The following is a 44,552-nucleotide window of genomic DNA, read 5'->3' on the forward strand; positions in this document are numbered from 1 at the left end:
ATAGCACCTCCCTTACAAGGAGGGGGTCACTGGTTCGAGCCCAGTATCGACCACCATTTCTTTTTATTCCTGTTTTACCTTTCTAAAGATTCTTCATTTCAAATATTTAATTCGTACTTTAAAGCCGTTGCGTTTTCTTTACTTACTTCATAAATCTAAGTCTATTTTTGTGTCTGTCTCTAACTCTTTCTCTATTTCCCTCTACATCTCTGACCTTTTTTGTGGAATGCTCAGTTTTCGCAGGTAACCCAATACATGTGTGATTGACTGGGTTCGTTTAATTAGAGCTTGATCAAACCACTAAAAAAGCCGCTCAACATGCATTGAACGGCTTAGTAGGGGAAAACGAATCGTTATTTTATAAGCGATTAATCTATACCGAGGAAACCACCTGTTTGGTGTGCCCATAACTGCGCATAAATACCCCCCGACTTTATCAATTCCTGGTGTGTACCTTGTTCAACAATCTTGCCCTTATCCAAGACAATTAACCTGTCCATTGCTGCGATGGTTGATAAGCGATGGGCAATGGCAATCACAGTTTTACCTTGCATTAATTCATATAAACTTTCCTGAATCGCTGCTTCTACTTCAGAATCGAGAGCTGATGTTGCCTCATCGAGTAACAAAATTGGCGCGTTTTTAAGCAGCACACGGGCAATCGCGATACGTTGGCGTTGACCACCTGATAATTTAACACCGCGCTCGCCGACCTGTGCATCAAGTCCAGTATTACCAAAGGGATCTGATAAGTCTTTAATGAACTCACTGGCTTGAGCCTGTTCAATTGCCGCCAGTAATTGCTCATCTGACGCTGTTGGATCGCCATAAAGGATGTTTTCACGAATGGAGCGATGCAGTAATGAGGTATCTTGAGTCACCATGCCAATCATTGAGCGCAAAGAGTCCTGAGTGACATCGGTGATCTTTTGGTCATCAATTGCAACGTGGCCTTTTTCTACATCATGAAATCGCATTAGCAAATTTACCAATGTAGATTTACCTGCGCCAGAGCGACCCACTAAACCGACTTTCTCGCCCGCTTTGATGTTCAAGTTCAAGTCGTTAATGACACCAGATGCTTCACCATAATTAAAGCTGACATCATTGAAATCAATTTTACCATTGTCTACAACGATATCTTTAGCATCTGTTTTATCTTCAATTTCAATCGGTTTCGATAAGGTGTTCATCCCATCTGTTACTGTACCTATGTTCTCGAACAGTGAGCTGATTTCCCACATGATCCATTGAGACATGCCATTTAGGCGCAATGCCAAGCTGACAGCGATTGCAATCGCACCCACAGTGATGGCGTTATCGGCCCATAACCAAATCGAGACTGCCGCAATGGTAAATGCCAACAAATAATTAATCGCTTGAACCAATACGTTAATGATAGTCACTAGACGCATTTGACCATACACAGTCTGTAAGAAGCCCATCATGCTGTCTTGGGCGTAATCTGCTTCTTGTTTGGTGTGCGAGAATAACTTTACGGTTGAAATATTGGTGTAGCTGTCAACAATTCGTCCTGTCATGGTCGAGCGTGCATCAGCTTGCTTAGTAGAAATCGCTTTTAATTTCGGCACGAGTTTCCACTGAATAGCAACATAAGCAAATAACCACACTAGCATCGGTAGCATTAAACGCACATCAGCACTGGCAATCATCACTAGCATTGAGGTGAAATAAATAATGATGTACATCAGTACATCAAGCAATTTCATCACGGTTTCTCTCACAGCTAGTGAGGTTTGCATTACTTTGGTGGCAATACGTCCGGCAAAGTCGTCCTGATAGAACGAAACGCTTTGTTTAAGCAAATAACGGTGTGCTTGCCAGCGTATCGCCATCGGGTAGTTACCCAAGAGTGTCTGATGAACAATAGAAGCATGCAGCCAGACCAATGCAGGGATCACCACTAAGACAATTACGGACATACCAATGAGGGTGTTCCCTTCATCCTGCCATAATGTCTCAGGGTTTTTAGTGACTAACCAGTCTACTAATTTGCCCATAAAACCAAATAAAGACACCTCTAAAATGGCCAAAATAGCGGTTAATATCGACATAATGATTAGATGCTTTTCAAACCCGCGAGTGTAATGACGGCAGAAAGCATATACGCCTTTAGGGGCTTGCGACGGCTCTTCTTGAGGAAGGGGATTGGTTAACGATTCGAAAAATTTAAACATCAACAGCTCAAACAAATATTAGTTAACGATAGGATACCGTAACTTGTGAACGAAGTGTTGAATTGATTATGACAATTGATGTTAGCATTAAATCAACATTGAGTTCCGTTTTCCGCTAGTGAGCGGCGACAACTTTGGTTAAAGTAGATTCACATTTTAAGATTGTGAGTTAGTTTACGCCGCCATGAAAGCTATTAATAAAACGGATACCCATCAATCAAACGAGATGCCAATAGGTTTGTCTTCGCTTGCTTATAATCATTGCCATTTACCTGATGATACCTGCAGACAAGCCAGACTAAGTCGAGATGCACGTTTTGATGGCCGATTTTTCATTGGGGTTAAAACCACAGGTATCTTTTGTCGCTCAATTTGTCCAGCATCGCCGCCAAAAGAGCAAAATGTGGTTTATTTTGATTCAGCGATCAAAGCTGCAGAAGCTGGGCTTAGACCTTGTTTACGCTGCAGGCCTGACAGTGCGCCACAATCTAACGCTTGGAAAGGAACCAACACCAGTTTACTGCGTGCCATTAGCTTGATTGATGCAGGGTGTTTAAGTGGTGAAAATGCAGAATCGTTAACCCAATTGTCTGCACGTCTTGGCATAAGTTCTCGCTATTTGAGTCAAATATTTAACAAACAGCTTGGAACATCGCCCAAAAAATATGCTCTATACCGCCAGTTAATGTTTGCCAAACAATTATTGCATCAAACACAGCTACCTATTACCGATGTGGCCATGGCGGCAGGTTTCAATAGTATTAGACGATTTAATGAAGTGTTTAAAGCGCAACTGCAACTGACGCCATCTCAATTAAGGCGTTCACCGTCTGCTAAAACGAATACTAATCCTATTGCCAGGAAAGGGATTAAAGACAAACCAGCTCTTGATACACATGCCAGTTTCTCCCATGGGATTAACTTATTGCTGGATTACCGTCCGCCATTTTTATGGTCTGATTTATGGGCATTTTACAAAGTTCGCGCGGTTGAAGGTATGGAGTGGCTTGATGAACAGTCGCTCACATATGGGCGTAGTTTTTCACTGGGTTTTGATGATATTTCAATTAGAGGCACATTTGAAATCTCAGAAGTTAACGCAAAAAACCAGCTGTTATTGAATGTGCAATTCGAACGTGAGCAAGATATTGGCTATTTATTTCAAGTTGTTCAATATGTAAGAAAAATATTAGATTTAGACGCTGATATGGATGTAATAGAAGCTTCTTTTTCTCCATTAGTGTCTATGGGAATGCGTGTATCATCTGGCCTTAGGAACCCCGCGACAGCATCAGTTTTTGAGGCAGGTTGCCGAGCTGTGTTAGGGCAGCAGGTGAGCGTCATTCAGGCGAGTAAATTGCTTAATGTGCTAGCAGTAAATTACGGCGATAAAGCAGTCATAGGCCAGCGAGAAGTGCTCTTTTTTCCTAAGGCTGAACAGGTTGCCACAGCAGGACTTGAAGAGTTTAAAATGCCTGGCGCCAGAAAACGTGCATTAAACGGGTTAGGTCAATTCGTTGCTGAGAATCCGTTAGCCTCACCCGAAGCCTGGATTGAGGTGAAAGGCATAGGCCCATGGACTATTGCTTACGCCAGAATGCGCGGAGAAAGTGACCCTAATATCTTTTTGGGTGGCGATTTAGTGATTAAAAATAGACTTAAAGCACTCATAGCAAAGCAAGACATTACTTTAGGAACTACGACAGACTTTACACCTAAATATTATCAACAGCTTGTAGAGAAAATCAGTCAGCAAGTCAGCCCTTGGGGCAGTTATTTAACCTTTCAATTATGGAAAAATGATGAAAATTAATAATCAACCGCCAGTGTTTCAACAGGTTATTGCTAGTCCTGTGGGCTATCTGAAACTACAAGCATCAACGCATGGGCTGACTCACTTACAAGTGGTAGCTGAATCAACCACACTGGATGCGTTATCTCAGGCGGACTCAGGAGAGGTCAATCAAGCGAAAGCTTTTGTTATTCAAGCTATTGAAGAATTACGCGAGTATTTTTCAGGTGAAAGGCAAGTTTTTGATGTCAAGTTAGCAGCCAAAGGAACTGAGTTTCAGCAGCAAGTTTGGCAAGCATTAAAGGCGCTGCCCTTTGGCGATATTTGTAGTTATGCGGCCATTGCCGATACGGTTGAACGCCCCAAAGCGGTTAGGGCTGTTGGCGCCGCAAATGGCGCAAACCCAATTGCGATAATTGTGCCTTGTCATCGAGTGATTGGCAAAGATGGCAGCTTAACGGGTTATGCTTACGGACTTGAAATGAAGCAATTTTTATTGAACTTGGAAGGGGTCAACTTGTAAAGGATGGACTCACTAAGATTAAGCTAAGAGCGAATGAAGTCATTCATTAAATATTAGCGAGCTATTGATGAGGGCATTTCTTTAGTTTTAATCATTTCTAATCTAGCTTGAGTCCACTTTTTAGCTGCTATGTATCATTTAGCTTATTAAATGCGCATAGCATGCGCAATATCGCTAACTTAACCTGCTCAAATAAGCTAAAATACTCTCAAAGCTATATCCAATTTCTATTTTATTTGAGCATCCATAATTAATGACATCAGCTAACAACTCTCCTGTTACTTCGCAGACAAGTGCAACATCTTTTGCCGAACTTGGCCTTATTGCACCTATTAACAATCGTCTTGCGGAAATGGAATATAAAACGCCAACACCTATTCAGGCACAGGCTATTCCGAGTGTTATTGCAGGAAAAGATCTATTAGCTGGCGCCAATACGGGTTCAGGTAAAACTGCTACATTTGTTTTACCCATTCTGCAAAAAATCCATCAAGCCCAACAAGGTGCTAAAAAAGATAAAGGCAACTTTGTTTCGGCATTAGTGCTAGTGCCTACACGAGAGCTTGCAAAACAAGTTGCTGACAGTGTGAAGTCTTATGCTGTTCATTTTAATGGTGCAATTAAATCAACAGCCGTGTTTGGTGGTGTATCAGCCAATACGCAAATGTTAGCGCTACGTGGCGGCACAGATGTTTTAGTGGCAACTCCTGGGCGTTTACTTGATTTGATTTCGAGCAATGCGATTAAGTTAGATAAAGTTGAAACCTTAGTGCTTGATGAAGCTGACCGAATGCTGAGTCTTGGTTTTACTGAAGAGTTATCATCTTTGCTTGCCTTAATACCACAGAAAAAACAAACCTTGTTGTTCTCTGCGACGTTCCCTGAAGAAGTTCGCACACTGACAGATAATCTGCTGCAAGACCCTGTTGAAATCCAATTGCAGAGCGCGGATGCCAGCACATTAGTACAACGGGTGTTTACGGTAAATCGTGAAAAGAAAACTGCGCTTCTTGCTGAGCTAATTAAGCAAAATAAATGGCGCCAAGCGCTTATCTTTGTCAATGCGAAAAATAGCTGTAAGCATCTAGCCGATAAATTATCAAAGCGTGGCATAACTGCGGAAGTCTTTCATGGTGATAAAGGTCAAGGCGCACGTAACCGCGTTTTAGAGGGCTTTAAAGCAGGCGATATTGAAGTGTTAATTGCCACCGATATTGCAGCCCGTGGTTTAGATATTGAGAAACTGCCAGTGGTGATTAATTTTGATTTACCACGAAGCCCAGCTGATTATATGCACCGTATTGGTCGCAGTGGCCGTGCTGGTGAAGTGGGCTTAGCGTTATCTTTGATTGCCCATGCTGATTACCATCATTTCAGTATTATCGAGAAAAAGAACAAAATTCGTTTAGAGCGTGAAACCTTTGTTGGCTTTGAACCTGATGAAGAAATGCCTGACGATGAATATGCTGTAGAAAAGCCAATGGCAAAACCAGCTGGTACGGGTAAGAAAAAGAAGAAAAAACAAGCACCTGTTAATGTTGATATTTGGGCTGGTATTGCTAAAGAAGATAGCGATAAAGATGACAGTGCTCAATAATACCATTTGAATAATGGAAGCTTATGAGGTTCAGGGATTGATTCTACGTTAAATGATAAATAAACCCGAATCATAAATTTAAGAGCAACCATTAAATATGAAGCAGTTATTTTGGTTAGTAGATGGCGTTATCGCCGGTCGAAGTGGTCCCAATAAACATGAATGGGATGTCGCAGAGTTAAAAACCGCTGGTATTGGTGCGATTGTATCGCTCAATAACGGTGAAGGTGTCGATGAGGATCAACTAGCAGCGTTAGGTATTCGCTACCTGTGTACGCCTTTTTCAAGAAATATTCCGCCACAGGAAGGTGACGTTGCTATTTGCACTGAACAAGCGCCAAAAGCGCTGGCATTTATTCGTCAATGTGAGGCTGATAATATTGCCGTGTTGATACATTGTCGCTCAGGCAAAGATAGAACGGGTATTATGATGGCGTATTATTTGATGGATAATGGCGCTGCCCCTGTTCACGCGGTAAGCCAAGTGCGCAGTATCCGCGATATCGCATTTAGTTCAGAAGGCTGGGATCAATTAGTTTTTGACGTGCTATATGCTTTGCAAGATTAGTTATCCTAGAATGAGTTGTCCTAGAATGAGTTGTCCTAGAATAGGATCAAAGGTTTAAATCCATAACGAGAAAGGAATCGGTGAATGCACAACAATAAATACATATTTATCTTATGTTTTGTGTTTGCCTTTTTTATTTCCGGTTGTGCATCTCAGGTGGAATTTGAACCTTTAGAGCCTCAATATAAACTTGCTCCCCCCAAAGATTCAGTGTTAGCGGAATATGTCGAATCGCATAAAAAACCAGAATTAACCGGTGTTAAAACCTTAGCTGATGGCCTTGATGCATTCATCGCTCGTTTAGCAATGATTGAAAGCGCAACAACAAGCATTGATTTGCAGTACTACATTTATCGCAATGATGATGTCGGTAAGATGCTCACGCTGTTTTTATATCAAGCAGCTGAGCGTGGTGTGAGAGTGCGTATTTTATTAGATGATATGACCACTGCTAGCTATGATGATGGATGGATGGTGATTGCTAATCATCCTAATATTTCTGTAAGGCTATTTAACCCTTCCTATGAAAGACATTATCGTGGCATTGCATTCATTACTAATTTCACTCGCATGAATCATCGCATGCACAATAAGTCATTAACCATAGATAACTTAGTGAGCATTGTGGGCGGCAGAAATATTGGCGCTGAATATTTTTCTGCAAACGAAGATGTCGAATTTGGTGACTTAGATGTACTGACTATCGGTGAGGCTGTTGATGACGTCTCAACCCAGTTTGATACCTATTGGAACTCTAAACAAGTTCAAAGCATTCAACAGCTTGTTCCTGCCAACGATATAAATACCAACCTTGAACTATTGATCCAAGAAGCGGCAGATTATAAAGCGACATTAGCGAGTAGTGAATACTATAAACGCCTTGAGAACAGCAGTCTGCTAGAAAGGCTTAAAAACCAGTCTGTGCAGTGGTACTGGGGTAAAGCTGATGTTGTCTATGACCCACCCAATAAGCTCAAAGCGAGTAGCGACACTCCCATTTTACTTGATGATCTAAACTACTTTTTTAATCAAACTCAGCAAAGATTAGTGATTGTGTCACCGTATTTTGTTCCAGGAGATGCGGCAACAAATGCTTTTATTAAAGGAGTAAAACAAGGTAAAGACATTACCATTGTTACAAACAGCTTAGCGGCGACGGATGTACTTGCTGTTCATGCAGGTTATCAGCAGTACCGTCAAAAGTTAGTTGAAGGCGGGGTTAAAATTTACGAAGTAAAAGGCAGTCCAACTGAGAAAAAATCCAGCTGGAAGGGCAGTAGTCGTAGCAGCCTGCACGCTAAGACATTCGTCATTGATGAAGACATGGTCTTTGTCGGCTCTTTTAATTTCGACCCTCGTTCAGCATTGATTAATACCGAAATGGGCATTGTGATTGAAAGTCAACAATTAGCCAAAGACATGGTTGCAGGGTTAACTGAGTCAGCCGTTTCTAAAGCCTATGAACTCGCTATCGAAGATGGCGACTTGGTCTGGATAGACAATACAGATGGCAAGGTTATTTATGCAGAACCAGGCGCAGGTTTTTGGCGCAAATTCTTTGCGGATTTTCTTGCATTATTGCCAATAGAGTCACAGCTTTAACCCCTAAAACTCAATTAGTTTCGCCTAAATTTGATATGTTATTATCGGTATGGTTAACTCAATTTAATGTATTTTAATGGGTGATTTTATGAAGAGCAAAGCGAGCCAATCTCAGGGGCTGTTACTGTTTCATCTCTCTCATATTCAGCAATTTGCCTTAGGTACGTTGAAGATCCGCGAAATTGTCCCATTTAGTAATTTATCCAAAATTCCACGTTCTCACCCATCAATTCTTGGCGCAGCGACTATTCGTGGTAATACTATTGCCGTGATTGATATGGCAGCAGCTATTGGCTTTAAAGCTATTTCGCCAGATGAGCAAAAAGATTGTTATGTGATTATCACTGATTGCCAGAGAATGGTGATTGGTTTTCTAGTCAGAGCCATCGATAAAATCATTGAGTGTAATTGGCGCGACATTGAAGCGCCAGCGTCCAACCTAGGTCATAATGTGTTTTTAACTGGGGTGACGCGCTTAGATAATAAATTAGTTCAACTACTCGATGTTGAACTTCTGATGGCTAAAATATTCCCACATGATCCTGCTGCAAACCGCGCAATACTGACAGATGTTCAGCGTGAACAATTAAAGCCGATGCGTATTTTATTGGTGGATGATTCCAAGGTTGCCAGAAAGCAATTATCCGATGCGCTCGACTCGATTAACATTCCATATGATGTGACTTCAGATGGTCATGATGCATTGCAAATAATGCGTGATGCAGCAGCCCAACAAAAACCTATTAATATTTTAGTCAGTGATATTGAAATGCCAGGACTTGATGGCTATGAGTTAGCATTTGAAGTAAAGAACAATCCTGAGCTAGCGAACGCGTACATCATTTTGCATACTTCGCTTTCCAGTGAGATAAGTGTCAGTCAAGCTAAGCAAGTCGGCGCCAATGAAGCGCTGACCAAATTTGATGCCCATGAATTAATCGATGCCATGCTACGTGGTGCTAAATAGTGGTTTTGCTAGGGTTTTAACCTACTGCATTATAATTGGTCACATGTTGGCTAAATGTGGTTTGTTTGGAACTAGTGAGTAATATTAGCGTATCATTTTGCCCTCAGACTAGACTTTAGCCATTTCATCCGATATATACCTATCAGAGCTTATTAAAAGCCGCACAAATATTAGAGCTTATTAAAAGCCATAAATATAATAATCATAGGTCAAGCAATGAATCAAAATCAATCACTGTTAGCGCGGGTTGCTAACGGTAGCTTAGTGCTACAAATTCTCGTCGGTATTGTTCTCGGTGTTATCCTCGCCACAGTTTCAACCTCAGCAGCTACTCAAGTGTCATTTTTAGGTAGTTTATTTGTTGAAGCGTTGAAAGCTGTTGCACCTATTTTAGTGTTTGTCTTAGTGGCATCATCAATTGCAAATCAAAAGAAAAACACCCAAACCAATATGCGACCTATTATCGGCTTGTATTTGGTTGGCACGTTAGCTGCTGCATTAACGGCTGTGGCATTTAGTTTTGCATTTCCAACAACGTTATTACTTGCAGGTGGTGTTGAAGGGTCTAACCCGCCACAAGGCATTGCAGAAGTATTGAATACATTGCTATTCAAAATTGTAGATAACCCAGTAAATGCCATATTAACAGGTAACTATATTGGTATTTTAGCGTGGGCTGTGGGTCTGGGGATCACATTACATCATGCGAGTGATTCAACGAAGAAAGTGGTGTCAGATTTAAGTGACGGCGTAACTAAAATCGTTCGTTTCGTAATTCGTTTCGCACCTATTGGTATCTTTGGTTTGGTTTCTGGCACAATTGCAGCCACAGGTTTTGAAGCATTAGCGGGATACGCTCAATTATTGGGTGTGTTAGTGGGTTCAATGCTGTTTATCGCATTAGTGGTTAACCCGATTATTGTGTACATAAAAATCAGACGCAATCCTTATCCATTGGTACTGAAATGTTTACGTGAAAGTGGCGTGACTGCATTCTTTACGCGCTCAAGTGCAGCGAATATTCCAGTGAATATGGCATTGTGTGAAGAGTTAAAACTTCATAAAGATACTTATTCAGTATCCATTCCATTAGGTGCAACCATTAACATGGGCGGTGCGGCAATTACGATTACAGTGCTGACGCTTGCAGCTGCAAATACCTTAGGTATTCAAGTCGACTTCTTAACCGCTGTGTTATTAAGTGTGGTTGCAGCGGTATCAGCTTGTGGTGCGTCAGGTGTTGCTGGCGGTTCGCTATTATTAATTCCATTAGCTTGTGGCTTATTTGGCATTTCAAATGATGTGGCGATGCAAGTGGTTGCTGTTGGTTTCATTATTGGTGTGGTTCAGGACTCTGCTGAAACAGCATTAAACAGTTCTACCGATGTCGTATTCACTGCTGCAGCATGTGAAGCGGCGGAAGCGAAAGAAAACAGCTAATAAAGACTACTTTATAAGCTAAAAAAACCGCTCATATGAGCGGTTTTTTTATTTTAGTCATTGGGCAAATTACTAATCACTAAATCACTAAATCTTAGCTGCTAGCCCTTTACCTTAGTCACTAAAAGGGTGCTTGCTGAAAAAGGTTCGCTGCTTTTGCGTGTAAGGATGGGTAATTGTTAGCATTTGCGCGTGCAGGCTCAATCTATCTCTTAGCGCGATGGTATTCTCATCAGCATAAAATGCATCACCTAATATCACATGGTTGAGTGCTAGCATGTGAACGCGCAGTTGATGTGTTCTACCTGTTTCTGGCATCAGTTTAACCAGAGTATGCTCTGGGTGTCTTTCAATCACTTCATAATGCGTAACCGCTGTTTTTCCTTGTTCAGATACAATCTGAAAAGGCGGGTTAGTTTTGTCGGCTGCTAATGACAAATCTACAGTGCCTGAGTCACTCTCAAGTTGGCCCTTAACCTCTGCGATATAAACCTTTTTGGTTTTACGGTCTTGAAATTGGGTCTTTAAATGAGATTCGGCCTTCTTATTACGAGCAAATACCATTACACCTGAGGTATCACAGTCTAAACGATGCACTAAGATGGCTTCAGGAAATAGTTTTTGCACTCGTGTAATAGCACAGTCATGTGTCGCAGGTGCTTTACCCGGATTAGCGAGTAATCCAGCTGGCTTATTGATGACAATGATATCGCGGTCTTTATAACGGATATCTAGCCAAGGAATACTAGGTGGTTGGTAATCAAAAATTTGCATGAAGTCGCATCGGTTTACAAAATAGTGGGGTATTTTAGCAAAGTTTTCGCTGTGCAGTAATGATTAACGCACAGCGAATAACAATAATGGTCTAATCTAGCTTGCTCTGGTGGATTATACGCGTCGGTGCTTGACCTGACTATGGCAGGTATTGCTCAGGTGTTTTTCTACTATAAATTCGACTGTATGCCATTAATTGCGGATAAAAGGTTCTAAATGCAATTTCAATATCGACATATAATGTATCTACATCTTTGATGGCCGTGTTAAACAATTCAGGTTTTGAAATTCTCCGACTCACGTCTTCAATGGCTTTATTCAATCCTTGTTTAGTTTGGTAGCTGGATAGCCAATCTTGTTCGATAATGCTGGGAATGATGAGTTGCAACTTTTCCGGTAAGTCAGAAGTGTCCTCAAGACTGCGATAAGCTTTTTGAGTAAAGTCAGCCAAAGGCTCCTGATGATATTCATCCCAATAAAAGGCCAAGTAATGGTCAAAGGCTAAATCCACCAATATTGGTGCGACTCGGCGAGATGATTTTGGGAATAATTTGATTAAGTCCACAATTAATTCATGGCTATCAGTTATTTGATCTATCTGCCTATGAAGCCAAATCCCTTGCTGTAAATGCTGTGGGAAGTGTTTTATATCGCCTTTTGCAAAGTCACCAGCGAGATTGGCTGCTAAATGAGTATTGCTGATATCGGCTAAATGTAGGTGAGCAAGAAAGTTCATATTTTGTACTTTTATTTTTTGAATTTTTCAGTATGATGCTTAACCACGTAGTGAAAAGTTAAACGCCTGCTGACATCTTTTAAGTCTAGTTTCAATCATATAGATTTCTACTCAAATGTCATTGGTATTATTTTCAGGGATGTTACGTCTAATTATAAAAATCGGTTTAAGGATCATGGATGATGAAAAACTGGATAATGTCAGTACTGGGTCAACAACCTAATCGCAAGCGTACAAAAATTGAAGTTGACCTTCGATTCGAAAAGCAATCTTTTCTACCTGAAAATAACTCTTTAGCTGAAGAAACTGATGCCGCGAAATCCGCAGCCGAAGTGGATAACAATATCCATCAATTCAAATCGCCCAATATTAAGTAACCCTCCGAACGGTTAAAAGCTGAACTGAAATTTGGTTCAGCATTCAATGTGGATCGATTCTTTACTCAATCACATTCAGATATTTGTTTCCTGCTGCTGGCAAACCAAAGATTAAATCACCGTCTAAACTTGATATTCATGGTCAGTAGTCCTAGACTAGCGGCCGTTTTTATTGTCTTTAAAAGAGTATAGATATGCGCGTTGCTGATTTTTCTTTTGATTTACCAGATGAACTTATTGCCCGCTACCCAATGGCGGAGCGAAATGCATCAAGATTATTGACCCTTGACGGCAATAGCGGTGCATTAGCAGATCAGCAATTCACTGACGTGTTGTCGAAAGTAAATAGTGGCGATTTGATGGTGTTTAATAACACTCGAGTTATTCCCGCGCGTCTATTTGGCCAAAAAGCCTCAGGCGGTAAACTCGAAATTCTTGTTGAAAGAATGCTTGATGATAAACGTATTCTTGCTCACGTTCGTTGTTCAAAATCGCCGAAAGTTGATTCAATTGTCATCCTAGATGGCGGTTATGAAATGAAGATGCTTAAGCGTCATGACGCGCTATTCGAATTAGAACTGGATTCTGATAAAACGATTCTTGAAGTGCTAGAAGAAGTGGGGCATATGCCACTGCCTCCTTACATTGACCGCCCAGATGAAGACACTGATAAAGAGCGTTATCAAACCGTATATAACCAAACCCCTGGTGCGGTAGCTGCGCCAACTGCAGGCTTGCATTTTGATGATGCGATGCTGGCTGCATTAAAAGACAAAGGCGTGAATATTGCTTTTGTGACTTTGCATGTCGGGGCTGGGACTTTTCAACCTGTTCGTGTTGATACCATTGATGAGCATGTGATGCATTCTGAGTGGGCTGAAGTCTCTCAAGAAGTGGTTGATTTAATCGCGGCAACTAAACAAGCGGGCAATCGAGTCATTGCTGTAGGTACGACCTCAGTACGTTCACTTGAAAGTGCGGCGAAGGCCAGTGGTGATAATCCGCTTGCTGAATTTAAAGGCGATACCGATATCTTTATTTTTCCTGGTTATCAGTTCAAAGTGATTGATGCCATGGTGACTAATTTCCATTTACCAGAATCAACTTTGATCATGCTAATTAGTGCATTTTCAGGTTTTGATAATGTAATGAATGCCTATCAACACGCGATCGAACAAAAATACCGCTTTTTTAGCTATGGCGATGCCATGTTTTTAACGAAAAAAGCCCCGTAACGATTGATTTTGATCTAAAATACCCGCCCACAGAGGTGGGTATTTTTTTGGGTTAATTTTAACTTATTACTTGAAGTTATCACTTATGCCCTCATGTCTTATGCAACAACAACGAGTCAGACTGTTTATCTGGCAAGGTGATTTATGAATTTTGAACTTGATACAACAGACGGACGCGCACGTCGCGGCCGCTTAGTTTTTGAACGTGGCACGGTTGAAACACCTGCTTTTATGCCTGTTGGCACTTACGGTACCGTTAAAGGTATGACACCAGAAGAAGTTCGTGCGACGGGTGCGGATATTTTACTGGGTAATACATTCCATTTATGGCTACGTCCTGGTGAAGAAATTATGCGCAAGCATGGTGACTTACACGACTTCATGAACTGGCAGCGTCCTATTTTAACCGATTCAGGTGGATTCCAAGTATTTAGCTTGGGCGACATCCGTAAAATTACCGAAGAAGGTGTGCATTTCCGTTCACCAATTAATGGTGAAAAGATTTTCTTAGACCCTGAAAAGTCTATGCAAATCCAAAACTCATTAGGCAGCGATGTCGTGATGATTTTTGACGAATGTACTCCGTATCCAGCAACGCATGACGAAGCACGTAAATCAATGCAGATGTCTCTGCGTTGGGCACAACGTTCACGTGACGAGTTTAACCGCTTAGAAAATCCAAATTCTTTATTTGGTATTGTTCAAGGTGGTGTATATGAAGATTTACGCGACGAAAGCGTTAAAGGCTTAACTGACATTGGTTTCGATGGTTACGCCGTGGGTGGTTTGGCAGTTGGTGAGCCAAAAGAAGACATGCATCGCATTTTAGAGCATGTTTGTCCTCAGCTACCAGAAGAAAAACCGCGTTACTTAATGGGCGTGGGTAAACCAGAAGATTTAGTGGAAGGCGTTCGCCGTGGTGTAGACATGTTTGACTGTGTTATGCCAACTCGTAATGCCCGTAACGGTCACTTATTTACTTCTGAAGGTGTCATCAAAATTCGTAATGCTCGTCATCGCGATGATACAGCTCCTTTAGATGAAAGCTGTGATTGTTATACCTGTAAGAATTATTCACGTGCTTATTTATATCACTTAGATCGCTGTAATGAGATCTTAGGTGCGCGTTTAAACACCATTCATAACCTACGTTACTATCAAATTTTGATGGAAGGTTTGCGTGGTGCTATTCAGACGGGTACATTAGACGCCTTCGTTACGGATTTTTATACTAAGTTGGGTCGTGAAGTCCCACCAGTACCAGAATTACAAGACTGATTTTTAATCTAGAAAACAAGAAGAGAGTAATATGTTAATTTCAAATGCATACGCAAACGCAGCTGGCGCACCACAAGGTGGCGGCACGATGGAACTGATTTTCATGCTAGTAGTTTTTGGCTTGATTTTCTACTTTATGATTTTCCGTCCTCAGTCAAAGCGCGTTAAAGAGCACAAAAGCCTAATGTCAGCATTAAGCAAAGGCGATGAAGTGCTAACAAGCGGCGGCATTTTAGGCAAGATTGCTAAAATCAGCGAAGACAGTGATTACCTTTTATTGAGCATCAATGAAACAAGTCAAATCACTATCAAGAAGGATTATGTTGCAGCGGTATTGCCTAAAGGTTCTATCCAGTCGTTGTAAGCCAAGAGGGCTCAGGTGTGTTAAATAAATACCCAATGTGGAAAAACATCATGGTGTTGCTTGTCCTCACCATTGGTGGTTTCTATGCAATTCCAAACCTTTATGGTGAGGATCATGCGGTACAAGTCGTAGCGACTCGTGGCGCAGAAGTAACAGCTTCAACACTATCGTCAGTAAATGGATTACTTGAGAGTAAAGGCATTGCGGTAAAGCGCGCTGAGCTCGAAGATGGACAATTAATTGTCCGTGTTCAAAATGCTGAACAGCAATTATTGGCAAGAGAAGCAATTGCAGAAAGTTTAGGTGACAAATATACCGTTGCATTAAACTTAGCGCCAGCTACCCCTGAATGGCTTGATGCCATGGGTGGGACGCCAATGAAATTGGGTCTTGATTTACGTGGCGGTGTTCATTTCTTAATGGAAGTGGATATGGGCGAAGCCATTCGTAAGATGGAAGAAGCCAAAATTGCTGATTTCAGAAGCCAATTACGTGAACAGAAAATCCGTTATGCCGGCGTTCGTAAAACGGCTAAAGGCTTAGAAATCAAGTTCCGTGATGCTGACAATCTTGCTAAAGCTGAACGTTATTTGAAATCGTTAAGCAATGAAATGGTATTCACCGACGGTAGCGTTGGCGAAAACTATGCTTTATACGCAAGCATGAGTGATGTTTATTTGAGTCAAATCAAAGAAGACGCACTTCAGCAAAACATCACCACTATTCGTAATCGTGTTAACGAATTAGGTGTTGCTGAGCCAGTTGTACAACGTCAAGGTGCAGAACGTATTATTGTTCAGTTACCTGGTGTTCAAGATACTGCGCACGCAAAAGAGATTTTGGGTGCAACCGCATCGATTGAATTTCGCATGGTAGATGATAAAGCTGACCAAGCCGCAGCAGCTGCTGGCCGCGTTCCTGCATCATCTGAGGTTTACCCACGTCGTTCTGGCGGTATTGCTGTATTGAAAAAAGAAGTAATGCTAACGGGTGATCATATCACTGGTGCTCAACCTTCATTTGACGAATACAGTCGTCCACAGGTGTCAATTAACCTTGATGCTAAAGGCGGTAATATCTTCTCAAACGTGACTAAAGACAACATTGGTAAACCAATGGCGACTTTATTTATTGAGTATAAAGATAGCGGACAACGTAACCCTGATGGCACAGTGAAAATGACTAAGATTGAAGAAGTCATTTCAGTTGCCACCATTCAGGCACGTCTTGGCCGTAACTTCGTGATTAATGGTCTTGACCATGCTGAAGCACAAAGTTTAGCGTTACTGCTACGTGCAGGTGCTTTGATAGCGCCGGTAACGATTGTTGAAGAACGCACAATTGGTCCAAGTCTTGGTGCTGAAAATATCGAAAACGGTCAAATGGCGATGATCTGGGGCATGATAGTTGTCTTAATCTTTATGCTTATTTATTACCGTGCATTCGGCGTCATCGCAAACTTAGCGCTAACCGCTAACTTAGTGATGGTTGTGGGTGTAATGTCGATGATTCCTGGTGCTGTTTTAACCTTGCCTGGTATCGCAGGTATGGTACTAACAGTCGGTATGGCTGTTGATGGCAACGTGCTTATTTTCGAACGTATTCGTGAAGAGTTGTTAGCAGGTCGTAGTGTTCAACAGGCAATTCATGAAGGGTATGCGAATGCATTCTCTACCATTGCCGATGCGAACATCACAACCTTTATGACTGCCTTGATTCTATTTGCTGTGGGTACTGGTGCTGTAAAAGGTTTCGCAGTCACACTAATGATAGGTATCGCAACGTCTATGTTTACATCTATTGTGGGAACACGTGTCATCGTGAATCTCATGTGGGGTGGTAAACGCGTTAAGAAACTGTCTATTTAAGGAGACGTCGACTATGTTACAAATATTTTCAGTTACCAAAGCGATCGACTTCCTTAAGCATGCGAAGGTTATCAGTCTTTTATCGGTTGTTCTTGTTGTTGGTTCTCTACTCTCTTTAGGAGTTAAAGGCATCAACTGGGGACTTGATTTTACTGGCGGTACCGTCGTTGAACTTGAGTTTTCTCAGCAGGTTGATTTGATTCAACTGCGCAGCGGACTTGATGCTGATGAAGCAGAAGGTGCGGTGGTTCAAAACTTTGGCTCAAGCCGTGACGTATTAATTCGTCTTCCGGTACGAGAAGAAATCAAAAGTGATGACCAAGTTAGTGCCGTTATGGAAGCTGCTCGTTCAATTGATTCGAACGTGATTCAAAAGCGTGTTGAGTTTGTTGGACCTCAAGTCGGTAAAGAGTTAGCCGAGCAGGGCGGTCTAGCCGTTATTGTTGCGTTAATTTGTATTTTGATTTACGTATCATTCCGTTTTGAATGGCGCTTAGCAATGGGCTCTGTTGCGGCACTTGCTCATGACGTTATCGTTACTTTAGGTGTTTTCTCAATCTTACAACTTGAGTTTGATTTGACTGTATTAGCGGGCTTATTGACCGTTGTCGGGTATTCATTGAACGATACGATTGTTGTATATGACCGTGTTCGTGAAAACTTCCTCAAGATGCGTAAAGGCGGCCCTAATGAAGTCGTCAATAAGTCAATTACTCAAACTATGAGCCGTACCATTATTACAACAGGGACAACCCTTGTGGTAGTGATTGCACTGTTCCTTAAAGGTGGCACGATGATCCACGGATTCGCAACAGCATTGCTGTGCGGTATTTTTGTGGGTACCTATTCATCTATTTACGTTGCAAGTTTCTTAGCGGTTAAGCTTGGGATCTGTCGTGAACATATGATGCCTGTTGAGATTGAAAAAGAAGGCGCTGATCAAGACGCTGTTATGCCTTAATGATTAACTTATTAAGGAAATAGCTAATAATTAGCGAACCCAAAAGCCACTCAATATTGAGTGGCTTTTTTGTGAATGTCATTTAGCGAATTAAGCGTTTTGTTGGGATAACAAATGTTGGTAGACGAGAGGAGAAATTGCGGCAATAAACTGGCCATTAGCAGGGTGCAATACATCGAGTTCAACCCAACCATCCGTTGAAAGTTGCTCTAAAACGTTAACCTGGGTACTGTCCACCGCTTGAGCCTCCCACACCCCTTGTGCTTTGATAATGCCAAAATTGGTATGTAATCGAGTAATCGTAAATGGGATCATAATTGAGTCACTTCGATTTGATAATGGGCTTGGCCTTTTTCACCAGAAGTAAAAGTACCGTGTCCTTGAATATTAACTAACTCACCTTGGCCAGAATTAGGCACAATCATAAAACGGCTGCTGGCAATGCCATTTTCAAACTTGCCATCATGCTGTAATACGAAACTGCCAGATTTACCACTAACACTCACTTCAACGTTTTCATAACCGCAAAATACTGCCATGCCGTCGGCGGTATAGCACATAATGTATTTAGGCTGGCTGACCCCTTCAAGATCACCTGAATACATTTGGGTAATACTTGCTGACGTTTGTTTCGCGCCATCAGGGTGCTGGATATCGGTGGTTTCATCCCAGCTGGTAATTTGAAAAATGCCTGATATTTGAAGATTCATATTGTTCTCCTTTTAGAACTAACATGAGCATATATTGAGTATAAAGTTTAATCAATGCTCGACAGCAAGAACCATTTGCAAGTAGGATAATTAAAAATTTGCCAGCAGAGCAATAGCAGTAAGGATAATAATGGAAGATAGAAAAGTACTATTAACTGGTGGAAACTTGCTCCAGGCGCACACTTGGAAAGGGCTACTGGAAACAAATGGCATCATGGTCGAGCTCACAGGCGAAGCATTAGTAGGGGGAGTCGGCGAACTTCCTACTGAAATGCAAACTGTCGATCTATGGGTTAACCAAAATCAATTAGAGCAAGCTCGCTCAATTCTTGAATCACATGATATGGATCGTCCTCAATGGCAATGTTTACATTGTCATGAAATGAATGACGGCAGTTTTGAATTGTGTTGGCAATGCAGTTCGCCCCAAAGTACACCTCATAACTAATATACATAATGAATACCAATAGCGAATAGCCATAACCAATGACCCAAAACTAAGATAATGAGTTAAATCATATTAATTGATTATCTTTGATAGCCAAATTGACTAGGACAATCACTGATTAAATTGGTTATAGTCAGGTCATTGTGATATTTCGAGACGAATCAATGCAATACTTTCCATTGTTTGTGGATACTAAAAATTTAAGTGTATTAATTGTTGGTGCTGGTGAAGTAGCAACCAGAAAGTTAGATTTATTATCTCGTACAGAAGCCGAAATCGACGTTATTGCGCCAGATATTGCTGCCGAAATCCGTGTTTATGAACAAAAGGGTCGTATCAAGCTTTATCAACGTGCAGTTCACGCTGATGACATTGCCGATTATGATGTTATTTACATGGCGACGGCTAATGAACAGCTGAATATGGATTATGCGGTTTTGGCCACTCAAAAAGGAATTTGGGTAAATGTTGTCGATAATCCAAGTTTCTGCCGCTTTATTACCCCGTCAATTGTCGACAGAGGAAGATTAGTCGTCGCGATTAGTACTGCTGGTGCTGCGCCTGTATTCGCTCGTACCATTCGCTCACGCCTTGAAACGTTATTACCGCAATCATTGGGTCCATTATTTGATTTCGTCGCTTCTAAGCGCATTGAAGTGCAGCATAAAATTACTTCAGGTAAAGACAGACGATTATTTTGGGAACGTTTTTTTAATCTCAATAATGATCGTTTTGATAGTGGCACGCAAAGCCATTACCAAGATGCATTTGAAAGTTATGGCGCCGAAGGTGAAATTTTATTATTTAATGAAAATGATAATGCAGGATTGCTTCCTATTGCCGCCATGCCATTACTACAAAAAATAGATACGTTTTATTCTGATATGACTCAAGATGGTGTTAAGCATGAGGCAAGTAGTGCTAACCACCATAGCTTAACCGATATTAATGAGTTAGTAAGACGTGATGCCAGTCGTGAAAGCATTCCTACATTGAGCGAAATCACTGAGAAATATCAACATGGCGATAGGATGTTACTGGTGGTCAATCAAGAAAAACTGAATAAGCTTAAAGCGCATTTTCCTATGGCCAAACATCTACAACCTGGCGCTTTATAATATTAACGTGATTGAGTTCATTTTTATAAAATTGATGCCGAGAGTGGTAAAATAAGGTCTGTTTGATAACCGCTTATCATAAACCGAGTTTCATACTGAAGTTAAACAGTATAAACTCGGTTTTTTTATTTGACTGGAACCCTCATGGCGCCTAAAGCTACCGTCTTTAAAGCTGCACTTCAAATTGCTGATATGGACAGAAATTACTATGCTGACCATCAATTAACGATTGCTCAGCATCCTTCAGAAACTGATAGCCGTATGATGGTAAGAATTCTTGCGTTTATTATGAATGCCTCAGACGCTTTGCAGTTTAGCAAAGGCCTTTGTGTTGATGATGAGCCAGAGCTATGGGAAAAGAGCCTTTCAGATGAAATCATGCTTTGGATTGAATTTGGCCAAACTGATGAAAAATGGCTACGCAAAGCGTGCGGCCGTTCAAAGCAAGTGCAATTAATCACATATGCGGGTCGCAGTGTACCTATCTGGTGGCAGCAAAATGAACAGGCGCTTCAACGCTATAAGAACCTGTCAGTATTTAATATTGATGAAGACAGTGTTAAAGCTATGGAAGTGTTTGTCGCGCGCAGCATGAAGATTCAAGTGAGCATCAGTGATGGCGAGATTTGGCTGTCTGATGACACTAACAGTTTGATGATCCAACCTGAGCAGTTAAAGTAACAGCAAACGAAATATGGACTATAATTTGTAGGTTACCAAGTCTTAGTAACCTTGCCTTAGTTATAACGACGTGCGCCATTTTTAAAATGGATAATATAATAACTTTTAGGGCTGTGACCGTTTTAAACAGCGGTTTCAGAAGGTTATATATTTAGTTTTCAATATCTTTACTGACTCTGTTTTTTACAAAATATGTTTTTTACAAGATATGTTTTAACGGGTAAATGTTGAAGCAACCAGAATAGACTCGATAACAAATTGGGATTTGTACTAGAACAGTCTATGAAGGATGTGACAATGAAGACGCTATCGTTAAAAACTATTGAAAAAATAGATCTACTCGCTCGGCCAGAAGTGGCTGAGCATATCAATATTTTCTCTGCCGCCTCTGCAGTTTTCACCGATTTTAAAACCCTCAAACCTTTAGTCATTAAAATGAACACCGCAGCTGTCGATGTTGAACATTTGATGAAACAATCCCATGTTAGGCTCAAAATAGTGATTGATGAAAAAGGCCACTTTATGGGCTTAGTCAGTTTGCAAATGCTTCATAGCCAAGAAATGCAAAAACATGTCGCACAAGGCTTCCCAAGGGAGCAGTTATTATTGTCCGACTTCATGCTGCCAAAAGATGCCTTAAAAGGCATTGATTACCAAGAACTTTCAAAAGCGCGCATTTGTGATGTGATTGATACGCTTAAACATTCTCAGCATCAGCATTGTTTGGTTGTCGATGAGCAACGAGATGTGATTCGGGGACTTATTTCAGCAAATGATATCGTGCGAAAATTAAAACTCCCGATCGATGTGAGCCTTAATCCTAGCTTTATGGAAATAGCCGATAGCATCGAGAAAGTGAAAGTCGCTAGCTGAATGTGGTGAATTGAATACAGTTATTGAAGTTACTTAGGTCATTGAAGTTTTGTTCTGAAATGATTAAATCAAATCGTCTTTGGTGTTGTTTTTCAAAAGTATAATCATTAATGTCTAATAAACCTTTTTAGATGGAGTGGTTATGCATATTCGAAAGGCAACCATTGACGATGCTCCAGACGCATTTGAAATTCGTAATCTGGCGATTTTATCACAATGCAAAGGCCACTATAGCGATGATATATTGACTAAGTGGACAGATGGAGAGTTACCGACAGAGTTTGCTCATGCATTCGCAAAATATGGTTTTGTTTCTGAAATTGAAAACAAAGTGGTTGGTGTTGGTATGCTTGATGTTGATAACGGTATGGTCGATGCCATATTTGTTCGCCCAGAGTCTTTCGGTAAAGGCTTAGGTAAGCGAATGCTTATGCATCTAGAAGCTCAAGCAAGGCGAGTAAACTGTAAAGAACTGAGGTTGGATGCCACGTTAAATGCAGCCGCATTCTACAGAAGTTGTGGTTTTGAAGGTCATAATCAGTCTGTTTGGCATTCTCCTAGAGGGATCGATCTTGCCTGTATTCCGATGGTTAAAGTCCTTTAACGTCAGTGCTATCATTTATGTTCGGCTATACAAATAAACCGAGTTCACGAGTAATGAATGATAAAGAGTTAGACATTAAAAAAGCCTCATCAATGAGGCTTTTTTGTGTCACAAATAGATACCAATATTGAGGTCGTTGTGGGGATCAGTTAACGAGATTAATTAGCCTCATGTGCGCGCAATATTTCAAATCCACCGCCATTATAGCTTTGAGTAAAACCGGCTTTGACCAGTTCTGCAGTAGCAATGCCACTGCGTCTTCCACTACGACAATAGAGTACGATTGACGTATCTTTTGACAGCTTTTGCTCGGTTAATTTTTTTAGCACCACTTCAAAAGGGATATTGATAGCCCCTTCTAAATGTCCTGCTGCAAACTCTAGTTCAGTGCGGACATCAAGCAGTATCGCTCCAGCATTAATATTATCCCAAGCCACACTTGGAACCTTATCTTCAGCACTTGAAATAGCTGAAAACATCAATGCTAAGCAGCCAATAACCAGTAATACTGTTTGATGAAAAAAGCGAGAGTGTCGTTGTTGCACAGGCGTTCCTTTTATTCTTTTTGCAGAATTGCTAATTCAGTGGCCGTTTTGACACCTAGCTTTTTAAACAGCATTGCAGCTGGGCAAAATCCAGTGAAGGCACTTTGTAATAGATTAGCGCCAACAAACACGGTTAGCCAGATAAAGTTATGATCTAGCCAAGCTGTTAATGCCAATGACAACAACACCATAAAACCGGCAAATGCCATAATAACTCTTTCTAAAGACATGTGAATCTCCTTAAATACCTTGTTTATTCTTGTATAAATTGTTTATTTTTCATTACGCTGTAATACAGAATTGGAATAACCACCAGAGTTAAAATACTGGATATAAAAATCCCGAAAATCAGACTGATAGCTAGACCATTAAAGATAGGGTCATCAATGATAAATAGGGCACCGATCATGGCTGCAAATGCAGTCAACATAATGGGTTTTGCCCGCACAGCGCCAGACTGAATAACTGCTTGTTCCAGCGGCACACCTTTGGCTGTTTCTAAATTGATGAAATCAACGAGTAAAATCGAATTCCGTACGATGATCCCGGCAAGGGCAATCATGCCAATCATGGACGGGGCGGTGAAATGAGCGCCCAATAAAGCATGGCCCGGCATCACGCCAATAATAGTCAGCGGAATAGGCGCCATAATCACTAAAGGAACGATATAGGACTTAAAGTGGCCAACAACCAATAAGTAAATCGCTATCATCCCAATGGCATAGGCAATTCCCATATCTCTGAAGGTTTCATAGGTAATTTTCCATTCACCATCCCATAAAATAGCCACTTCATCTAAGCCATCGGGTTGATTAATCAAATGCTGTTTAATTGGGTAAGGGTTAATGCCGGAGTCATTATCATCTTCTATGCCTGCAAACATGCTGAACATGCCGTAAAGTGGGCTATCTGTTGGCCCTGCCATATCAGCAACCACCATAATCATCGGCACCATGTTTTTGTGGATGATTGGGGTATTGATGTTGCCGTGCTCAATTGATACAAGGTCGCTTAAGCTAATGCTTGTTCCTTCGGCATTGGTCAATCTTAATGACAATATCTGTTGTAAATTAAGCTTAGATTCTTCGCTTGCCTGTAATCTAATTGGGATCGGCAATTGATAATCTTTATTATGCAAATAACTCACATCTGCACCTTCTACCGCAGTGGCGATGGTATTGACAATTTGAGAGTATTGAAGACCCAATAATTGCGCCTTGCTTCTATCAATATTTAAGCGCCAGTGCGCCGCATCACTGGGCAGATAAATATCCACATCGACCACATGTTCAGTTTGCTTAAAGCGTTGCTCTAATGCTTTGGCGGTTTGCTCACGCAATTCAGTCGTGGGGGCATAAACCTCTGCCAAAATCGGTGACCACACAGGTGGTCCAGGTGGCACTTCAACAATTTTAATATTGGCTTGATAGGGTTTAGCTATCTCATGCAGTTTATCGCGAACTGAGGTTGCGATTTCGTGGCTATCTCTACTTCTATCTGATTTGTCGACAAGGTTTACTTGGATATCACCCAACTCTTGGCTTTGTCGCATAAAATAATGTCTGACAAGGCCATTGAAGTTTATTGGTGCGTGAGTACCAGCATAAAGTTGTAGATGTTCAACTTCATCTACGCTGAGCAAGTAGTCACTTAAGTCTTTAAGGACTCGCTGAGTTTGCTCCACTGGGGTACCTTCGGGCATATCCACCAACACTTGAAACTCAGACTTATTATCAAATGGCAGCATTTTTAAAATCACAGCCTGGCCAACTGGCAGTGCTACAGCGATAGCAATTAATAATAAAATGGCACCTGTTAAGCCAAAGCGGGCTAAACGCGCTTTGCTACCTATGAGAAACGGTGTCATTAATCGTGTGAATAAAGCCTGTAGTTTATCGTCAGTATTATGTGACTGTGACTGTGGCTTTAATGGTGTCTGACTATCCGCTTGTTTTGTATCAGGTGTAGCCGAACTTGATGCAGTAACACCTGAATTGTCTTGTTGACCTGAATTTAATGGTGTCTGACTATCCGCTTGTTTTGTATCAGATGTAGCCGAACTTGATACGGTAACATCTGAATTGTCTTGTTGACCTGAATGACTGTGTCTGAGCAGTTTTAAACTCAACCAAGGTGTGACGACAAATGCGACGACTAATGAGATCAACATACCCATACTGGAATTTATCGGAATAGGGCTCATATAAGGCCCCATAAGACCAGAAACGAACGCCATAGGCATAAGTGCAGCAATAACAGTAAAGGTGGCTAGAATCGTCGGCCCGCCGACTTCATCAACTGCAAGAGGTATCAGTGTTTTAAAGTCTTTAGTCCCCATTGCCATGTGTCGGTGAATATTTTCGACCACCACAATGGCATCGTCGACCAAAATCCCGATGGAAAATATTAACGCAAATAAGGATATTCGATTAAGGGTAAAACCCCATGCCCACGATGCAAATAATGTCATGGCTAAGGTGACGATAATTGCGATACCGACCACTAGGGCTTCACGCTTGCCCATGGTGATTAATACCAATAGCACAACAGCCATCGTGGCAAACATGAGTTTTAGGATGAGCGTATTGGCTTTATTACCAGCGGTTTCACCATAGTTTCTTGAAACCGTCACTTCAACATTGTCTGGAATTAATAGATTATCGACCTTGGCTAGGCGCGTCATGATTTGCTCAGTGATCTCCACCGCGTTTTCGCCGCCTTGTTTACCAATGGCAATCGTGACAGCTGGGTAGGTGCCTGATGAATCAACATGCCAAACGTTATCGGTTGCGGTATCAGCTTGTAAGCTGATGTCAGCAATATCTGATAAATACACAGGGTTTGCTTGGTTATTGACTTGGCTAACTTTAACAATCAATTGGCTCACATCTTCTATGCTCTGAAGGAACTGACCAGTTTGAACCTTAATGAGTTGATTCTGCTGGATTAAGTCACCAGGCATGGATATTTGATTATTATCAGTGAGGACGTGTGTTAACTCTGAAAAGCTCACGCCATAGTGGTTCATTTTAAGTGGATCAAGTCGAACATTTACCGCCAGCTCTTGGCGTCCCATCGAGTAAATTTCTCGAGTACCTTTAACTCGCTTAAATTCATTTTCAAGTTCAGTGGCGACAATGGTTAAATCTTCAGCATTCACATTAGGATCTTTCGACCAAAGGGTTAAGCCTACAATTGGTACATCATCGATACCGCGAGGTTTGATTAAAGGTGTGCCAATGCCTGCAGCTTGATTAAACTTATCTTGGTTTGATTGCAGTTGGTTGTATAAATTAACAATGGCGTGATCGCGAGCAACGCCCACATCAAACACTGCGATGATGAGCGCACCGTCATTCATCGAAAAGGAATATAAAGTGTCTATTCCTTTAAGTTCAGAAATAATCTTTTCAGCGGGTAATGTGACCTGTCTAGACACTTCTTCAGGTGTGGCGCCAACATAAGGAATATAAACATCAGCAAAAGTGACGTCTATTTGTGGTTCTTCTTCTTTAGGCGTGACTATGATGGCAAATAAGCCTAATAAAAGCGCCAAAAGAGCCAACAATGGCGTGATGGCACTTGATTGAAAGGCTTTTGCAATTTTGCCTGAAATGCCAAGAGTAGTAGGTTCAGTCATGATATTACTCGCCTGATTTTTCGGTGTTGAGTAAGTACTTAGTGGCGCGCTTAATAATCTTATCGCCAGCAATTAAACCCGCTTCGACAACATATTGTTGATTGTCGATTTGGCGTAATCTAACTTGTGTTTGCACGAACTTATCATTTTGCTGACGAAATACGGCGGTGTAGTCGCCTCGTTGAAAGACCGCAGAATGTGGAATGATAATTTGATCTGTTGCTGTATCGGCAATCATTACTTTTACCCATTCACCTGGCGAGAGAACGGCGTTTGTTTGTGGTAGGTTGATACGTACTTGGTAGCTTTGACTTGCAGTTTGTAAGAACACATATGGATTGATATCAGTGGAGCTAATACGCAAGCCAGAGTTGAGCTCAACGGTAATCTTTGCGTTAGCATCGACGAGTTGTCGATATTGCTGCGGCAGTTGAAAGATCGCACGCATATTGTCGGTAGAGTAACCAGCATATAGGGCTTGGCCAACAGTGACGGTTTCGCCTTGCTCAACAAAACGCTGGGTAACGCGGCCGCTAAAAGGGGCATTAACCGTGGTGTAGTTTAAGGTTTCATTGGCTTGAATTAACTTGGCTTTAGCAGCTGATACGGCTTGTAAACTTGAGGCAGAGTTAGCTGTCGCCTCGTCCATAGCACCTTTAGAAATCGCGCCCTTTGGAAACAGCTCTTGATAACGCTTGAACTGGGCTTGAGATTCAATATTTCTCGCTTTGGCTTGTGCAAGTTCAGCTTCAGCAGCCGCAAGTCCAGCGCCTTGCTCTTTACTGGTTATTTCAAGTAAAGCAGCGCCTTCTGGGACATTATCATTTACATCATAGTTAAGTTTAAGAATTCGCCCAGCAGTTTGCGCAGAAACCGTGGCAGCTTTGATTGCTTCAATCTGCCCATCAAATTGAAGGTAAGGAATATGACTTTGCGGTTGGATATGGATGGTTTCGGGCGCCGCAATTGCCAATGGGGCAAAAATGCTGATTTGCGAAATTGATAAAACCGTAATTAACATCGAACGTGTGCGCCACATAAACTTATCCAACAATAGAAAAATAATCCATAAGAAAATTCTAATAGACTTTATTGTCTTGTGCAATCTATTTATGAGAAAAATCTAATGAATGTTGTATTAATAGGGATTGTATTAATAGGGATTGTATTAATAGGGATTGTGTTATTAATCGTTGGAGAGAATTTAGACACAAAAAAGCCGCCTAATAAAATAGGCGGCTTTTAACTAGTAAATTAAACGTTTAAATAGATTAATTTAGAAAGTGTGGTTGTATTGCAGTGAGAAGTAGTTTGCGCCTGATTCTGTATAAGCACTCACTTGACCGACTAGTGCGCTATCTTCTAAAACATGCACCTTTTCACCAGCAACTAGAGTGTAACCGAAATCAATGCTTGATTTATTACTCAAGTTATAAGTGAAACCTGCTGAATACCACATGCGGTCTGAGTCAGGAATTGACAATGATGATACTTCGCCAACTACGCCTTGATCACTTGCTATACCAGCACGAACTGTCCAAGTTTCATTGATATCGTATGTTGCACCAAGGCTTAAGAACCAAGAGTCTTTCCAGTTATAATGCTTGATAACATCATTAGCAGTGCCAAGATCACCATCTACAACACTGATGTTGTCAAATGAACTCCACTGAGTCCACTGTGCGGTATAATGAACAGCAAACTTTTCCGTTAACTGATGGAAACCAGCAAGCTGTGCGATATCGGCAATTGGAATTTCAATGCTGTCAAAGTTTTGTGGGAACAAAACAGAAGGGTTATACATGATGTCGCCACTAGCTTCCATTTGTGGGCTATAACGGTAACTCAAACCAATTCTGTTATTTTCGTTAAACTCATAAGCTAAACCGACGATACCACCAACAGCCCAGCCGTCAGCATCAACGTCAACTAGATTTAGCGGCATGTCACCAAGACCGATATCTATATTACCGTTACGTGTTAATGTTCCTGAACCATATACAGCATCAAGACCTAAACCTAAACTTAATGAATCGTTAATACGGTATGACACGCTAGCGTTGAAGTTAATTGTGGTTACTTCAGTATTACCCAATAAATCGATTGGGGTATTGAAGTCGTGACCGCTATTTAGTGATGAAAGATCAGTACCTGTGCCGTAATTTGAGAAGGCAGCAACACCGTAAGCCCATTTATCATTGATAGGGCTAATGTAGTAGAAGTTAGGAATTAACTTAGCTTCAGCTGCATTGTCTATACTTCCGATATGGTTATTGCCATATTGGACATCACTAACTTCAACGTTCACATCAGCATAAGATGCACCAATCGAAAGTGTTTTTTCATCAAACAATGCCATAGCTGCAGGGTTACGTGATAATACTGACGCGTTATCAGCGATGATTGCATCACCCGCCATCGCACGGCCAATACCAGTTGCAGATTGGCTGTTTAACTGAAAACCAGCTGCCATTGATTGTGTGCTTGCTAGCGTTACCGCTACTGCAAGAAGTGTCTTGTTGAATTTAGTCATCATTTTGCTCTCATCGTTGTACGTCAGTTTATTAATTCGCGCCATGCTTAGCATAGGGCTCCCCAATCAACACCAACTTAGTAATTGCGGGCATATTAGGTAACAGTTGTTACCTCTACAACTCCGACCAGTTGCTAGTTATTGTTACTGTTAAGTTAATTTTTGTTTTTGACGTATTTAGGTCAAGCTGAGTAAATACTCTATAAACGCTGTGCTGTAGGGCAGTTGTGAATTTGGTTCTGGAGGCTGAAATATTATAACGAAATAACAAGTAACAAGTGGGTAACAAGATTATTTTGTAAAAAAGCGTACAAGTGTACGCTGAGAGGTCCGATTACCAGTTTTACACCAGTAATCGAACCTTTTGGAGATTAAAGCGAAGCTTTAAAGTTAGCGAATTGCGTCTTAATTGACTCAGCTGGTGGTGAGATTTTACTGACTACAACACCGACAATCGTGGCGAATAGAAAACCTGGTAAGATTTCGTATAAGTCGAAGATACCGCCAGAAAGCTGCTTCCAAACGACAACCGTTATCGCACCAACAAGAATAGTGGCGATAGCACCATTACGACTATAGCCTTGCCAAAATAGTGACATTAACACTACAGGTCCAAATGCTGCACCAAATCCTGCCCATGCATAGCTCACCAGCTCAAGAACTTTACTGTCAGGGTCAAGTGCAATCACAATTGCGATAACAGCAATGGCCAACACACCAAAGCGGCCCACTAGCATTAACTCTTTGTCTTTCGCGTCCGGACGTAACCATTTACGGTAAAAATCTTCAGTGATGACACTTGAGCAAACAAGGAGCTGTGAATCGATAGTACTCATAATCGCTGATAAAATTGCCGCGATTAAGATACCGCCAATCCAAGGATTAAAAGCAACTTGGGCTAAGTGAATGAAAACGGTTTCAGAATTAGCTAATGGTGCATCAGCAAAATAAATCGTACCGGCTATCCCCGTTGCTAATGCGCCGATTAATGCAACAAGCATCCAGCTCATTGCAATGCGGCGTGATAGCGGGATGTCATCTGGGCTGCCAATTGCCATAAAGCGAGAAAGAATATGTGGTTGGCCGAAGTAACCTAAACCCCAAGCCAGTAGTGACACAAGACCAATCGTAGTCATATTACTGTGTAAGAAAGACAGCATTTTCGGGTCAAGTGTTTCTAAAGCCACTTGCGTATCAGGTTTGCTGAAAATGGCTATTGGTACAATTAACAGTGCAAGCAACATCAGACAACCTTGGAAGAAATCTGTCCAGCTCACAGCAAAAAAGCCACCAACAAAGGTATAAGCGACAATGATGACTGAACCAATCAATAATGCGATGGTGTAATCGAGACCAAAGATTTGTTCAAATAAGATTGCACCGCCAACCATGCCTGATGAAGTGTAGAAAGTGAAAAACACTAGGATAGTAATAGCAGAAACTAACTTTAAAAAGCCTTGCTTGTCTTCAAAGCGCTTTTCAAAAAAGTCGGGTAGGGTAAGGGCATTATCTGCCGCTTGGGTGTAGATACGAAGACGTCTGGCAACGAATAACCAGTTAAGCCATGCGCCAAAAACCAAACCGAAGCCAATCCAAGCTTCACCTAAACCACCTAAATAAACCGCGCCAGGTAAACCGAGTAATAGCCAACCTGACATATCTGACGCACCGACACTCAGTGCTGTTACGGCTGGGCCCATTTTGCGGCCGCCTAGGATGTAATCGTCTACTGTGTCTGTTTTGCGATAGGCCCAATAGCCTATGCCCATCATAAGGGCGAGATAACCAATGAATGTAATTAGAATTGGAGCTTCAATTGCCATGCTACTTCCGTATTGTTCTCATTATTGTGCGGCATATGCTAACAGATGTTTGACACAGTGCACAATTTTGACAGGAAGTATGAAGAGTTATTGACCAGCCAATGAAATTTCACTAGCTGGTTTGTGAGCGCTTTGTCTGCTAAATGTTTTAATTTAAATAAAAGTTTGCTCGATCTCGTTTTTTACGTATTGCAGGTCAGCATCTTGTTCACCTACCAGTAACATGAAGGTGTCGGCTGTTTGAAAACCTAAACCATGATAATTCTGATCTGCAAACGATTCTTCAGTGACCATTCTGTTTTCGGTGGGGATGATAAAGAGGGTAACTTTCCCTTGCTCACCTTCCATCACAAGGTGCAAACTCTTTACACCTTGGAAATCACAGTAAGAAGTGTAAAACACTTTACCTGGTTGTTGGATGAACTTGGCGTTCTCTAATCCACCAATACCAGCCAGTTTAAAGTTTACATCTTCAAAGCCAACATTTTGATCGACATTCATTGCCTTTGGCTCATGATAAACATGTGCCAGAGCATGTTCTGCTAAATCAACTGGCGTAAAACGAAGCATACTGACGCTTAATCCAATCACTAATGCAACTGACGCGGCCATCGCCATTAAGTAGCGAGTGTGCTTTTTTTGCTGCTGATGCTTGCTGAGTTGCTGACGTAAAATCAGTTTGTCAGCTAAGTCATCAGGCACATCAATATTCAGTGCATTGGTCAGTTTACTGTCTAATGCTTTTAGCTCGTTAACGAGTTTTGCATCGGATTCAGACGCTGAAATTTGTGCAAGAAATTCTTCATCTTGGCTGTTTGGGTCACCATATGCATGGCGACGAAATTTTAGATCATCCATTTGATTGACCTCTAACTTCAGGAGACTCTAAAGCGTCTTTTAATTGATTACGGGCGCGAAATAAACGCGTCATGACGGTGTTTCTATTTAACTCTAATAAATCAGCAATTTCTTCACCGCTAAAACCGCCAATCAGTTGCAGTAATAGTGGTTCACGATATTCGACTTCAAGTTGTCCAATTTGCTTACGTAGCCAATATTGCTCAGTTTGTTCTTCATTGGTCGATGATTTTTCATCTTCAAGCAATTCTTGCTCAACATCACTGTAGTCAAACTGTTTACGCTCAAATCTGCGTGCATTCTCACGGCGTAATATGGTAATTAGCCATGCTTTTGCTGCTTTATCATCTTTTAACGAATCTAAAGCACGCCAAGCACGAAGAAAGGTTTCTTGAGTGACGTCTTCAGCAATATGCTTATCGCCGATTAACCAGTAGGCGTATCGGAAGATATCAGTGTGAAGTGCCCTGACGAGGCTGTCGTATCGTCGCTGTTTAGTTAGCATGTCAGATAAGACCGTGGGTTCGGACTTTTTATTTCGCAAGCTATCGAACATTTTATGACTTATTGTTAAATATTATGTTCGATAGCTTAAAAGGTTAGCTGTGAATAGCAAGTATAAATATGCTTATGGGTTCAGTGAGCTTAGCGCAGAGGGAGCCGTTTGCTGTTGATTTATCTGGGTTTGTTCAATTGCTTTTAGTAGTAAACCTTTATCAATACTTGACGTTGACTCACTGTATTTAGCTTGTTGTAACTGATGAATCGCTTTTGAAAGCACCGTAGATAATTGCGCTATATCAGACAATGTCATCGACTTGGCAAGCTGAGCACTATAGTAGTGTTGCAGTAATGAAATCACTAAGGTGACATCATTTTTATCACAAGCTTGAGCAATATCATTCATATTAGCAGCTAGTGCCAACGGCACTTTTGATGGCGTAGTTGCAACAAGTTTAGTGGTGTGTTGTTGACGACGAGCATTAAACCACAAGGCTAAAGTGATAAGCCATAACGTCGCAAATAATAGCGTTAGCCACGGCCAAATACCTGAACTGTTATTGCTTGTTTCAGTTTGCTCTATTATTTGAGCAGGCTCAGCCGCCACTGTGCCGGTAATGGTGACTGTTCTTGCTGGTATGGTGGCGAATTGCTGCTGTCGCAAATGTGGGTTCCACCAAGGAATGATAATTTCAGGCAAAGTAAAAGTACCAGGTTTTGTTGGTACAATCGCGCTGGTTAAACTGTATTGAGCGATGACTTGATTTTCACGTACCACAGTTTGTCTTACTGGTTTTTCTGGGTAAGACTTAAGCCCGTCAGGCATGGTTAATTTTATATCAGGTAAACTGTTACTATCTGCATTTGATGCCACGACATTAATCGTTCGGGTAATGGGCGTTCCTATTTCAAATTCATTACCTTGCTCATCAGGCCATATCTCTTTCGCAATTAATAAATCACTGACCAACCAATCACCTTGATATACATCTGGAATAGGCTTGATGGTAATTTGAGTGTCTTCAGCTTTAGCTTGCATCGGTCTGCTTTCGTTAAAGCCGAACATACCGCCGCGTCTTGGCGCTTCGACTAAGATATCACCTGAAAATCCTGCGCCTTTAATGGCTAACGTGCCAGGGGTGTCGGCAATAATTGAATAGGTTCTTTCAATCACTCTAAAGCGGCGGCCATCAACAACTTCAACTGCATCTGTGTCATCGCCTATTTGTTTAATTTCGGTTCCAGCTATTTCTGGCGAACTGATAACGCCACGCTGTAACTCGGCTGCTAAAAACAGTTTAACTTTGTAGGTAATTAGCTGGCCTACATACGCTTCATTGGTGCTGAGCTGACCCTCAACAAATAAATTGCGCATTTGTTGCGGTTGGCTGCCCGCTTTAGCGACGGTGAGGTTTATAGGATTGGATTTAACCCCTTCCATGGTAAATGCGGGGATTGTTACTGTACCTGCGTTTTTAGCCGATAGCAGCACTTGCCAACGAGTCTCTTTAGATGAATCAAAGTTAACGATTTGCGTACTTCTGCCGACACTGGTTCGTCCGACGATGAAATCCTTTAATAAGATAGATGTATCTAAAGAACCCGCATTTAAATCTGCGTTTGCGGTGACATTTAAGACAAAGTATTCACCTTGCATCACAGGGTTTCTGTCAACAGTCGCTTGAATTTGAGTGACTGCGTAAACTTGCCCTGTAAAAAGAATTGCAAGAAGGCCGATAACGATTCTATTTACCACTGTTGTTTGTCCTTAGGCAGTTGGCCGCTTTGGCGACGCTTTTGATATTCAAGTTGCATTTTGTTTCTAATAAGCACTTGCGGATCTTCACTCACAGCGCGAAGTGCGCGTTCTAAATCTGATGGTAAAGGTTCTTCAGTCAGCTGTGATGAAGCAATGGGCTGAGAAGATTCTGGCTGTTTGCCAGATTTTTCAGCTTCAGCTTGCTCCGCTGCCGCCTGTGCTTGTGCTTGTTGCTCTAATTGTTCAGGTGTTGGTTCTGCTTGGTTATTTTGTTGAGCATCCGCCTGCATTTGAGCTTCATTTTCTGTTTGTTCATTCTCACTTACAGCACTATCACTTTGTGAAGTTTCTGATTGAGATTGATTTTCTTCGCTACTTTCTTCGTTTCGTTCTTCGTTACGTTCTTGCTCATTTTGCTGTTTGTCTTGTTCAGCACTATTTTTCTGGCTGTTTTGTTGTTCTGAATCTTGTTGTTCAGATTGGTTTTGTTCAGAGTTTTGTTCAGCATTCTGGTCGGAGTTTTGTTGCTGGGATTGGCCTTCGCCATTCTCACTGGGATTATTTTCATTCTGTTCAGACTCACTATTGTCTGAGTCGCTTTGATCAGATTGATCCGAACCTTCACCAGATTGTTGTTCTTGTTGCTGTTGTTTCATATTTTCAGCAAGTTCGAGGTTTTTTTGTGCTTGAGGGAAGTCAGCTTGCTGTTTTAAAGCGTCTTGATAACGTGCGATAGCATCATCCAATTTATTCAATTGCATTAAGCTATTGGCCTGATTATATAAACCTTGTGCAGAGTTATCTTGTTCAAACCCTGCGAGTGCATTTTCATAGTCACCCGCTTTGTACTGGGCACTGGCTTGCCATAACGGCTGGTTAAATTGCTCGGCGGCGCTGGCATAATCTTCAGCAGATTGTGCTTGGTTAAAGGTGTCGCTTGCTTGTTGGTCTTGAGTTTGCCATAAATCATCCCAAGTGTTGGCCATAACAGGACTTGGTTGAAACAATAAACCTAAGGTTAGGGCAGTAAATACTGGTACTAGAGTAAATCTAAAGCTGAGTAACACAGGAATAATCAAGAGCATGGCGATGTATGGACCTAAATCTTGCCAGCTTTCACCTTCAAGCTCAGTGGCTTTAGCGTCGCCATCATTAGCAAGCCAGCGCTCTAATCGGCTTAATGAACTGCCATCTGCAGTGGCAGGGATCATTAATCCACCAGTAGGGATAACTAAGTTTTCAAGTCGTTTAAAATCGGTTTTATCTATGACTATCTCACCGCGATTATCACGCATTAATTGACCATCAGGTAACTGTATTGCTGCGCCTTGTTGTGTGCCAAATGCCATCACAGATACACGGTAACGACTGCCATCAAGCACATTAGCTGCATCAACATATTGTTGTGGGTTTACCCCGTCTGTCATGACGATAATATCACCGGTAATATGCCCGCCTTGGGACAGTAATTGCTGAGCGAGTTCAAGTGCAGCAGATAAATCAGACCCTCTAACAGGCATGATATCAGGCGTCAGTGTTGGTAATAAGTTGAGTAGTGTTGATTTATCTCGGGTAAGAGGACTAATTGTAAAGGCATCGCCAGCAAAGGCGATTAAACCTGTTTCACCTTCAGTTAAGTTCGTTAAAAAATCAGTGGCCCTAAATTTTGCTTGGGATAAGCGATTAGGCTTTTGATCGGTTGCATACATAGACAAGGACATGTCCATGACCAGCACTCGACCTTGCTCGTTGCTGTAAACAGGCAAACTCTGTTTATTGACTGCTGGACCCGATATCGCGATTACAGCGATAAACCAACATATCATAAGTAACCACTTAGGTTGCTTTTTCACTTGGTTGGTTTCACTGATTAATGTGTTTGCCAAATGCGGTGCAATATAACTTTGCCAAGCCGAATTACGCTGTTGGCTGCGCCATAAAAACAACGCAATTGCGATTAAAGGGATTAAGGCAAGCAGCCATTCTGGACGAATAAAATGTAAACTCATTATCGCCCTCCAGATGTTGTTTTAGAGTTTAAAGGTGATGAAGAAGCTAATTGGCCGCGTAAACTGATAAACACACTCATCAATAAGGCTAACAATAATGGCCAGTAAAACAGTTCACTTTTGGGACGATAGGTCAATTGATCGCGACTCACAGGTTCTAACTCATCAATCTTTTGGTAAATTTGAGCCAACTCTTCACTATTTCTTGCTCTAAAATAATGACCGTTTGTCATATCTGCGAGTTGTTGTAGTTGTTCTTCATCTAAATCAAGCGATGGGTTTACCCGTTCGGTACCAAAAATACTGCGGCGTTCCAATATTTCAGCGCCAACACCCACGGTATAAATGGTGACATTTCGTTTAGCTGCAATTCTTGCCGCAACTTCAGGTTCAATGTTCCCTGCGTTATTAGACCCATCGGTTAATAAGATCAACACTCGATTGCTGTCATTGACCATATCAAAACGTCTTACAGCAAGTGCTATCGACTCACCAATGGCCGTTTGTTTACCCACTAGGCCAATTTCACTGTCGGCAAGAAACTTGGCAACTGAGCGTCTGTCTTGGGTGAGTGGCGCTTGAAGATAAGCGTGATCTGCAAATAAAATCAGGCCGAGTCTATCGCCGTTTCGTCTTTCAATAAAATCACCGATGACGTGCTTGATGAGGGTTAAGCGATCGACTGTTTTGCCATTTACCACCATGTCTTCTATTTGCATACTACCTGATAAATCAACCGCTAACATGACATCTCGGCCTTCTGAAGGCAGTTCGATAGGCTCGCCTAACCATTGTGGTCGAACTAAGGCACACAATAGGCATAACCACATTAACCAGTAGGCTTTGCGGCTTGATTTATCTTGATGGACTGTTAATTGTTGCTCAGCGCTGCCAATACCTGGGAGTTGCAGTTGGCCGCCACTATTTTTGGTAAGATGTTTTTGTTTGAGTAAAAAGGGCAGTGGCAATAATAAAAGCAGCCATGGCCAAGCTATTGAGAACATGATGCCTCCGATTGATGACTTGTCGGAGTGATATTTTCAGGCATATCAGATAGCGCGATAAAGCGACTACGTTTATTTAACCATTGTTCAGTATAAGTGTGTAACTGTGTCGACTCGGTTAAAGTCAGGCCGTCTTTCTGATATCGCTTTTTCAGGAGTTGCCCCATGTTTATTGCATCTTGTTCGGATAAGCGTAACCCAAGCCATTGATACCAACGCTCGCCGTCTAACTTAGCAAAATCCTCACGAGGGAAGTAACTCATCGCGGTTCTTTTTAATAGCGTATTAATGTCACTTGCATATTGGCTATTAGCAGGTTCTAGTTGTTCAAAATCCGCTAATGCCGCTTTTCTCGGTAGATGATAGCGGCGATGCTGCTTTATTTTAACCACAGCAAAAATGATGCTCGCGATAATGAACAGTGCGAGTATCCAAAATCCTGGTGCAATAGGGAACTGGCTAATTTTTTCTGGTAGTACGATATCTTCCAGTTGCATTAGTGCAGGGTTTGTTTGAGCAGTATTCATTTAACGTAATACTTCCAATTGGTCACTCAGACTTTTTCCGGCATCGATAAATCGAGTCGGCACCTTAATCATTTTCATTAGTGCGATAAATTGTTGCTGGCTAGCCAGTTGTTGACTCAGCCATGCATCATAACTGTCTCGGGTAAGTGTTAACTGCTGCTTGCCATCCCTCACTGGTAAACTAAAACGTTTAGGCAAGGTGAGTGTTCCTTGTCTCAATGGGTCGCTAATAATAAATGCACCTACATCACAGTGACGTTTAAGTTCAGTTAATGCCGCTAAGCATTCCTGAGTAAAGTGCTGCCCATCGGTAATAATCCATACTAAGGAACCTGGTTTAGCGATTCTTTGCAGGCGTTGACAGGCACGAAGAATATGCTGTGGGTCTTGGGGCAGTTCATCAAAATGATTTAACTGATTTTCATGTACTTTAATTAATGCAGAAGTAAGTTGCAGTATTCCTTGGCGGCGGCTTCTTGGTTTTAATTCAAGGTGTTCAGTTTCACTTGCGATAAAAGCGCCAAGGCGATCGCCATGGTTTATCGCATTCCAGCCGAGTGTTGCAGCAAGGTGGGCAACTTGTACTGATTGCAATAACAAGCGCGAACCAAAAAATAAGCTATGGCTAAAGTCGACAAACAAAATAATGGGGCGTTCACGTTCTTCAACAAACAGCTTAGTGTGCGCTTTGCCAGTTCGAGCGGTGACTCGCCAGTCAATGGTTCTGACATCATCACCATTTTGATAATGACGTACTTCGGCAAATTCCATCCCACGGCCTTTAATCAGGCTACTGCGATGACCTGCTTGGCTGGCTTTGGCTCTGCTGCGTTTATCCGGCATCGCGCGAGCGGTGCTTTGACAGCTAATGAGTTCTTGCTCAGTTAAATTCACGCCATTACTGAATAATGGCAATGAATTTTCAAGCGTTTGTTCAACTGGCATAGTGCTATTGTTCCAATTTAAAAGCGTTAAAATTAACGGTACTTAAATGCGAGCTCGCCCATTTAAGGTACTGCAACTTGGCTTAAAATATGGTTGATAACATGGTCTGCATTAATGCCTTCAGCCTGTGCTTGATAACTGAGTAATAATCTGTGTCTCAGTACGTTGGGCGCTACTGCTTGAATATCTTCTGGCGAGACAAAATCTCGCTCTTGTAACCAAGCTCTTGCGCGGGCACAGCGCTCGAGTGAAATAGATGCACGAGGGCTGACACCGTATTCAAGCCATTTAGCCAACTCAGGGCTATAGCGTTCAGGTTGACGAGTTGCCATGATAATTTCGACAATATAACTTTCGAGTGGCTCAGCTAAGTACAATCCCATAGCTTGTTCGCGGGCAGCAAACACATCAGATTGAGCCACAGGTTCAATGGTAGGTAGCTGTTTAGTGACGGCTTCGTTTCGCGATTGACGCAAAATTTTACGCTCTGTATCAGCACTTGGATAATCGAGATTTAAATGCATTAAAAAGCGGTCTAGTTGAGCTTCTGGTAGCGGGTAGGTACCTTCATTCTCTAGTGGGTTTTGAGTCGCCATGACTAAAAATAAATCTGGAAGTGGGTAGCTATTTTTACCTACGGTTACTTGACCTTCAGCCATTGCCTCAAGTAGTGCTGATTGCACCTTTGCAGGGGCACGGTTGATTTCATCCGCCAAAATAAGGTTATGAAATATTGGTCCTGCTTCAAATTCAAATGTGGCTGTTTGCGCACGATAAATATCTGTACCGGTTAAATCGGCAGGTAATAAATCGGGAGTAAATTGAATACGGTGGAAGTCACCTTCAACCCCATCACACAAGGCCTTTACAGCGCGTGTTTTTGCAAGACCTGGAGGGCCTTCAACCAGTAAATGCCCATCGGCAATTAATGCGATAAGTAAGTTCTCTGTTAATAAAGGTTGTCCCAAAATAACATTATCTAAATAAGCGCGTAAGGAATGAAATCGACTCAAAGGCATGATGATACTCAATTATTTGCTGAATTTTGTTCTAATTAAACCCATGTTAATGAATTTCATTAGCCTTTGGCTAGTATGATTAACAGATTTTCATTTTTATTTATTCATTAGCAAAGGTTAACTGAGTTAAGTTCGCAAAGAATGAATGAATATATACAAAAAATGACAAATTAAAGCTAAAGCTCTAAATTTTAATTCGATGATTTTATTACTATAAATTGCGTATTTCAGGCAAGGTATGCCTTTAATTTGAGCTTATTTTCATACAGATGTTTAAAACTTCGCAATTAAAAGTTAGAATCAGATCACACTTTTATGGTCAGACCAGATCTGTCTGACATTAATCGATATTCACTGATAAGCCAGTTAAAGGCTAAACAATTACAAGAGGGTGAACAATGAGTGATAGACAACAAGTAACCAACGCCCGCGGAGAGCGCATTGCAATCGTGGCGGGCTTACGTACCCCATTCGCAAAACAAGCTACCGCATTTCATGGCGTATCAGCATTAGATATGGGCAAAATGGTGGTTAATGAATTGCTATCGCGTTCAGAGTTAGACCCTAAAACTATTGAGCAGCTTGTGTATGGTCAAGTGGTGCAAATGCCTGCAGCGCCGAATATCGCCCGTGAAATTGTGTTGGGCACAGGCATGGATGTTTCAACCGATGCTTACAGTGTGACCCGAGCTTGTGCTACAAGTTTTCAGTCTGCAGTAAATGTGGCTGAATCTATCATGACAGGTAATGTTGAAATTGGTATTGCAGGTGGTGCTGACTCTTCTTCTGTATTGCCTATTGGCGTTTCAAAAAAATTAGCACATGCTCTGGTTGATTTAAATAAAGCGCGTACCTTCAAGCAAAAATTCGCGATTGCTCGCCGCTTAGGTCTTAAAGATTTAATGCCTGTACCGCCAGCGGTAGCTGAGTACTCAACTGGCCTTTCTATGGGGCAAACAGCTGAGCAAATGGCAAAGACCTATGGCATTAGCCGTGCTGATCAAGATGCATTGGCGCATCGCTCGCACACATTGGCTACAGAAACCTGGAACACAGGTAACTTACGTGACGAAGTCATGACCGCTCACGTACCTCCTTATAAGCAATTCATTGACCGCGATAATAATATCCGCGAAAACTCAGTGCTTGAGTCTTACGCAAAATTACGTCCTGCTTTTGACCGTAAACATGGTTCTGTTACTGCAGCTAATAGTACGCCATTAACTGATGGTGCTTCAGCCATTATTCTAATGAGTGAAGGCAGAGCTAAAGCGTTAGGTTATCAGCCTATTGGTTACATTAAGAGTTATGCATTTACTGCCATTGATGTTTGGCAAGACATGTTAATGGGACCGTCTTACGCTACGCCGCTTGCATTAAAACGTGCAGGAATGGAGCTTGAAGATCTAACCCTTATTGAAATGCATGAAGCGTTTGCTGCGCAAACACTAGCGAATATGCAAATGTTTGGTTCTAAAAAGTTTGCCGAAGAAAAGCTTGGTAGAAACCGCGCAATCGGTGAAATCGATATGAGTAAATTTAACGTTTTAGGTGGCTCGTTGGCTTATGGACATCCATTTGCTGCTACTGGTACACGTTTAATCACTCAAGTGTGTCGTGAATTAAAACGACGTGGTGGTGGTACTGGTCTAGCAACAGCTTGTGCTGCTGGTGGTCTTGGCGCAGCAATGATTGTTGAAGTGGAGTAATTCTGATGGAAAAGACATTTAATTTATCTCGCCGCGAAGACGGTATTGCTATTTTGACTATGGATGTTCCTGGTGAAACCATGAACACCCTAAAAGCAGAGTTTGGCCCTGAAATAAGCGAAATTTTAGCTGAAATTAAACACGACGCTAGTGTAAAAGGCTTAGTGGTTATTTCAGGGAAATCAGATTCTTTTGTCGCAGGTGCTGATATTAGTATGCTTGACGCATGTACCAGTGTGTCAGCTGCGAAAGAATTATCACAACAAGGGCATGTCGTTTTCAATGAACTTGAGAAACTATCAATACCTGTTGTTGCTGCAATTAATGGTGCCTGTTTAGGTGGCGGTTTAGAGTTAGCTTTAGCGTGTCATTTACGCGTGTGTACTGATGATAAGAAAACCATCATGGGTGTACCTGAAGTTCAGCTTGGTTTATTGCCAGGTGGTGGCGGTACGCAACGTTTGCCAAGAAAAGTAGGCATCACAACTGCACTTGATATGATGCTAACGGGTAAGCAAATCCGTCCTAAGCAAGCACTTAAAATGGCGCTTGTTGATGATGTTGTTCCTGAGTCAATTTTGTTGGACACCGCCATTGCGATGGCCAAGAAAGGAAAGTCTGCGGCTAAAGTTGCCAAGAAGAGCGCACTAAATAAGGTGCTTGAATCCACAAGTACCACTCGCGATATCATCTTCGATCAAGCCGCAAAACAAGTACAAAAGAAAACACTGGGTAATTATCCTGCACCAGCTAAAATCATCGACTGTGTTAAGCAAGGGATGAATAAAGGCATGATTAAAGGGCTTGAGGTTGAAGCAAGCCATTTTGCAGAACTCGTCATGTCTCCTGAATCTGAATCACTTCGCAGCATCTTTTTTGCAACGACTGAAATGAAAAAAGAAACTGGAGCAGAAGGTGCTGAACCACGCAAAGTGAATAAAGCACTCGTTATTGGTGGTGGCTTGATGGGTGGCGGTATCGCCTCGGTTACAACCACTAAAGCTAAAATTCCTGCTCGTGTGAAAGACATCAATGACAAAGGCTTAAGCAACGCATTAGCTTATGCCTATAAATTATTGGCGAAAGGGGTCAAGCGACGTCATATGACACCCGCTGTTAGAGATAATTTAATGGCATTAATGACGACGACAACAGAATATAAAGGCGTTAAAGATGCGGATATCGTCGTTGAAGCGGTATTTGAAGATTTAGCACTCAAGCATCAGATGGTGAAAGATGTAGAGCGTGAATGTCATGAAAACACAATTTTTGCATCTAACACTTCATCTTTACCTATTGGTCAGATTGCAGAAGCGGCGCAAAGACCTGAAAATGTCATCGGTTTACATTATTTTTCTCCTGTAGAAAAAATGCCGTTAGTTGAAGTTATTGCACATAAAACTACATCACCTGAAACCATTGCTACCACAGTTGCTTTTGCGCGTAAGCAAGGCAAGACGCCTATTGTTGTTCAGGATGGCGCAGGTTTTTATGTTAACCGTATTCTTGCTCCTTACATGAATGAAGCCGCTCAAGTTTTATTGTCTGGCGAGAAAGTAGAAAGCCTTGATAAAGCCTTGGTTAAATTCGGTTTCCCTGTCGGACCTATAACACTACTTGATGAAGTTGGGATAGATGTAGGCGCTAAGATCGCGCCAATCTTAACGCAAGAATTAGGTGAACGTTTTAGAGCGCCAGATGCGTTTGATAAGTTACTTGCTGATGACCGTAAGGGGCGTAAAAATGGCAAAGGTTTCTATCAATATGGCAATAAAAAGTCTAAAGCTAAATTAGTGGACGAGACTGTCTACCAAGTACTGGGAGTCAGCAATCAAACAACAGGCTCAGCAAGTGACATTGCGATGCGCTGCGTTGTACTCATGTTGAACGAAGCGGTGCGCTGTTTAGATGAAGGAATAATTGCAAACCCTCGCGACGGTGATATTGGCGCTATTTTTGGTATCGGTTTTCCACCATTTTTAGGTGGTCCATTCCGTTATATGGACTCAATGGGCATCGCGACACTAGTGTCAAAGTTACGTCAATATGAACAACAACAACATGGTGAACGTTTCACACCATGTGACAAATTAATTCAAATGGCGGAAGAGGGGACTAATTTTTATTAGCCTTAATTAATACTTTTTGCTATTGATAATTTTACAAAGCGGCAACATTGTGCCGCTTTTTCATGCGAAAGTGGCAGTTATTTGCCTAAAAAATAGCCCGTTTGTGTATTTGATTGATTATTGCTTTTAAAGGCTATTAGTAAATACGCTTAGGTTTGGTTATAATCTGAGCGTTGAGGGTGATGACAATACATATTAATTTACCCATACATTAAGGAATGATGTTAACTGAATGAATTATAGAGGTTTCAGTGATATTTCTACTTATCTTATTATCGTGTGCATCAGGCTATTACCTAGGCAACCAGGCTTTTAGTAACGGCATGGCTGTTAAAAGGTGGTCATTGGCGGGATTGTTAATGGGGCCATTAGCGTATCCGTTATTTAATAGTCACAAATACTTATTGCTTAGAAAGCTCTCTATTGAGAGTGAGCAGACCAATCATTTCTGAATTGATAACACCAATAAAAAAGGGAGCATTTGCTCCCTTTTTTATTGGCTATAGTTGATTGTTAAATTACGCAAATTTAACTCCACCAAGCTTTAGCTTTAATGACTTCTAAATGTTCTAAACCATCAGGTAGCTTTACCTTTTTACGTTGTGGTTGAGCAATACCAAGGGCTTTCTTTAATGAATTAAACATAATGATTTCCTTAAGCAATGCTTGTGTTGCTGAATTTGATGTAAGGGTTACCCGCTAATTGCGCATTAGTATCAGAGAACTTGATGTATGGGTTGCCTGCTACTTGTGCGTTAGTATCAGAAAACTTTATGTAAGGATTACCCGCTAATTGCGCATTAGTATCAGAGAACTTGATGTACGGGTTGCCTGCTA

39 protein-coding genes and 1 pseudogene are annotated in these 44,552 nt (G+C 41.6%); 20 read left to right on the plus strand and 20 right to left on the minus strand.

Annotation, left to right across the window (positions count from 1 at the left end; genetic code table 11):
- Positions 1–368: 368 nt before the first annotated feature.
- Complete coding sequence (locus LMH66_RS18110) at positions 369–2,198, minus strand: ABC transporter ATP-binding protein (protein ID WP_229372119.1); 1,830 nt, start codon at positions 2,196–2,198, stop codon at positions 369–371.
- A gap of 184 nt (positions 2,199–2,382) precedes the next feature.
- On the opposite strand from LMH66_RS18110, the gene LMH66_RS18115 reads away from it, so the two are divergent.
- The 7 genes from LMH66_RS18115 to sstT all read left to right on the plus strand — a co-directional run bounded on the left by LMH66_RS18115 (position 2,383) and on the right by sstT (position 10,687).
- Positions 2,383–4,011 (plus strand): Ada metal-binding domain-containing protein, encoded by a 1,629-nt coding sequence (locus LMH66_RS18115; protein ID WP_229372121.1) that lies wholly within the window; start codon positions 2,383–2,385, stop codon positions 4,009–4,011.
- Positions 4,001–4,513: a methylated-DNA--[protein]-cysteine S-methyltransferase gene (locus LMH66_RS18120; protein WP_229372123.1), complete on the plus strand. Its 513-nt coding sequence runs from the start codon at positions 4,001–4,003 to the stop codon at positions 4,511–4,513. Before LMH66_RS18115 ends, LMH66_RS18120 begins: the two co-directional genes overlap by 11 nt.
- A gap of 253 nt (positions 4,514–4,766) precedes the next feature.
- The gene (locus LMH66_RS18125; protein ID WP_229372125.1) at positions 4,767–6,110 is read left to right on the plus strand and encodes a DEAD/DEAH box helicase; all 1,344 of its coding nucleotides are present in this window, start codon (positions 4,767–4,769) and stop codon (positions 6,108–6,110) included.
- Between the two features lie 97 nt (positions 6,111–6,207).
- Positions 6,208–6,678, plus strand: a complete 471-nt coding sequence (locus LMH66_RS18130; RefSeq protein ID WP_229372127.1) for a dual specificity protein phosphatase family protein — start codon at positions 6,208–6,210, stop codon at positions 6,676–6,678.
- 84 nt (positions 6,679–6,762) lie between these two features.
- The gene (locus LMH66_RS18135; RefSeq protein ID WP_229372129.1) at positions 6,763–8,280 is read left to right on the plus strand and encodes a phospholipase D-like domain-containing protein; all 1,518 of its coding nucleotides are present in this window, start codon (positions 6,763–6,765) and stop codon (positions 8,278–8,280) included.
- An 88-nt stretch (positions 8,281–8,368) separates the two neighbouring features.
- Positions 8,369–9,247, plus strand: a complete 879-nt coding sequence (locus tag LMH66_RS18140; RefSeq protein WP_102526708.1) for a chemotaxis protein CheV — start codon at positions 8,369–8,371, stop codon at positions 9,245–9,247.
- A 216-nt stretch (positions 9,248–9,463) separates the two neighbouring features.
- On the plus strand, positions 9,464–10,687 hold the full coding sequence (gene sstT / locus LMH66_RS18145; protein ID WP_102526677.1) for a serine/threonine transporter SstT: 1,224 nt from the start codon (positions 9,464–9,466) through the stop codon (positions 10,685–10,687).
- A gap of 114 nt (positions 10,688–10,801) precedes the next feature.
- Here the strand turns inward: sstT and LMH66_RS18150 are convergent, their stop codons facing one another.
- Positions 10,802–11,461 carry an RluA family pseudouridine synthase gene (locus LMH66_RS18150; protein WP_229372131.1) on the minus strand — a complete coding sequence of 220 codons (660 nt, stop codon included), beginning with the start codon at positions 11,459–11,461 and terminating at the stop codon, positions 10,802–10,804.
- Positions 11,462–11,600: 139 nt separating this feature from the next.
- Positions 11,601–12,197: an ACP phosphodiesterase gene (locus LMH66_RS18155; protein WP_229372133.1), complete on the minus strand. Its 597-nt coding sequence runs from the start codon at positions 12,195–12,197 to the stop codon at positions 11,601–11,603.
- A gap of 182 nt (positions 12,198–12,379) precedes the next feature.
- On the opposite strand from LMH66_RS18155, the gene LMH66_RS18160 reads away from it, so the two are divergent.
- From LMH66_RS18160 to secF, 6 genes are all read left to right on the plus strand, one after another.
- Entirely contained in the window at positions 12,380–12,574 is a 195-nt protein-coding gene (locus LMH66_RS18160) for a hypothetical protein (protein WP_229372135.1), read from the plus strand.
- Positions 12,575–12,768: 194 nt separating this feature from the next.
- Entirely contained in the window at positions 12,769–13,809 is a 1,041-nt protein-coding gene (queA, locus tag LMH66_RS18165) for a tRNA preQ1(34) S-adenosylmethionine ribosyltransferase-isomerase QueA (protein ID WP_229372137.1), read from the plus strand.
- A 144-nt stretch (positions 13,810–13,953) separates the two neighbouring features.
- The gene (gene tgt, locus LMH66_RS18170; RefSeq protein WP_102526682.1) at positions 13,954–15,087 is read left to right on the plus strand and encodes a tRNA guanosine(34) transglycosylase Tgt; all 1,134 of its coding nucleotides are present in this window, start codon (positions 13,954–13,956) and stop codon (positions 15,085–15,087) included.
- Positions 15,088–15,118: 31 nt separating this feature from the next.
- The gene (gene yajC / locus LMH66_RS18175; protein ID WP_102526683.1) at positions 15,119–15,451 is read left to right on the plus strand and encodes a preprotein translocase subunit YajC; all 333 of its coding nucleotides are present in this window, start codon (positions 15,119–15,121) and stop codon (positions 15,449–15,451) included.
- Positions 15,452–15,468: 17 nt separating this feature from the next.
- Positions 15,469–17,319, plus strand: coding sequence for a protein translocase subunit SecD (gene secD / locus LMH66_RS18180; protein ID WP_229372139.1), 1,851 nt, complete (start codon positions 15,469–15,471; stop codon positions 17,317–17,319).
- A 13-nt stretch (positions 17,320–17,332) separates the two neighbouring features.
- Positions 17,333–18,280, plus strand: coding sequence for a protein translocase subunit SecF (gene secF, locus LMH66_RS18185; RefSeq protein WP_229372141.1), 948 nt, complete (start codon positions 17,333–17,335; stop codon positions 18,278–18,280).
- Positions 18,281–18,370: 90 nt separating this feature from the next.
- On the opposite strand, the gene LMH66_RS18190 is transcribed toward secF, so the two are convergent.
- On the minus strand, positions 18,371–18,595 hold the full coding sequence (locus LMH66_RS18190; protein WP_229372143.1) for a hypothetical protein: 225 nt from the start codon (positions 18,593–18,595) through the stop codon (positions 18,371–18,373).
- Positions 18,592–18,990 (minus strand): DUF3224 domain-containing protein, encoded by a 399-nt coding sequence (locus LMH66_RS18195; RefSeq protein ID WP_102526687.1) that lies wholly within the window; start codon positions 18,988–18,990, stop codon positions 18,592–18,594. Before LMH66_RS18195 ends, LMH66_RS18190 begins: the two co-directional genes overlap by 4 nt.
- A 130-nt stretch (positions 18,991–19,120) precedes the next feature.
- Here LMH66_RS18195 and LMH66_RS18200 point away from each other — a divergent pair, with 130 nt between their 5' ends.
- From LMH66_RS18200 to LMH66_RS18220, 5 genes are all read left to right on the plus strand, one after another.
- Positions 19,121–19,438: a DUF2007 domain-containing protein gene (locus LMH66_RS18200; protein ID WP_102526688.1), complete on the plus strand. Its 318-nt coding sequence runs from the start codon at positions 19,121–19,123 to the stop codon at positions 19,436–19,438.
- A gap of 164 nt (positions 19,439–19,602) precedes the next feature.
- Positions 19,603–20,556 (plus strand): precorrin-2 dehydrogenase/sirohydrochlorin ferrochelatase family protein, encoded by a 954-nt coding sequence (locus LMH66_RS18205; RefSeq protein ID WP_229372146.1) that lies wholly within the window; start codon positions 19,603–19,605, stop codon positions 20,554–20,556.
- 144 nt (positions 20,557–20,700) lie between these two features.
- A complete protein-coding gene (locus tag LMH66_RS18210) occupies positions 20,701–21,237 on the plus strand; it encodes a YaeQ family protein (RefSeq protein WP_229372149.1) in 537 nt (178 codons plus the stop codon).
- Between the two features lie 297 nt (positions 21,238–21,534).
- Positions 21,535–22,110 (plus strand): CBS domain-containing protein, encoded by a 576-nt coding sequence (locus tag LMH66_RS18215; RefSeq protein ID WP_229372151.1) that lies wholly within the window; start codon positions 21,535–21,537, stop codon positions 22,108–22,110.
- A 142-nt stretch (positions 22,111–22,252) separates the two neighbouring features.
- Entirely contained in the window at positions 22,253–22,714 is a 462-nt protein-coding gene (locus LMH66_RS18220; RefSeq protein WP_229372156.1) for a GNAT family N-acetyltransferase, read from the plus strand.
- A 158-nt stretch (positions 22,715–22,872) separates the two neighbouring features.
- Here LMH66_RS18220 and LMH66_RS18225 read toward each other — a convergent pair whose 3' ends face one another.
- The 14 genes from LMH66_RS18225 to LMH66_RS18290 all read right to left on the minus strand — a co-directional run bounded on the left by LMH66_RS18225 (position 22,873) and on the right by LMH66_RS18290 (position 39,877).
- On the minus strand, positions 22,873–23,259 hold the full coding sequence (locus LMH66_RS18225; protein WP_229372158.1) for a rhodanese-like domain-containing protein: 387 nt from the start codon (positions 23,257–23,259) through the stop codon (positions 22,873–22,875).
- 11 nt (positions 23,260–23,270) lie between these two features.
- Complete coding sequence (locus LMH66_RS18230; RefSeq protein ID WP_229372160.1) at positions 23,271–23,489, minus strand: YgaP family membrane protein; 219 nt, start codon at positions 23,487–23,489, stop codon at positions 23,271–23,273.
- A gap of 23 nt (positions 23,490–23,512) precedes the next feature.
- Positions 23,513–26,899: an efflux RND transporter permease subunit gene (locus LMH66_RS18235; RefSeq protein ID WP_229372162.1), complete on the minus strand. Its 3,387-nt coding sequence runs from the start codon at positions 26,897–26,899 to the stop codon at positions 23,513–23,515.
- Between the two features lie 4 nt (positions 26,900–26,903).
- Positions 26,904–27,938 carry an efflux RND transporter periplasmic adaptor subunit gene (locus LMH66_RS18240; RefSeq protein ID WP_229372164.1) on the minus strand — a complete coding sequence of 345 codons (1,035 nt, stop codon included), beginning with the start codon at positions 27,936–27,938 and terminating at the stop codon, positions 26,904–26,906.
- A 237-nt stretch (positions 27,939–28,175) separates the two neighbouring features.
- On the minus strand, positions 28,176–29,432 hold the full coding sequence (locus LMH66_RS18245) for an OmpP1/FadL family transporter (RefSeq protein ID WP_102526711.1): 1,257 nt from the start codon (positions 29,430–29,432) through the stop codon (positions 28,176–28,178).
- Between the two features lie 371 nt (positions 29,433–29,803).
- Positions 29,804–31,255: a sodium/proline symporter PutP gene (gene putP / locus LMH66_RS18250; RefSeq protein ID WP_229372166.1), complete on the minus strand. Its 1,452-nt coding sequence runs from the start codon at positions 31,253–31,255 to the stop codon at positions 29,804–29,806.
- A 153-nt stretch (positions 31,256–31,408) separates the two neighbouring features.
- Positions 31,409–32,113 carry a DUF3379 domain-containing protein gene (locus LMH66_RS18255; RefSeq protein ID WP_102526696.1) on the minus strand — a complete coding sequence of 235 codons (705 nt, stop codon included), beginning with the start codon at positions 32,111–32,113 and terminating at the stop codon, positions 31,409–31,411.
- The gene (locus LMH66_RS18260) at positions 32,106–32,669 is read right to left on the minus strand and encodes a sigma-70 family RNA polymerase sigma factor (RefSeq protein ID WP_102526697.1); all 564 of its coding nucleotides are present in this window, start codon (positions 32,667–32,669) and stop codon (positions 32,106–32,108) included. Before LMH66_RS18260 ends, LMH66_RS18255 begins: the two co-directional genes overlap by 8 nt.
- Before the next feature lie 72 nt (positions 32,670–32,741).
- Positions 32,742–34,370 carry a BatD family protein gene (locus LMH66_RS18265; RefSeq protein WP_229372168.1) on the minus strand — a complete coding sequence of 543 codons (1,629 nt, stop codon included), beginning with the start codon at positions 34,368–34,370 and terminating at the stop codon, positions 32,742–32,744.
- Complete coding sequence (locus LMH66_RS18270; RefSeq protein WP_229372170.1) at positions 34,364–36,382, minus strand: vWA domain-containing protein; 2,019 nt, start codon at positions 36,380–36,382, stop codon at positions 34,364–34,366. The genes LMH66_RS18265 and LMH66_RS18270 overlap by 7 nt, the downstream gene beginning before the upstream one ends.
- Positions 36,382–37,386 carry a vWA domain-containing protein gene (locus LMH66_RS18275; RefSeq protein ID WP_229372173.1) on the minus strand — a complete coding sequence of 335 codons (1,005 nt, stop codon included), beginning with the start codon at positions 37,384–37,386 and terminating at the stop codon, positions 36,382–36,384. Before LMH66_RS18275 ends, LMH66_RS18270 begins: the two co-directional genes overlap by 1 nt.
- Positions 37,374–37,913, minus strand: a complete 540-nt coding sequence (locus LMH66_RS18280) for a DUF4381 domain-containing protein (RefSeq protein WP_229372175.1) — start codon at positions 37,911–37,913, stop codon at positions 37,374–37,376. The genes LMH66_RS18275 and LMH66_RS18280 overlap by 13 nt, the downstream gene beginning before the upstream one ends.
- On the minus strand, positions 37,914–38,858 hold the full coding sequence (locus LMH66_RS18285; protein WP_102526701.1) for a DUF58 domain-containing protein: 945 nt from the start codon (positions 38,856–38,858) through the stop codon (positions 37,914–37,916).
- A 62-nt stretch (positions 38,859–38,920) separates the two neighbouring features.
- On the minus strand, positions 38,921–39,877 hold the full coding sequence (locus tag LMH66_RS18290; RefSeq protein WP_229372177.1) for an AAA family ATPase: 957 nt from the start codon (positions 39,875–39,877) through the stop codon (positions 38,921–38,923).
- A 398-nt stretch (positions 39,878–40,275) separates the two neighbouring features.
- Here LMH66_RS18290 and fadI point away from each other — a divergent pair, with 398 nt between their 5' ends.
- Together fadI and fadJ are read left to right on the plus strand one after the other, a co-directional pair.
- Entirely contained in the window at positions 40,276–41,586 is a 1,311-nt protein-coding gene (fadI, locus tag LMH66_RS18295) for an acetyl-CoA C-acyltransferase FadI (protein WP_229372179.1), read from the plus strand.
- A gap of 5 nt (positions 41,587–41,591) precedes the next feature.
- The gene (gene fadJ, locus LMH66_RS18300) at positions 41,592–43,715 is read left to right on the plus strand and encodes a fatty acid oxidation complex subunit alpha FadJ (protein ID WP_229372181.1); all 2,124 of its coding nucleotides are present in this window, start codon (positions 41,592–41,594) and stop codon (positions 43,713–43,715) included.
- Between the two features lie 655 nt (positions 43,716–44,370).
- Here fadJ and LMH66_RS18305 read toward each other — a convergent pair.
- A pseudogene (locus LMH66_RS18305) lies at positions 44,371–44,552 on the minus strand (hypothetical protein); the annotation flags it as partial.

Origin of the sequence: Shewanella sp. 10N.7 (assembly GCF_020806285.1) — a bacterium.
GTDB lineage: Bacteria > Pseudomonadota > Gammaproteobacteria > Enterobacterales > Shewanellaceae > Shewanella > Shewanella electrodiphila.

Bases quoted from the DNA above. Each gene is read 5' to 3' on its own strand.
- LMH66_RS18280 (WP_229372175.1), bottom strand. From the start codon at position 37,913: ATGAATACTGCTCAAACAAACCCTGCACTAATGCAACTGGAAGATATC.
- yajC (WP_102526683.1), top strand. From the start codon at position 15,119: ATGTTAATTTCAAATGCATACGCAAACGCAGCTGGCGCACCACAAGGT.
- LMH66_RS18220 (WP_229372156.1), top strand. From the start codon at position 22,253: ATGCATATTCGAAAGGCAACCATTGACGATGCTCCAGACGCATTTGAA.
- fadJ (WP_229372181.1), top strand. From the start codon at position 41,592: ATGGAAAAGACATTTAATTTATCTCGCCGCGAAGACGGTATTGCTATT.
- LMH66_RS18245 (WP_102526711.1), bottom strand. From the start codon at position 29,432: ATGACTAAATTCAACAAGACACTTCTTGCAGTAGCGGTAACGCTAGCA.
- LMH66_RS18150 (WP_229372131.1), bottom strand. From the start codon at position 11,461: ATGCAAATTTTTGATTACCAACCACCTAGTATTCCTTGGCTAGATATC.
- fadI (WP_229372179.1), top strand. From the start codon at position 40,276: ATGAGTGATAGACAACAAGTAACCAACGCCCGCGGAGAGCGCATTGCA.
- LMH66_RS18120 (WP_229372123.1), top strand. From the start codon at position 4,001: ATGAAAATTAATAATCAACCGCCAGTGTTTCAACAGGTTATTGCTAGT.
- LMH66_RS18290 (WP_229372177.1), bottom strand. From the start codon at position 39,877: ATGCCTTTGAGTCGATTTCATTCCTTACGCGCTTATTTAGATAATGTT.
- LMH66_RS18260 (WP_102526697.1), bottom strand. From the start codon at position 32,669: ATGTTCGATAGCTTGCGAAATAAAAAGTCCGAACCCACGGTCTTATCT.
- LMH66_RS18200 (WP_102526688.1), top strand. From the start codon at position 19,121: ATGGAAGATAGAAAAGTACTATTAACTGGTGGAAACTTGCTCCAGGCG.
- LMH66_RS18195 (WP_102526687.1), bottom strand. From the start codon at position 18,990: ATGAATCTTCAAATATCAGGCATTTTTCAAATTACCAGCTGGGATGAA.
- LMH66_RS18160 (WP_229372135.1), top strand. From the start codon at position 12,380: ATGAAAAACTGGATAATGTCAGTACTGGGTCAACAACCTAATCGCAAG.
- LMH66_RS18275 (WP_229372173.1), bottom strand. From the start codon at position 37,386: ATGTTCTCAATAGCTTGGCCATGGCTGCTTTTATTATTGCCACTGCCC.
- secF (WP_229372141.1), top strand. From the start codon at position 17,333: ATGTTACAAATATTTTCAGTTACCAAAGCGATCGACTTCCTTAAGCAT.
- sstT (WP_102526677.1), top strand. From the start codon at position 9,464: ATGAATCAAAATCAATCACTGTTAGCGCGGGTTGCTAACGGTAGCTTA.
- LMH66_RS18205 (WP_229372146.1), top strand. From the start codon at position 19,603: ATGCAATACTTTCCATTGTTTGTGGATACTAAAAATTTAAGTGTATTA.
- LMH66_RS18255 (WP_102526696.1), bottom strand. From the start codon at position 32,113: ATGGATGATCTAAAATTTCGTCGCCATGCATATGGTGACCCAAACAGC.
- LMH66_RS18130 (WP_229372127.1), top strand. From the start codon at position 6,208: ATGAAGCAGTTATTTTGGTTAGTAGATGGCGTTATCGCCGGTCGAAGT.
- LMH66_RS18210 (WP_229372149.1), top strand. From the start codon at position 20,701: ATGGCGCCTAAAGCTACCGTCTTTAAAGCTGCACTTCAAATTGCTGAT.
- LMH66_RS18270 (WP_229372170.1), bottom strand. From the start codon at position 36,382: ATGAGTTTACATTTTATTCGTCCAGAATGGCTGCTTGCCTTAATCCCT.
- LMH66_RS18190 (WP_229372143.1), bottom strand. From the start codon at position 18,595: ATGATCCCATTTACGATTACTCGATTACATACCAATTTTGGCATTATC.
- LMH66_RS18235 (WP_229372162.1), bottom strand. From the start codon at position 26,899: ATGACTGAACCTACTACTCTTGGCATTTCAGGCAAAATTGCAAAAGCC.
- LMH66_RS18110 (WP_229372119.1), bottom strand. From the start codon at position 2,198: ATGTTTAAATTTTTCGAATCGTTAACCAATCCCCTTCCTCAAGAAGAG.
- LMH66_RS18125 (WP_229372125.1), top strand. From the start codon at position 4,767: ATGACATCAGCTAACAACTCTCCTGTTACTTCGCAGACAAGTGCAACA.
- LMH66_RS18135 (WP_229372129.1), top strand. From the start codon at position 6,763: ATGCACAACAATAAATACATATTTATCTTATGTTTTGTGTTTGCCTTT.
- putP (WP_229372166.1), bottom strand. From the start codon at position 31,255: ATGGCAATTGAAGCTCCAATTCTAATTACATTCATTGGTTATCTCGCC.
- LMH66_RS18155 (WP_229372133.1), bottom strand. From the start codon at position 12,197: ATGAACTTTCTTGCTCACCTACATTTAGCCGATATCAGCAATACTCAT.
- queA (WP_229372137.1), top strand. From the start codon at position 12,769: ATGCGCGTTGCTGATTTTTCTTTTGATTTACCAGATGAACTTATTGCC.
- LMH66_RS18230 (WP_229372160.1), bottom strand. From the start codon at position 23,489: ATGTCTTTAGAAAGAGTTATTATGGCATTTGCCGGTTTTATGGTGTTG.
- LMH66_RS18115 (WP_229372121.1), top strand. From the start codon at position 2,383: ATGAAAGCTATTAATAAAACGGATACCCATCAATCAAACGAGATGCCA.
- LMH66_RS18285 (WP_102526701.1), bottom strand. From the start codon at position 38,858: ATGCCAGTTGAACAAACGCTTGAAAATTCATTGCCATTATTCAGTAAT.
- LMH66_RS18215 (WP_229372151.1), top strand. From the start codon at position 21,535: ATGAAGACGCTATCGTTAAAAACTATTGAAAAAATAGATCTACTCGCT.
- LMH66_RS18140 (WP_102526708.1), top strand. From the start codon at position 8,369: ATGAAGAGCAAAGCGAGCCAATCTCAGGGGCTGTTACTGTTTCATCTC.
- LMH66_RS18240 (WP_229372164.1), bottom strand. From the start codon at position 27,938: ATGTGGCGCACACGTTCGATGTTAATTACGGTTTTATCAATTTCGCAA.
- tgt (WP_102526682.1), top strand. From the start codon at position 13,954: ATGAATTTTGAACTTGATACAACAGACGGACGCGCACGTCGCGGCCGC.